Annotated in this window: 55 protein-coding genes and 2 tRNA genes (1 of these 57 cut by a window edge); 35 read left to right on the forward strand and 22 right to left on the reverse strand. The window is 40.4% G+C overall.

The genetic code is table 11. The annotated features are described in order from the left end of the window. The 5 genes from ACOQOA_RS18330 to ACOQOA_RS18350 all read left to right on the forward strand — a co-directional run. Positions 1-44, forward strand: partial view of a Panacea domain-containing protein gene (locus ACOQOA_RS18330; protein ID WP_420550039.1) — the end only. It extends 487 nt beyond the left edge of the window; only the last 44 of its 531 coding nucleotides appear in the window; the start codon falls outside the window, past its left edge; it ends in the stop codon at positions 42-44. Positions 45-171: 127 nt separating this feature from the next. Continuing rightward, the gene (locus ACOQOA_RS18335) at positions 172-1,614 is read left to right on the forward strand and encodes a sodium:proton antiporter (protein ID WP_420550040.1); all 1,443 of its coding nucleotides are present in this window, start codon (positions 172-174) and stop codon (positions 1,612-1,614) included. 123 nt (positions 1,615-1,737) lie between these two features. After that, complete coding sequence (locus ACOQOA_RS18340; protein WP_420550041.1) at positions 1,738-3,540, forward strand: ABCB family ABC transporter ATP-binding protein/permease; 1,803 nt, start codon at positions 1,738-1,740, stop codon at positions 3,538-3,540. A 1-nt stretch (position 3,541) separates the two neighbouring features. Next, entirely contained in the window at positions 3,542-4,003 is a 462-nt protein-coding gene (locus ACOQOA_RS18345) for a DUF192 domain-containing protein (protein WP_420550042.1), read from the forward strand. Positions 4,004-4,099: 96 nt separating this feature from the next. Next, complete coding sequence (locus tag ACOQOA_RS18350) at positions 4,100-4,768, forward strand: hypothetical protein (protein ID WP_420550043.1); 669 nt, start codon at positions 4,100-4,102, stop codon at positions 4,766-4,768. Positions 4,769-4,808: 40 nt separating this feature from the next. On the opposite strand, the gene ACOQOA_RS18355 is transcribed toward ACOQOA_RS18350, so the two are convergent. Beyond that, a complete protein-coding gene (locus tag ACOQOA_RS18355; RefSeq protein ID WP_420550044.1) occupies positions 4,809-5,693 on the reverse strand; it encodes a Dyp-type peroxidase in 885 nt (294 codons plus the stop codon). Between the two features lie 31 nt (positions 5,694-5,724). Then, the gene (locus ACOQOA_RS18360; protein ID WP_420550045.1) at positions 5,725-7,710 is read right to left on the reverse strand and encodes an ATP-binding protein; all 1,986 of its coding nucleotides are present in this window, start codon (positions 7,708-7,710) and stop codon (positions 5,725-5,727) included. Positions 7,711-7,939: 229 nt separating this feature from the next. On the opposite strand from ACOQOA_RS18360, the gene ACOQOA_RS18365 reads away from it, so the two are divergent. The 3 genes from ACOQOA_RS18365 to ACOQOA_RS18375 all read left to right on the forward strand — a co-directional run bounded on the left by ACOQOA_RS18365 (position 7,940) and on the right by ACOQOA_RS18375 (position 9,368). Further along, a tRNA-Pro gene (locus ACOQOA_RS18365) sits at positions 7,940-8,016 on the forward strand. Positions 8,017-8,250: 234 nt separating this feature from the next. Next, complete coding sequence (locus tag ACOQOA_RS18370; RefSeq protein ID WP_420550046.1) at positions 8,251-8,778, forward strand: TadE/TadG family type IV pilus assembly protein; 528 nt, start codon at positions 8,251-8,253, stop codon at positions 8,776-8,778. Then, entirely contained in the window at positions 8,775-9,368 is a 594-nt protein-coding gene (locus ACOQOA_RS18375; RefSeq protein WP_420550047.1) for a TadE/TadG family type IV pilus assembly protein, read from the forward strand. Before ACOQOA_RS18370 ends, ACOQOA_RS18375 begins: the two co-directional genes overlap by 4 nt. 50 nt (positions 9,369-9,418) lie before the next feature. On the opposite strand, the gene ACOQOA_RS18380 is transcribed toward ACOQOA_RS18375, so the two are convergent. After that, positions 9,419-10,870: a pilus assembly protein TadG-related protein gene (locus ACOQOA_RS18380; RefSeq protein WP_420550048.1), complete on the reverse strand. Its 1,452-nt coding sequence runs from the start codon at positions 10,868-10,870 to the stop codon at positions 9,419-9,421. 289 nt (positions 10,871-11,159) lie between these two features. On the opposite strand from ACOQOA_RS18380, the gene ACOQOA_RS18385 reads away from it, so the two are divergent. The 9 genes from ACOQOA_RS18385 to ACOQOA_RS18425 all read left to right on the forward strand — a co-directional run bounded on the left by ACOQOA_RS18385 (position 11,160) and on the right by ACOQOA_RS18425 (position 20,111). Further along, the gene (locus tag ACOQOA_RS18385; RefSeq protein WP_420550049.1) at positions 11,160-11,372 is read left to right on the forward strand and encodes a Flp family type IVb pilin; all 213 of its coding nucleotides are present in this window, start codon (positions 11,160-11,162) and stop codon (positions 11,370-11,372) included. Positions 11,373-11,516: 144 nt separating this feature from the next. Next, complete coding sequence (locus ACOQOA_RS18390; RefSeq protein ID WP_420550050.1) at positions 11,517-12,053, forward strand: A24 family peptidase; 537 nt, start codon at positions 11,517-11,519, stop codon at positions 12,051-12,053. 4 nt (positions 12,054-12,057) lie between these two features. Next, complete coding sequence (cpaB, locus tag ACOQOA_RS18395; RefSeq protein WP_420550051.1) at positions 12,058-13,044, forward strand: Flp pilus assembly protein CpaB; 987 nt, start codon at positions 12,058-12,060, stop codon at positions 13,042-13,044. Between the two features lie 12 nt (positions 13,045-13,056). Further along, a complete protein-coding gene (locus ACOQOA_RS18400; RefSeq protein ID WP_420550052.1) occupies positions 13,057-14,430 on the forward strand; it encodes a type II and III secretion system protein family protein in 1,374 nt (457 codons plus the stop codon). Positions 14,431-14,448: 18 nt separating this feature from the next. Next, the gene (locus ACOQOA_RS18405) at positions 14,449-15,153 is read left to right on the forward strand and encodes a CpaD family pilus assembly lipoprotein (RefSeq protein ID WP_420550053.1); all 705 of its coding nucleotides are present in this window, start codon (positions 14,449-14,451) and stop codon (positions 15,151-15,153) included. Beyond that, positions 15,153-16,439: a hypothetical protein gene (locus ACOQOA_RS18410; RefSeq protein WP_420550054.1), complete on the forward strand. Its 1,287-nt coding sequence runs from the start codon at positions 15,153-15,155 to the stop codon at positions 16,437-16,439. The genes ACOQOA_RS18405 and ACOQOA_RS18410 overlap by 1 nt, the downstream gene beginning before the upstream one ends. Continuing rightward, positions 16,436-18,148, forward strand: coding sequence for a CpaF family protein (locus ACOQOA_RS18415; RefSeq protein ID WP_420550055.1), 1,713 nt, complete (start codon positions 16,436-16,438; stop codon positions 18,146-18,148). Before ACOQOA_RS18410 ends, ACOQOA_RS18415 begins: the two co-directional genes overlap by 4 nt. 10 nt (positions 18,149-18,158) lie before the next feature. Next, the gene (locus ACOQOA_RS18420; RefSeq protein ID WP_420550056.1) at positions 18,159-19,136 is read left to right on the forward strand and encodes a type II secretion system F family protein; all 978 of its coding nucleotides are present in this window, start codon (positions 18,159-18,161) and stop codon (positions 19,134-19,136) included. A 12-nt stretch (positions 19,137-19,148) separates the two neighbouring features. After that, positions 19,149-20,111: a type II secretion system F family protein gene (locus ACOQOA_RS18425; protein ID WP_420550057.1), complete on the forward strand. Its 963-nt coding sequence runs from the start codon at positions 19,149-19,151 to the stop codon at positions 20,109-20,111. 82 nt (positions 20,112-20,193) lie between these two features. On the opposite strand, the gene ACOQOA_RS18430 is transcribed toward ACOQOA_RS18425, so the two are convergent. Next, positions 20,194-20,976 (reverse strand): tetratricopeptide repeat protein, encoded by a 783-nt coding sequence (locus tag ACOQOA_RS18430; RefSeq protein ID WP_420550058.1) that lies wholly within the window; start codon positions 20,974-20,976, stop codon positions 20,194-20,196. 129 nt (positions 20,977-21,105) lie between these two features. Here ACOQOA_RS18430 and ACOQOA_RS18435 point away from each other — a divergent pair, with 129 nt between their 5' ends. The 3 genes from ACOQOA_RS18435 (at position 21,106) to ACOQOA_RS18445 (ending at position 22,211) form a co-directional block, all read left to right on the forward strand. Further along, positions 21,106-21,564 (forward strand): MarR family winged helix-turn-helix transcriptional regulator, encoded by a 459-nt coding sequence (locus ACOQOA_RS18435; protein WP_420550059.1) that lies wholly within the window; start codon positions 21,106-21,108, stop codon positions 21,562-21,564. Between the two features lie 122 nt (positions 21,565-21,686). Then, positions 21,687-21,992: an ETC complex I subunit gene (locus ACOQOA_RS18440; protein WP_420550060.1), complete on the forward strand. Its 306-nt coding sequence runs from the start codon at positions 21,687-21,689 to the stop codon at positions 21,990-21,992. A 142-nt stretch (positions 21,993-22,134) separates the two neighbouring features. Beyond that, positions 22,135-22,211: transfer RNA gene (locus ACOQOA_RS18445), tRNA-Arg, on the forward strand. Between the two features lie 184 nt (positions 22,212-22,395). On the opposite strand, the gene ACOQOA_RS18450 is transcribed toward ACOQOA_RS18445, so the two are convergent. The 9 genes from ACOQOA_RS18450 to ACOQOA_RS18490 form a co-directional block, all read right to left on the reverse strand. Next, positions 22,396-24,195, reverse strand: a complete 1,800-nt coding sequence (locus ACOQOA_RS18450; protein ID WP_420550061.1) for a TRAP transporter large permease — start codon at positions 24,193-24,195, stop codon at positions 22,396-22,398. A gap of 2 nt (positions 24,196-24,197) precedes the next feature. Further along, positions 24,198-24,740: a TRAP transporter small permease subunit gene (locus ACOQOA_RS18455; RefSeq protein ID WP_420550062.1), complete on the reverse strand. Its 543-nt coding sequence runs from the start codon at positions 24,738-24,740 to the stop codon at positions 24,198-24,200. A gap of 332 nt (positions 24,741-25,072) precedes the next feature. After that, positions 25,073-26,173, reverse strand: coding sequence for a TRAP transporter substrate-binding protein (locus ACOQOA_RS18460; protein WP_420550063.1), 1,101 nt, complete (start codon positions 26,171-26,173; stop codon positions 25,073-25,075). Between the two features lie 228 nt (positions 26,174-26,401). Continuing rightward, positions 26,402-27,118 (reverse strand): arginyltransferase, encoded by a 717-nt coding sequence (locus ACOQOA_RS18465; RefSeq protein WP_420550064.1) that lies wholly within the window; start codon positions 27,116-27,118, stop codon positions 26,402-26,404. 68 nt (positions 27,119-27,186) lie between these two features. Next, on the reverse strand, positions 27,187-27,678 hold the full coding sequence (locus ACOQOA_RS18470) for an RDD family protein (RefSeq protein ID WP_420550065.1): 492 nt from the start codon (positions 27,676-27,678) through the stop codon (positions 27,187-27,189). Positions 27,679-27,771: 93 nt separating this feature from the next. Further along, a complete protein-coding gene (locus ACOQOA_RS18475) occupies positions 27,772-28,707 on the reverse strand; it encodes a flagellar motor protein MotB (protein ID WP_420550066.1) in 936 nt (311 codons plus the stop codon). 18 nt (positions 28,708-28,725) lie between these two features. Continuing rightward, positions 28,726-29,661: a flagellar motor protein MotB gene (locus tag ACOQOA_RS18480; protein WP_420550067.1), complete on the reverse strand. Its 936-nt coding sequence runs from the start codon at positions 29,659-29,661 to the stop codon at positions 28,726-28,728. Between the two features lie 56 nt (positions 29,662-29,717). Then, positions 29,718-30,581, reverse strand: a complete 864-nt coding sequence (gene motA, locus ACOQOA_RS18485) for a flagellar motor stator protein MotA (RefSeq protein WP_420550068.1) — start codon at positions 30,579-30,581, stop codon at positions 29,718-29,720. Positions 30,582-30,760: 179 nt separating this feature from the next. Next, a complete protein-coding gene (locus ACOQOA_RS18490; RefSeq protein ID WP_420550069.1) occupies positions 30,761-31,558 on the reverse strand; it encodes a hypothetical protein in 798 nt (265 codons plus the stop codon). Positions 31,559-31,669: 111 nt separating this feature from the next. On the opposite strand from ACOQOA_RS18490, the gene ACOQOA_RS18495 reads away from it, so the two are divergent. Beyond that, the gene (locus ACOQOA_RS18495; RefSeq protein ID WP_420550070.1) at positions 31,670-32,176 is read left to right on the forward strand and encodes a flavin reductase family protein; all 507 of its coding nucleotides are present in this window, start codon (positions 31,670-31,672) and stop codon (positions 32,174-32,176) included. Between the two features lie 25 nt (positions 32,177-32,201). On the opposite strand, the gene ACOQOA_RS18500 is transcribed toward ACOQOA_RS18495, so the two are convergent. Further along, positions 32,202-33,578 carry an L-serine ammonia-lyase gene (locus ACOQOA_RS18500; RefSeq protein WP_420550071.1) on the reverse strand — a complete coding sequence of 459 codons (1,377 nt, stop codon included), beginning with the start codon at positions 33,576-33,578 and terminating at the stop codon, positions 32,202-32,204. Positions 33,579-34,039: 461 nt separating this feature from the next. Here ACOQOA_RS18500 and ACOQOA_RS18505 point away from each other — a divergent pair, with 461 nt between their 5' ends. Next, positions 34,040-35,242 carry a type III PLP-dependent enzyme gene (locus tag ACOQOA_RS18505; protein ID WP_420550072.1) on the forward strand — a complete coding sequence of 401 codons (1,203 nt, stop codon included), beginning with the start codon at positions 34,040-34,042 and terminating at the stop codon, positions 35,240-35,242. An 81-nt stretch (positions 35,243-35,323) separates the two neighbouring features. After that, complete coding sequence (locus ACOQOA_RS18510; RefSeq protein WP_420550073.1) at positions 35,324-35,815, forward strand: hypothetical protein; 492 nt, start codon at positions 35,324-35,326, stop codon at positions 35,813-35,815. 6 nt (positions 35,816-35,821) lie between these two features. Here the strand turns inward: ACOQOA_RS18510 and hemB are convergent, their stop codons facing one another. From hemB to ACOQOA_RS18525, 3 genes are all read right to left on the reverse strand, one after another. Beyond that, positions 35,822-36,817, reverse strand: a complete 996-nt coding sequence (gene hemB / locus ACOQOA_RS18515; RefSeq protein ID WP_420550074.1) for a porphobilinogen synthase — start codon at positions 36,815-36,817, stop codon at positions 35,822-35,824. Between the two features lie 166 nt (positions 36,818-36,983). After that, positions 36,984-38,282, reverse strand: coding sequence for an O-acetylhomoserine aminocarboxypropyltransferase/cysteine synthase family protein (locus ACOQOA_RS18520; RefSeq protein WP_420550075.1), 1,299 nt, complete (start codon positions 38,280-38,282; stop codon positions 36,984-36,986). 127 nt (positions 38,283-38,409) lie between these two features. Next, a complete protein-coding gene (locus ACOQOA_RS18525; protein ID WP_420550076.1) occupies positions 38,410-39,066 on the reverse strand; it encodes a glutathione S-transferase family protein in 657 nt (218 codons plus the stop codon). Between the two features lie 213 nt (positions 39,067-39,279). Here ACOQOA_RS18525 and ACOQOA_RS18530 point away from each other — a divergent pair, with 213 nt between their 5' ends. The 4 genes from ACOQOA_RS18530 to ACOQOA_RS18545 all read left to right on the forward strand — a co-directional run bounded on the left by ACOQOA_RS18530 (position 39,280) and on the right by ACOQOA_RS18545 (position 43,102). After that, positions 39,280-40,419, forward strand: a complete 1,140-nt coding sequence (locus tag ACOQOA_RS18530; protein WP_420550077.1) for an isobutyryl-CoA dehydrogenase — start codon at positions 39,280-39,282, stop codon at positions 40,417-40,419. A gap of 109 nt (positions 40,420-40,528) precedes the next feature. Continuing rightward, positions 40,529-41,590, forward strand: a complete 1,062-nt coding sequence (locus tag ACOQOA_RS18535) for an enoyl-CoA hydratase/isomerase family protein (protein ID WP_420550078.1) — start codon at positions 40,529-40,531, stop codon at positions 41,588-41,590. Between the two features lie 28 nt (positions 41,591-41,618). Then, the gene (mmsB, locus tag ACOQOA_RS18540; protein ID WP_420550079.1) at positions 41,619-42,500 is read left to right on the forward strand and encodes a 3-hydroxyisobutyrate dehydrogenase; all 882 of its coding nucleotides are present in this window, start codon (positions 41,619-41,621) and stop codon (positions 42,498-42,500) included. 131 nt (positions 42,501-42,631) lie between these two features. Then, a complete protein-coding gene (locus ACOQOA_RS18545) occupies positions 42,632-43,102 on the forward strand; it encodes a MarR family winged helix-turn-helix transcriptional regulator (RefSeq protein ID WP_235914078.1) in 471 nt (156 codons plus the stop codon). An 86-nt stretch (positions 43,103-43,188) separates the two neighbouring features. Here the strand turns inward: ACOQOA_RS18545 and ACOQOA_RS18550 are convergent, their stop codons facing one another. Then, positions 43,189-43,812, reverse strand: a complete 624-nt coding sequence (locus ACOQOA_RS18550; RefSeq protein WP_420550080.1) for an MlaC/ttg2D family ABC transporter substrate-binding protein — start codon at positions 43,810-43,812, stop codon at positions 43,189-43,191. A gap of 184 nt (positions 43,813-43,996) precedes the next feature. Between ACOQOA_RS18550 and ACOQOA_RS18555 the strand changes: the two genes are divergently transcribed. Continuing rightward, positions 43,997-44,251: a DUF6898 family protein gene (locus ACOQOA_RS18555; protein WP_420550081.1), complete on the forward strand. Its 255-nt coding sequence runs from the start codon at positions 43,997-43,999 to the stop codon at positions 44,249-44,251. Between the two features lie 8 nt (positions 44,252-44,259). Here the strand turns inward: ACOQOA_RS18555 and ACOQOA_RS18560 are convergent, their stop codons facing one another. After that, entirely contained in the window at positions 44,260-44,664 is a 405-nt protein-coding gene (locus tag ACOQOA_RS18560) for a MucR family transcriptional regulator (protein WP_420550082.1), read from the reverse strand. Between the two features lie 360 nt (positions 44,665-45,024). On the opposite strand from ACOQOA_RS18560, the gene rpiB reads away from it, so the two are divergent. The 4 genes from rpiB to ribD all read left to right on the forward strand — a co-directional run bounded on the left by rpiB (position 45,025) and on the right by ribD (position 48,704). Continuing rightward, entirely contained in the window at positions 45,025-45,459 is a 435-nt protein-coding gene (rpiB, locus tag ACOQOA_RS18565) for a ribose 5-phosphate isomerase B (RefSeq protein ID WP_420550083.1), read from the forward strand. A 158-nt stretch (positions 45,460-45,617) separates the two neighbouring features. Then, on the forward strand, positions 45,618-46,919 hold the full coding sequence (glyA, locus tag ACOQOA_RS18570) for a serine hydroxymethyltransferase (protein ID WP_420550084.1): 1,302 nt from the start codon (positions 45,618-45,620) through the stop codon (positions 46,917-46,919). A gap of 186 nt (positions 46,920-47,105) precedes the next feature. Continuing rightward, positions 47,106-47,570, forward strand: coding sequence for a transcriptional regulator NrdR (nrdR, locus tag ACOQOA_RS18575; protein WP_420550085.1), 465 nt, complete (start codon positions 47,106-47,108; stop codon positions 47,568-47,570). A 30-nt stretch (positions 47,571-47,600) separates the two neighbouring features. Then, positions 47,601-48,704 carry a bifunctional diaminohydroxyphosphoribosylaminopyrimidine deaminase/5-amino-6-(5-phosphoribosylamino)uracil reductase RibD gene (ribD, locus tag ACOQOA_RS18580; protein WP_420550086.1) on the forward strand — a complete coding sequence of 368 codons (1,104 nt, stop codon included), beginning with the start codon at positions 47,601-47,603 and terminating at the stop codon, positions 48,702-48,704. A gap of 42 nt (positions 48,705-48,746) precedes the next feature. On the opposite strand, the gene ACOQOA_RS18585 is transcribed toward ribD, so the two are convergent. The 3 genes from ACOQOA_RS18585 to ACOQOA_RS18595 all read right to left on the reverse strand — a co-directional run bounded on the left by ACOQOA_RS18585 (position 48,747) and on the right by ACOQOA_RS18595 (position 50,329). Beyond that, complete coding sequence (locus ACOQOA_RS18585) at positions 48,747-49,181, reverse strand: SRPBCC family protein (protein WP_420550087.1); 435 nt, start codon at positions 49,179-49,181, stop codon at positions 48,747-48,749. Next, positions 49,174-49,509, reverse strand: a complete 336-nt coding sequence (locus ACOQOA_RS18590) for an ArsR/SmtB family transcription factor (RefSeq protein ID WP_420550088.1) — start codon at positions 49,507-49,509, stop codon at positions 49,174-49,176. Before ACOQOA_RS18590 ends, ACOQOA_RS18585 begins: the two co-directional genes overlap by 8 nt. 151 nt (positions 49,510-49,660) lie before the next feature. Next, entirely contained in the window at positions 49,661-50,329 is a 669-nt protein-coding gene (locus tag ACOQOA_RS18595) for a hypothetical protein (protein ID WP_420550089.1), read from the reverse strand. A gap of 171 nt (positions 50,330-50,500) precedes the next feature. On the opposite strand from ACOQOA_RS18595, the gene ACOQOA_RS18600 reads away from it, so the two are divergent. The 3 genes from ACOQOA_RS18600 (at position 50,501) to ribH (ending at position 52,870) form a co-directional block, all read left to right on the forward strand. Next, a complete protein-coding gene (locus ACOQOA_RS18600) occupies positions 50,501-51,103 on the forward strand; it encodes a riboflavin synthase (RefSeq protein WP_420550090.1) in 603 nt (200 codons plus the stop codon). A gap of 54 nt (positions 51,104-51,157) precedes the next feature. Then, positions 51,158-52,315, forward strand: coding sequence for a 3,4-dihydroxy-2-butanone-4-phosphate synthase (gene ribB / locus ACOQOA_RS18605; protein WP_420550091.1), 1,158 nt, complete (start codon positions 51,158-51,160; stop codon positions 52,313-52,315). A gap of 90 nt (positions 52,316-52,405) precedes the next feature. Beyond that, positions 52,406-52,870: a 6,7-dimethyl-8-ribityllumazine synthase gene (ribH, locus tag ACOQOA_RS18610; RefSeq protein ID WP_420550092.1), complete on the forward strand. Its 465-nt coding sequence runs from the start codon at positions 52,406-52,408 to the stop codon at positions 52,868-52,870. Positions 52,871-52,933 lie beyond the last annotated feature (63 nt).

Raw genomic sequence — 52,933 nt, forward strand, 5'->3', positions numbered from 1 at the left:
TGCCCGGTGCAAAAGCGGCTGCTAAACCGACCAACCGTAAATAATATCCTGATATTTATGTGCTCTTTAACTTTCATTTGATAATTTTAAGAAAATAGTTTTTGTGAAGTTCAATTCTTATCCCTATGATCATTTCAAAATAAAACTTGAAATTTGATTGAGGGAGTTTTCATGTTGCGCGGAATGTTACGCCTTGGACTTCTAACAGCGATATTAGTTGTCGGAATCAATGACCTTGCCTTTGCTGCAGGCGGTCCGGCTAGTTACAAACTGGATGGTTCTCAATTAAACCTATATTGGGTTATTCCATTTGCAGGCATGTTGCTATCGATTGCTGTTTTTCCTTTGGTAGCAGGGGATTTTTGGCATCATAATTTTGGTAAAATAGCATTAGGTTGGGCAGCTACTCTGATCATACCGTTTCTAATATTCTTTGGTTACCAAGTTACCTTATATGAAATATTACATGTTGTTCTTTTAGAATATATTCCATTTATAATCCTGTTGTTTTCATTGTTTACCGTTGCTGGCGGTGTGCGATTACGTGGCAAGCTGCGTGGAACACCGCTTGTGAATACAGCCATTCTGGCTTTTGGCACGTTGATTGCCAGCTGGATGGGAACAACCGGGGCGGCTATGCTTTTGATCCGCCCATTGTTGCGCGCAAATGAATGGCGCACACATAGGGTTCATGTAGTTGTTTTCTTTATTTTCTTAGTTGCAAATATTGGCGGTTCATTGACGCCACTTGGCGATCCTCCATTATTTCTTGGTTTCTTAAAAGGGGTTAGCTTCTTTTGGGCGACGCAGGAAATGTTTTTACCGATGTTATTTGTGTCCACAATATTGTTAGCCGTCTTTTTCCTATTGGATAGTTATTACTATAAAAAGGAAGGTGATCTGCCTTCTGTAGATGAATTACATTCGGATGAACCTGATGGCATTAAAATTGAAGGTGGGCAAAATATCATCTTCCTAGCTGGTGTGGTTGGGGCTGTCTTGTTAAGCGGGTTCTGGAAACCGGGCATATCATTTGAGATTTATCATACCCATGTCGAGTTACAGAATGTTGTAAGAGATGTTATTCTGCTGTCGCTGGCTGCAATTTCGTGGAAATTTACAGACATTCATAGCCGCATTGCGAATGGTTTTTCTTGGTTCCCAATTCAAGAGGTTGCTAAACTATTTATTGGTATCTTTATCACTATTGTGCCTGCAATTGCTATTTTGAAAGCGGGCAGTGACGGGGCGCTTGGATTTGTCATCAATGCAGTAACAAGTGACAGTGGTGAGCCGGTAAATGTGATGTATTTCTGGTTGACTGGTATTCTTTCCAGCTTCCTGGATAATGCACCAACTTATCTGGTTTTCTTTAATACAGCTGGCGGTGATCCTGTCGAATTGATGGGGCCTTTAACCAATACATTATTGGCGATTTCGGTTGGCGCTGTGTTTATGGGGGCTAATACCTATATCGGTAATGCACCAAACTTTATGGTTCGTTCTATTGCTGAAGAGCGCGGTGTGGCAATGCCAAGCTTCTTTGGGTATATGGGATGGTCCTTTATTATTCTCATTCCATGCTTCGTCCTAGTGACTTTTGTGTTTTTCTAAGACATATAAGTATAAAATGTTTTGAATATAGCGAGGCGGTAGAAAGTTTTTCTTCCGCCTCATTGCTTTTTGAGGATTAATTCTTAACTATAACAAACTTCAGAATAAAAATGAGATGGGATCATGGATCAGATTGCAGCAGAAGGCATGGGCAAAGGGCGACGCCAATGGAATACATTAAAGGCCTTATTACCGTATTTATGGCCAAAAAATGCAGGGGATATTCGACTTCGTGTCGTAATGGCGTTGATTTGTTTGATGGGTGCAAAAGCAGCCAATGTAATCGTACCAATATTTTATGGCAAAGCTGTTGATGCTTTGACGGTTACCGAACACGCTTTGGTGACAGTACCAATTTATTTGCTGTTGGGATATGGCCTTGCGCGTTTGATGACTGTTGTATTTCAAGAGTTACGAGAAGCATTTTTTGCAAAAGTGTCTCAACGAGCAATTCGTCAAGTTGCTTTGACGATTTTTAAGCATCTTCATGGGCTTTCTTTAAGGTTTCATTTGGAAAGACAGACAGGTGGTTTAAGTCGTATCATTGAACGTGGTGTAAAGGGAATTGAGTTTCTTTTGAACTTCACCTTATTCAATATCTTACCGACCCTTGTCGAAATATTTCTGGTTTGTGGTATTTTGTGGGGGCTATTTGATTTTTACTTTGCGCTCGTAACTTTCGTGACAATTGTTTCCTATATTGCTTTTACGATGTGGGTGACTGAATGGCGTTTAAAATATCGCCGTCAGATGAATGACAAGGATACAGAAGCCAACACCAAAGCGATTGATAGCTTGATCAACTATGAAACCGTAAAATACTTTGGAAACGAGGCGCATGAAGCAGCACGTTATGATTTGGCAATGCAAGGTTATGAAAAAGCTGCTGTTCGATCAGTAACCAGTCTATCTGCTGTGAATATCGGGCAGGGGGCTATCATTGCTATTGGTCTTGTGGCCTTGATGGCCATGGCTGGTTATGGCGTCGAAAATGGTGATATGACTGTCGGGGATTTTGTTCTCGTGAATACCTATCTGATCCAATTGTATTTACCACTTAATTTCCTTGGTTTTGTATATCGTCAAATTCGCCAATCTCTAACAGATATGGAAGATATGTTTACATTGATGGATGTGTCTCAGGAAATTGCAGATGCACCAAATGCAAAGCCTTTGGCGATATCTTCAGGATGTTTAAGCTTCAAGGATGTTTCTTTTGGGTATGATGCAAGGCGCCCGATTTTAAAGAATGTGTCTTTTGATATTGGGGCAGGTAAAACTCTAGCAATTGTTGGTCCTAGTGGAGCTGGAAAATCTACTATTAGTCGATTGATGTACAGATTTTATGATTCTCAAAGTGGCCATATCCAGATTGATGGGCAAGATATTAAAGATGTTCAACAATCTACCTTACGTGGTGCGATTGGTATCGTTCCACAGGATACCGTTTTGTTTAATGATACGGTTTTATATAACATCCGCTATGGCCGTCCTGATGCAACAATTGAGGAAGTAAAAGAAGCTGCGAAACTCGCCCGTATTCACGACTTTATAGAAGCGTTACCTGACGGATATGACAGTATGGTTGGCGAACGTGGACTAAAGCTTTCAGGTGGTGAAAAACAACGTGTGGCAATTGCACGTACAATTTTGAAAGCGCCTGATATTTTACTATTTGATGAAGCGACATCAGCGTTGGATACAGCGACAGAACGTGAAATTCAGAAAAGTTTACGTCAGGTGAGTGAAGGGCGCACGACACTAGTTATTGCACATAGGCTTTCGACAGTAGTTGATGCAGATGAAATTATTGTTTTAAAAGCTGGTGAAATTGCTGAAAAAGGTAAGCATGAAGATTTATTGGCGCTTGATGGAATCTATGCTGAAATGTGGGCAAGACAACAAGAAGCAGCATCTGGTGGGTAACGTGTTCCAAAAAAGTGCATTTGTTTTATTAGTAAGTATATTCATGATTAGTTCATCATTTGCTGATGAAGTAATCTTTGAAAAAGATACTGTTATTATTAATACAAAAAACGGTGCAGTTTCTTTTGAAATGGAAATTGCATCTGATTATGAACAACGTAAACAGGGGTTGATGTATCGTACTGAGCTGGCTGATGGTAAGGGAATGTTATTCGATTATGGTTTCCCATACGAAGCAGCCATGTGGATGAAAAACACGCTCATCCCACTTGATATGTTATTTGTAAGAAGTGATGGAAAAATTGCTTATATTCATCATCGTGCGATACCTGGTGATTTAACAGCAATTTCGGCAGGGGAGCCTGTTAGAGCAGTGATAGAACTTGCGGGTGGACAAGCAAAAGCAAAAAAAATAAAAGTTGGTGATTACGTGGACTATGAAATTTTTACGAATCGCCCTTGATTAATAGGGAACAAATCATATAGATACAATTTTATATATCTTAGGCAGACCTAATATAGATATAGGATTGGCATCTTTAATTGAATGGAAAACCGGATGAAATCATATTTTGAGTATGCAGGAAAAATTGCGCTTTACACGATCGCGGCAACATCAATGACCGCCTGCGCTTTTTTTCATCCGGAGTTGGACCGACCTGTAGAAACTGGCAATACGATTGACCAATTTAATTCTATTGAGAAATATTCGCCTGTTTATGTGAATGTAAACATATCTTATGAATTTGAATTTGTAGATCACGAGGACTTTGAAGAAAAAGGTGAGGAAATCTGGATTTATAGAGGCAGAATGGAAGATATGAAAAATCGGTATATGCAATTATCTTATGCCGAAATTGATGCAGAACAATCACCGCCAGCAGGCGCTGTTATTACGCAAGGTCGTAAACGCGTAACCGGATATGATACATGCATTACAAAAAGCCGCGATCTATCTGATGATGAACAGGCGTTGTTTGGTGACGCAATTCAAAACTTAGATACATATGCCTTAACTGATGATGTACCAAAAACGGATTTGTTTGTTCGTCGGTTTATTGAAAATAATACCCCCGAGGGGGCGAGACGTTTAGAAGCGGTCTATTTTATATCACTTGATGAATTGGGATATAATTGTGCAGACTTTAACACAAATGATGAAACCATGCTTGAGATGCTTGCTGATTGGCGTGCTGAATCGTTAAGATCCTTTGAGATTATCGGATAAAGTGTTTGAAAACCTCGCTAGATGACTAGCGAGGTTTTATTTACTTTAGGAAATTCAAATTTAGTTGGTTGTCCTTTATAGGTGGACACCAATAATGTGCGCCAGTTGATGGCGTTGAAAACTTAAAAAGCCCATCAACTATATTATCCTCAAGGCCAATCATTCGTTTTAACTGTGCTTCGAAAGCATAGAGGTTGGCGCTGAAACACATAAAAACCAAGCCTTCACCTTTATCATCTGACCAAGGCATGCTACGGCGTAAAATAAAGGCTTCAGGTTCAAAACTTTCTTGTGCTGTCCTTTTCACATGTGCAAATCGTGGTGCATCATCAAGTTCTTCATTATCACTGAGGCGGCGCCCAATAATGTGGTCTTGTTGCTCTTGCGGATGTTTTTGAAATGCGGAAATATCGTGATCCCATCGTTGAACCGTAAAAATACTTGAAGCATTTAAGCCTATATCCGTACTTGAAATTAACGCGGCTTTCTCTGCGTCATCGCCTTTTGGATTCTCGGTCCCGTCTTCGTATCCTGTAAGGTCATGCCCATCCAAATACATAAAGGTATTTTGGGTTCGCGCTATTGAAAAAAAACTTGATAGGGTTGCTGTCAATTCACGCGCATCTTTTGCAATTTTACCACAATCATCATTTTCTATACGAACTGCTAGAGAGGCTTGAGTTTCTGGGATAGTGCAGCCTATTCCCTGATAGCTTTGAAAAGCGTGAAAACCTTCGATTTTTTTTTCGAATAATTCAATAATATCCGGCCCGAAGCCAATTAATATCTTTTCGGAATAAGCTATGCTTTCCAGCACTTCCAGTAGCTGAGATGTTGAGATATTTGGATTGAGTATAAATTCGATAATACGTGCATGTTGGGGAACTGGAGCAAGGACTGAGGTTTGAGCGGATCCTGAAGTCATTATTTTTCTCGTTTATAGGTTGTTATTAGATTTATTGTTTTAAGGGAAGTTTAACAGTGATAACTGTGCCTTTATCTATTTCGCTTTCAATAGATATATAACCTTGATGAAGGTCTACAAGCGATTTTACGATAGTTAATCCTAAACCTGTACCTTCTTGCGTTGTGAGTGCAGTTTGATGGCCTCGCTCAAAAGGGTTCATGATATTAGGTAAGTCGGATTGCTGTATCCCTTTTCCGGTATCTCTAATGGTGAAAAATAGAGATGCAGAGGGAATATCCTGTTTCATATGAATAAAAATTTGCCCATACTCATTATTGAATTTTATCGCATTATTTAGAAGATTGAGAATAATTTGAGTTAATGCACGTTTATCGGCAGACAGAGATGCCACATGTGCTTCATGCTGAAAATCAATAGAAACCTTCTTTTTATTCGCCAGGGGAGCAAGTGTTTTTATGCAATTTTCTGTTAATTCAATAATATTAAACTCTTCGGGATTAAAGCTAAACTTGCCTTCTTCAATCGCCGAAATATCTAGAATATCATTAATAAGAGATAATAGATGTTCGCCGCTTTGGTGAATACTTGCAGCATACTCACCGTATTTCGGTGGGGTGATTTTTCCTAATAACTGCTCTTTAATCATTTCGCTGAAACCAAGAATAGCATTGAGAGGGGTGCGTAACTCATGGCTCATGGTTGCTAGAAATCGTGACTTGGAGAGGCTAGCTTGTTCTACATCTCGTAATGCTTTCTGTCTTTCCAGCTCCGATTTCTTAATATTTGTAATGTCTGTTCCACTTCCACGATATCCAATAAAGTTTCCGTTGAGATCAAACAGAGGAAGTCCAGATAATCTGTAATGTTTGGTTTCGCCATTTTTCAAAGTCATCGCATATTCAAAATTTTTGAAGATGCGCCTATTATTCATGTCATCTAAATGCTGTGTCCATTCAGTATCTTCGGAATTTCTATTTCCGACTTCCCATCGATACATTCCTATCTTGTCCTCAATTGTATCGCCTGTTACTTCAGTATATTTGGGCGAAACATAAGAAAATTTTAAATCTGAATCTAGTTCCCAAAACCAATCTGAACTAATGACTGCTAGATCTTTAAACCTTTTTTCTTGTTCTTGTAATGAGAGTTGCCTCTGCATCAAAATGCGAATGAGTAAGGATACGATACATATGAAAAATAAACCGAAAATAAGATAGAAATAAGCAAGATATTCTCTTAATGCATTGCTCGATACGCCCGTTGGGCTTACTTCTAATCTCCATTCACGTGACCCAACATTAATTTTTTGGGTTAGGGTGAATTTAGAGTTTGATATTCCCTGAGTATGAGGAATAACGTGTTTTTCTCCATCGTATATATTTAATATAAAGTGATCTTCAAAGCTTTCAGAAACTGCAGCTTCTACAGCAGGTTCAGCTTTAAATACAATGTTTAGAAAACCGTGATTTTCGCCATTTATTGTAATAGGTAGATACCCAACAAATCCTTTTCCACCTTGTGCGAGATTAAGGGGAGGGGTGGTAATAAGCTTATCTTCTGACAATGCTTTACGCACAGCAATGCTTGGGAATTCCAGTTCTCCTATATTCAAGTTTAAAGCACCTTCGTTGCCTTTCAATGGTACCACCCATTTAATGATCAGGTCATTATCCAACCAATTAATAGCTTGGAAGTCCGGATATAGGTTGTGGAGACGTAATGCCTCTACCTCAAAAGAGGATTGCGAAGAAAATTCATTATTCTCCCATTTTTGCTGTAGAAAATAAGCGAGAGAAAATCTAGATTCAAAATGGGATTTAATTTGCGTTGAAAAATGCTGTAAATGGCCATTGATTTCTGTAAGAAGCCGCTTGTCATCTTCATCTTTGATGATTTGCCAAGAATATAACAAAAGACTGCTTAACACGAGTGCGATCGTAAACGGCAATAAGTTAATATGACCGATGAAGGTCGAAAGGAAACTTTGTTTTTTTTGTGCTTTCGATTCATTCATCAAAAAATAATTCCGAGATTCTAGAGCCTGCTGATTCACAATTATCATATATGAATATTTGAGGATATAAGAAAACTTATTCAAAAATTATAAAAAAAGAGAGAAATAAGATACTTTTATGAATGAATTTATTTTTTTGAAAAAAAGTGAAGAAAGGGGTTTGACTTCATCTGAATCTTGGTGTTTATAGCGCCTCAAGAGAGTTCAACACTCCCTTAAACGACTTAACCGGAGTATGGCGCAGTCTGGTAGCGCACCTGGTTTGGGACCAGGGGGTCCAAGGTTCGAATCCTTGTGCTCCGACCAATTAAACGGGATATCTATTAGATATCCCGTTTTTCGTTTGGGTGTATTTTTAGTATTAGAATCATTCATTAGATACAATTTTATATAATTCTATCGACATTTTTTATTAGAAACTAAGATTCGTCGAGGAATCTTACGCATGATAATCTTCCTCTATTAAGGAATTTATTTATGCATTTTTATATTCTTAAAACATTTAAAAAATTCAAGACTGAGGAAAAGGGAGTTTTCTCAGTGGAATTTGCGTTGGTTCTTCCATTCTTGTTGGTTTTGATGTTTGGAACTATTGAGGTAGGACTTGTGATGTTTACCCAAAGCTTGATGGAAGGAGCTCTTCGTGATGCTTCGCGTTATGGCATTACAGGTCAGGAAGCAGATGCTGATGCACGATTAGAATCTATTGTTCAGATCATCGAAGATAAGACTATCGGCCTTGTTGATATGGATACAGCTAGGATTGATGTCTTAACTTATGACAGCTTTGGGCAAATTGGGGAAGGAGAAGCCTATATCGATGGTGATGGAAATGGCCAATATGATCTTGGAGAGACATTCACAGATGAAAACGATAATGGTGCGTGGGATGCAGATCTCGGAACTACAGGACCAGGCGGAGCAGGTGACGTTGTCTTATATCGAATAAGTTATGACTGGCCTATTATTGCAGGTTACATGAAGAGTATTTTGGGATCAGAGGAAGGAAAACTCCCTCTCTCTGCATCTGTTGCTGTTCGAAATGAGCCATGGGATTTAATCGAATGATTTGGTCACGTTTTAAAATCTCTTCAAGAGTAGGGACATGTAAGAAATTTTTAAGAAATGATTCTGGGTTAGCAGCCGTAGAAATGGCGGTGGCACTCCCAATCATGGTTTCATTGTTATTGTCAGGCGTGGAAATTACCCGTTATATCCTTTTGAATCAAAAGTTAGAACGCGCTAGTACAACAATTGCTGATCTTGCTGCAAGGGAAGAAACAATATCAGAAACTGTGATTGCCGATATCTTCGAAATCACTGATGAAGTGATGCGTCCTTTTGAAATCGATCTGAATACGACTGTAATTCTATCTTCGATTATTAAAACTGGTAATGATGCACCAGAAATTGTCTGGCAGCGAAGTTACGGTTCGTCCTCAACAGCTCCATCTGGGAGTAGATATGGTACGACAGGGGAGACAGCAGATTTACCTGCAGACTTTGTGATGCGTAGTGGCGAAGGAATTATCACTGCGGAAGTAGCACATGACTTTGAAGCGACCTTTTTAAGCGATCTTGTTCCCAATTCAGTATTATATAAGAATGCGATTTATCGTCCGCGATATGGTGCGCAATATACAGTTACTGATGATTAATTCAAAACTTCAAATTTTCGTATAAACTATAAAATCGAAAGAGCCTTTCCTTACTTGGAAAGGCGTAATTCTGATACATGATTAGCAACTTCAAGAAATATGGTTTCTAAACTATCGCGATCAGGTGCATAGTGATAATAAGGGCTGTCTGGGCCACTTGCGACATCTTTCATTAGGGATTGTAAGCTGCTGTTATTGTATGCAAATTGAATCGTATAGATGACTACGCCTGAAGATTTGATTTCAGTTGCTAAATCACGCAGGCGCGCATCCATGTTTGCTCTGGCGCTACTCCCAATGCCCAATACACCTTTATATGCATCACCATTACCGCCGACTTGTGCCCCATCAGTAAGTAACACGATTGCACGAGTACGCTCTACCGCAGGATCTTCTAATGCTTCTGTAAAGGGTGTCGGAGGTGTTAATGTGCGCCATGCCCATCCTAATCCGCCGGCAATATTTGTGGCGCCGGTAGGATATATGAGATCATCAACGGCATCTTCAATGACAGATTTGGTATTCTGAAGAGGAGTGATACCATGGGATAAGCATGGAATGCATTCACTACCATTCACGGATCCCGTGCATGTACCTCCTGATACTGGTTCACCTTCAGGTCCGATAGGCTCCCATGCACGCCATTCACCATCAGTTAATGTTGTTAGACCATCATATATATCGGCGTCATTATTATCGTTAGCATCATCAAGATAGCGGGCATAAACACATCCCTGCCAATCAGGATCAGGTTCATGCAGAAAGGGAACGGGGGAATTATCAGCGAAAAAGACTTCGGACTGTGTAACGCCCGTAAGCGGGTTGTCAAAACTTGGAACGGGTGTTGAATAATTTAAATCTGAATCATACGTGGTTCCGTCAATTTGCACATTTACCTTACTATTCCATGGAACAAGACCAATTGTTAGATATTCCTTTGTAGCATCACTGCCAAATAACGTATCTAATAGGACATGTGATGCCGCACGTGCCGCTTCAATACGGGTACCGCCACCTGGTGCGCCATAGGTCATAGAGCCGGACATATCAATTGCAAGAACAAGATCCAAAGCTGTTTTACGTCGATGTATTTCAGCTTCTGCAGAAACTGTTAATTCATCAATGTCGATTAGCTGCAGAAACGTGGTTTTGATAGTTGCAGTGCGAAAAAGGTAAATTGTTTCTTCGTCCAAATCTACATCAATTGTTAAATTACTTAGAGTGGCGTCCAGATATCCAGAGGGAAAATTTGCATCAAATAACATATGTATATCATCATCACGATGATCTAAGTAAAAGGCACGTCCGCCAGCCAAAGAAGCAGCATCTAAGGCCGACGATAGACGAGATTTAACCATATATGCCCTTGAAATATCGACACCTAATGCCACGATTGTAATCATTGGAACGATGGCGATTGCAATCAGGGAAATAATCGATCCTGATTGATTTCGTTTGAAGCGTCTTATTAAAGAAAACATGTATTTCGAAATGCTTTTCATAAAATATGGTCCTTAATTTCCCTGAGACTATCTAAAGGGCGAGTTAGTTGTCTCATGGATTTACATTTAATTCTAATCTTTGTTTCTGGCGAAAAGTGGCATTAATTAAAGATAAAATTTTATGAAAATATGTATGCATATTAACAGATTAATTAATGTAAAAATATTAAATTTTACTTTTAAAAAACAAATAGATAATTTGGTTATTTAACTTTTGACCTTAGAGTCGTTTTGACTCATCTTATCCTCATCAAGACCCACGAGGTCCAACCAATCGAGGAGATTTAAAATGTTGAAAAGCACAATCATCAAATTCGTTAAAGACGAAGATGGTGCGACAGCTATTGAATATGGTTTGATCGCTGCTTTGGTATCAGTTGCGGCGATTGTCGCTCTAGGTGATATGGGGGAAGCATTAAGCACCATGTTCTCATCCGTAGAAACAGAACTATCTGATGCTGTTGGTGGCGGTGATGGTGGCGACGGTGGTGATGGCGGTTAAGTTCTAGTTATTTAGGCTCGTCACTTGGAGGGGGCTTTCTCCAGCTATTGGAAAAGCAAAAAGTTAAAACGGGTCGAGGCGCCAAACTCGATCCGTTTTTATTTGAACGAGCCACGTTTTATATAATCAGTAAGGACCCGGAAAATGACTTTTCCCTCGTTATTCTTCTATTTATGTATTGCACAATTCGTTGGGCTTTGCCTTTTTGCTGCAGCTAATGATGCAAGATTCTTTAAACTACCCAATAAAATAATCGCATTAATCTTTGCGTTGTTTGTCCCTATGGCTCTTGTATGCCTTAGTTGGGATCAGGCTATGTATCATATCGTAGCGTCAGTCGCCGTGCTTGTGGTTGGATTTATCTTGTTTGCATTTAATATTTTCGGTGCAGGCGACGCAAAGTTTTTAGCTGGTGTTTCTTTATGGGCCGGCATTGAAATGCTTCCAGTCTTACTTCTTACAATGGGGATGGTTGGCGGCTTTATGGGACTGATCCAAATGATGCGTCGTCGCTATGACGTTTCTTTCGTTCTGGGATACTTACATCTTAAAAAAATTGAAGAAGTTACATTGAATGTAAAGGTACCATACGGCGTGGCGATATCAGCCGGTGCACTCGTCGTTTCAATTATTCAGATTGTCAATGTAGCTCAAAAACCTCTTAGCGGTATAGGAGGATAATAAAATGAATATTCGTACTATTTTAATGCTTGCTCTTGCGGTAGGTAGTGCCAGTGCAACAGGTTATAGCGCTTTTAATTTTATAGAAAAACAACGTCAGAAGGCCGCGATCCAAAGAGAACAAATTGAAACGGTGGTTGTCGAAGAAAAAGCATCACTGGTGGCTTTAGTTCCTAAGATGGATATGCAGTCTGGACAATTTGTTCGCCCGGAAGATCTGGAATGGCAACCTTGGCCCGAAGCAGCCAATAATGAGCGTTATGTGACGCTAGATGAAGTTGATGCAGAAAATGATCTGGTTACTGAAGAGGCAATCAATAGTTTCAGTGGTGGCGTTGTAAGATCGCCTATTTTAAAAGGTCAACCAATTCAACAAGGACAAGTTGTTTTTCCTGGGGATAGGGGTTTTCTAGCAGCTGTTCTGGATCCCGGTATGAAAGCCGTTTCTGTTTCTATCAAGAAAGGCGCAGGCGTTTCAGGGTTAGTTTTCCCAGGTGATCGTGTAGATGTGTTACTTGCCCTTCGTTTAAAAGGAACTGATATTCGTGGCGATAAAATTACGCGTTTTGTTAGTACGACTATGCTTGAAGATGTACGCGTTTTGTCAATTGATCAAAGTTTATCAGTTTCAGAAGACGATAATGGAATGGATGGTGATACTGCGACGATTGAAGTCACTGAAGAACAAGCGCGTGAAATGTCTATAGCACGTGAGATGGGACAAGTGTCGCTGGCATTACGTAGCCTTGCGATAAATGATGGTGATATTGCTCAAACCTTACCTGAGGAAAAGGCAGATCAAACCGCAATGAAAACGTCATATGTGCAAACAGTCACGGAAAGCAATGTGACACCAGAAAGAAATTACACCCTTGATACGGAAATTTTTACAATTAATGGACGGGATATGTCCATGATCATTGGTTCACGCAATTCGCCCAAAAAAACAGAAGGTGTTGTTGTATTACGTGGAAATAAAACGGACGATTAGGGAGGAAAGAAAATGATAATGCTAAGAATAATTTTCCCGCGTATCTTTGTGGTATTGAGTTTAATGATGTCTTTTACATCCATTTCTGTTGCACAAGATGTACAAGTTATCTCTCCTTCCCAGAAAACTATCGTTCTTGATCAAAATTCTGGTAGTTTAATCAAACTGCCACAAGTGGCTGATACTGTATTCATTGCTAATGCGGATATTGCAGAAGTAATGGTTCGTTCACCACAGCTTGTATATTTGTCTGCGCGTAAACCCGGTAATACGACATTATTTGCCGTGGGTAAAAATAACGATATTCTTGCCAGCCTTAATGTAAAAGTTAAACCGGACTTAGAGGGTTTAAGGCATCAAGTTAATGTTATTTTTCCTGAATTGGATTTAGATATTTCTGCTGTAGGTGGTTCTGTCTTATTGCGTGGTTTAGTGAAGTCGCCAAAGGATGCAGCTATGATTAAAAAGATGGCTGAGATTGCAATTGGTGATGAAAAGCTTGTTTTAAATCAATTGTCCGTGCGTTCTCCTAGCCAAATTAACTTGCGCGTCCAAGTTGCAGAAGTGTCTAGAGATATACAAAAACATCTGGGAATAGACTGGACTGCAGATGGATTAATACGTTCAGCAACCATTGCAGGTCGATCTCTTAATCCTCTTGTTGGTAATTTGTCTCCTTCTTTCTTAGGTATAGGCGGCGAAATCGGTGATGTTACAGTTAACGGATTGATTAGTGCTCTTGACGAAGAAGGATTAATTACGCTTCTTGCTGAACCGAATTTAACCGCGGTTTCAGGTGAAACAGCAAGCTTCTTGGCTGGTGGCGAATTTCCAATTTTAATACCTGATGGTGACAATCGCGTCGTGATTATGTTTAAGAAGTTCGGTGTTTCCTTGGCTTTTACACCAGTTTTAGTAAATGAAAACAGGATTAGCCTACATGTCCGGCCTGAAGTAAGTGAATTATCCAACGAAAATGCTGTAACGCTAGTAAACTTCGAAGTGCCATCATTGATCACACGCCGCGCGGAAACAACCGTAGAGCTAGGAAGTGGTCAAAGCTTTGCAATTGCAGGATTAATCCAGAATGATTCTTCGTATGATTTAGCCCGTACTCCGGGTTTGGCAGATGTACCTATTTTGGGACAGCTTTTTAAGTCAGATACGTTTCAACGTAGTGAAAGTGAACTGGTGATTGTGATTACACCTTATTTGGTGGAACCCGTTGATGGCAATCCATTCGTGAAACCGACAGATCGTTTTTATGTTCCAAAAGTGGCTGAAACCATTGAGGAAATTGAAAACGCGGAATCCCCAAATATCTTCCGTTTTGAGGAAGAAGAAAAAGCACCACGTCCACGTATAGCTGGTTTTCAGTTTGACTAAATAGAGAGGAGAACGAAAATGATTTTTGAAATGCAAAGATTTATATTTGGCTTCCTGTTTATTTGCTCATTAGCATTATTTGTAACTGGTTGTACAAATCGTCCTGCAGGTGAGAGATGGAAGTTTGGTTCAAACAACGCCGAACTCATGGTAAAGCCTGTTGATTACATCTATGCCCCTTCGACACAACCTGACGGTAGCTTGTCAGACACAGAAGCGAGGAAACTATCATTATTCCTGAAAAAGTCAGGTTTGCGCTCTTCCGACCAGTTAATCGTGCAATCAAGTAATAGTTATCGAGGTGAAAATGCTGCTCAATGGGTATCTTATTGGCTTAAAAATCAGGAATTAACCGTGACAATGCAATCTGGCACGCTTGGGTTGTCAGACGAGATGAATGATGATTTAGGGAAAGAACAAGTTGTTAATCCTGTTCAAGTCGTCGTTCGTCGCTACCAATTATCGGTTCCCAACTGCGAACGAAATATGTCAGCTCATATCACCACTGTAACCAGTACAACTCGTGCAACACTTGGCTGTTCCAATGTTGCTAATCTAGCTCATATGGTCGCGGATCCAAGTCATGTCGCAAATGGTAGTGATCCAGGATATATGGATGGTGAACAGGCTGCGTCAGGTGTTTACGAATATTGGGCTGGCGAGACGGAGCCACTGATTGTTGAGCAGTTCGATGTTTTGGATAACAGTTCGGGAGATGAGTAATGGTTTTAACTGTGTTTAAGGAAGACTCAGATTCCAAAATAAATAATATGGCTGATACGCTTAATAAACTTCCTGCACTTGCCTTGTCTTCTGATTTGCAAGCCAGAACAATTTTGTCGGAATTTTTCAAATCAAGAGATTGGTCTATTGATGGCGTGATAGATGCAGATCAAATTCAAGCTGTTGAGATTTTATCGCAATCTTCTACGCCGCCGTTTGTATTGATTGATGTAAATGATATTGCGGATCCCGTTGCTTATCTTGAACAATTATCCAATGTATGTGATGCAAGTTCAAAAGTAATTGTAATTGGTAAAGATAATCGCATTCAGACCTATCACGCGATCAAAGCATTAGGCGTTGTGGATTATATACCAAAACCTTTTGCTATATCCGATATCGAAGATTGTTTTTCTCATAATGAAAAGAACATTGTATCTATATCGGGAGATGGAGAAAATAAGGCTACTTCAATAGCTGTTATTGGTGCACGTGGTGGAGCAGGGGCCACGACACTGGCGTTGGAGGTTGCGCGCAGCGCTCTACCAAAAGATTTAAGGAAAAAGAAGAAACCAGTAAAATCTAGTAAAGTTGAACGTCATACTGTTTTACTTGATTTGGATATTCATTTCGGATGTTCCGCACTTTTTACGGATATACAGCCAACGCATGCTTTAGTTGATGCTTTATCCAGTCCGGAGCGGATAGATGATCTGTTTTTAGAGAGATCAACAATTACTCTGGAAAACGGGATGCAATTACTTGCAGCTGAAGATGATCCATCTCATTTTGTAGAATTAAGCGAAGACTCTTTAAATATCTTGTTTGATAGGGTGATAGCTGCATTTAAGACAGTCGTTATAGATTGCCCTAGATATATCTTACCTCAATTCAAATCCGTCGCAGAGAAACTGGATCATTTAGTCGTCGTTCTTGAGCCGAATATAGCAAATCTAAGAGATGCAATTCGTATTTTGAATTGGGTTGAGAACTTGGACAAGAAGCCTGAAATACATGTGGTGCTTAATAAAACTGGGCAATCAAAAAATGCTGAGTTGAGCATGAAAGATATTGCGCAAACTTTAGGCCGAGAACCTATTTCATCGTTATCTTTTAGTATTGATACCTTTGCTTTGGCGACAGAGAAGGGGATCGCAGTTAGTGAGGCAAAAGCTCCTAAGCAGATAAAACTTGAACTAGAGATGCTTAACAAGGCGATCTTCGGAGAAGAAGAGGTCAAAAAACAAAATTCCCTATTGAAGAGATTAGTGGGGAGAAAATCATGAGTTTTGGTAAGCGTCAAAAAGAAAATCCTAAAGTTAGTAAAACTATTCTGAGCCGCGTTGAGGAGAGTTTTAAGGATAAGCGAATTGTACATTTGAAAGATCGTTCTCAACAAAGAAAAGTGAATGATCAACAAGAAGTTAATATGAGCATTCGCGAAGCGGTTGAGGTACAAGTTGATAGCGATATTTTAACCGATGAAGACCGTCTTGTTGAAGAAGTTTTTATCTTAATGAAGAAACGAAATACCGCAGAAAGTATTCTATCTCATCCTCGACAAGAATTAAGTCATATGGTTGGAAGTAATCTCGGCGAAGTTCTTTTACAGCATAATAAAAATATTGATCAGCACCTTGAGCGCGATCTGATTACCGCAGCTTTGAATATGCTATTATCATGGGCGGAAGATGAAACTAAGTCTAGGAATGTAAAAAACAAAACAGGTGAGTCTGCTATTGTTTCAGAAACGCGAGAAATTGTTCAACCGCTTCTTTTAGAACAAATGGATTTATCTAAAGCGTTAACTATTCCCAGGGAAGAATTGGCGGTGCAAGTTAATGATATTCTTGCAGATATTCTTCAAGATAAAGAAATAAACATTAATCTTCTCGAACAACGTCAATTAGTCACCTTACTTATTAATGATATGCTTGGCTTGGGCCCGTTGGAACCTTTGCTAGCAGATGATGCTGTAACCGATATTATGGTGAATGGTGCCAAGCAGATTTACATTGAAAAGGAGGGGAAGTTAGTACTTTCTGACGTTACTTTTAGAGATGACAATCATGTAATGAATGTCGCTCAGCGTATCGTATCTCATGTTGGACGACGTGTTGATGAGACGACACCATTATGTGATGCTCGTCTAGCCGATGGATCTCGCGTTAATATTATTATTCCGCCACTTGCGATTGATGGTCCTAGTATTTCAATTCGTAAATTTTCTGAAAAAAAGATTACTTTAGATACCATGCGTCAAAGCAGTAGTATCTCAGATGCGATGGCAACAGTATTGAAAATTGCTTCACGCAGTCGGTTAAATATTTTGATTTCGGGGGGGACGGGGTCAGGAAAAACAACAATGTTAAATGCGCTTTCTCGTATGATTGATGCGGGAGAGAGAATTTGTACGATTGAGGATGCTGCTGAGCTTCAATTGCAGCAGCCACATGTTATACGCCTTGAAACCAGACCGCCAAATTTAGAAGGGCAAGGTGAGATCACGATGCGTGATTTGATGAAGAATACCCTACGTATGCGCCCTGATCGTATCATCCTAGGAGAGATACGTAGCGGAGAGGCGCTAGATCTTTTGCAGGCTATGAATACTGGGCATGATGGTTCAATGGCAACTATTCATGCAAATAACCCGAGAGAAGCTGTCGTGCGATTGGAAAATATGGTGGCAATGGCTGGAGTGAAATTACCTCATGAGGCGGTGAGAGCGCAAATTGCGGGGGCTGTTCATCTTGTTGTGCAAGTATCTCGTATGCGGGATGGTGTAAGACGTGTTTCACAAGTGACAGAGATTATTGGGATGGAAGGGGACGTTGTCACAACGCAAGATCTGTTTAAGTTTGAATTCACTGGTGAAGGTGCAGATGGTAAGTTAACTGGTGAACATAAATCCACGGGATTGCGTCCAGCCTTTATGGCACAAGCTGAATATTTCGGATTAGACAAAGCTCTTATTCAGGCTATGGGAACCTAGGGGGGCGATTATGGATCTGAATACAATTATCATTGTTGGTGGTATGTCTCTCACAATTTTGCTGATTGTGTTAATGGTATTTGGCACCTCTGATCGTCAAAAAATTCGTCAAGATCGTCTAGAGTCCTTAGTGAAATTACGTTATTCGAAAACACGTGTATCTGAGAAACATGACACCGTTCGAAAACAAGATAAAGATACATCAGGTATTTTTGCTACCTTGAATAAATATGCACCAAAACGCGAAGTTTTAGAAAAATTGCTTTTGAAAACAGGCAAGAACATTTCTATCGGGCAGTTTACTGCAATTATGGCTGTTGTTAGTTGTATTATCACCCTATTTGTTGCTTTATTCTTTAAGCTGGGCATCTTGATATCTCTATTATTTGGTAGTGCTGTTGGGATAATGGGACCATTAATGGTGATCAGAAGTATCGCGGAAAGGCGCCTTTCGTTATTTTTGCGTGATTTTCCTGACGCAATTGACTTAATGGTGCGTGGCTTAAGAAGTGGTCTGCCAGTTTCAGAAAGTATGCTTTCTGTTGCCCGCGAATTTGATGGTCCTATCGGTGCAGAATTTAAAGCAGTTATGGAGAGCGTTCAATTTGGTACTGACATGGAAAAAGCTCTCTGGAATATGGTAGATAGATTACCATCTGCAGATGTGAAGTTTTTCGTAATTACTCTTTCTATTCAAAAGGATACAGGGGGGAATTTAGCTGATACACTAAACAATCTATCAAATATTTTACGCAGTCGAAAGCAGATGGTTTTGAAGGTTAAAGCATTGTCATCCGAAGCTAAAGCAAGCGCAATGATTTTGGGCAGTTTACCATTCGTGTTATTTGCAATTCTAAGCGTATTATCCCCTGATTATATCTTCCAGTTATTTGAAGATCCACGTGGCCATGTCATGCTAGCTGTGGGTGGTGGATTGATTTTCATTGGAGTGATGATTATGCGCAAAATGATTAAATTTAGAATGTAGATGGAGGAAAATATGTTCGGCTTAGATATATCTGATGTCATCCCAGTTATGGCTGCTTCGTCTGCATTTATTGCCGTAATATCTATTTGGCGCGTTTCCGTTGAATTTAAATCGCCACTTGCAAGAAAAGCGAAAGAATTGCGTCTACGTGAAAACGCTATGCGTAGAGGGTATATAAAGCCGGAAAAAAGAGAGCGTTTATTACAAAATAAACGCGAAAATATTGTTAAAAAAGTTGTAACGAAACTAAATTTGATGAAATCGGCGCAAGCGGAACGAATGGAAGCTAGATTGGCCCAAGCGGGCTGGCGTGGCAAAGAAATGCTGATGAACTTTCTTTTCGTGAAGTTATGTATGCCCTTTGTGGGAGGAGGCGTTGCGTTAGTTATACTCTGGTTAAAGGACGGAGAAAACCAAACCACAAGTATGCAGCTATTGATTGTTTTAGCAGGTGTTTTTGTTGGATATTATCTTCCTGAACTGATGGTGAAAAACAAAGTGACTAAGCGCCGTTTAGCATTGGAGTTGTCATTACCTGACAGTTTGGACCTGATGGTAATTTGTGCGGAGGCTGGTTTGAGTCTTGAGGCAACTTTAAAACGTGTTGCTGCCGAAATGGCACTTGCATCTCCAGAACTATCAGATGAGCTGGCATTAACTGCTACGGAACTGGGAATCTTACCAGAGAGGCGTAAGGCTTTAGAGAATCTCGCAGCCAGAACTGACATGCCGCAAATAAAATCAGTTGTAAATACCTTATTGCAAGCGGAGCGCTACGGTACGCCTTTGGCTCAAAGCCTTGTTATTCTTGGGGAGGAATATCGTTCGGAAAGGATGATGAAAGCGGAAGAAAAGGCAGCTAAGCTTCCAGCTATATTGACTGTACCTATGATTGTTTTTATTATGCCTTCACTATTTATTGTCCTGTTAGGTCCTGCAATTATGCAGGGGTTAGATTCGATCAGTAATTTATAGAGTAATTAGTTTCCACAGGTGGTCTCGCTGGGTCCGATCACTGGGAAAAGAAGGGGGGAATTTGGCGGTTCCTCCCTTCACTTTATTTTACACCAAAAAGATGTCTTGCACGTGATTTTGGAGGCATATCTTTTAGGTCTTGTGCATATCTGATTGTTTTATTCGCTCCATTTTCGCCTTGTAATGCTGTCGCTATCTTTAAAGCCTCTTCGTCTTGTCCATTTAAAACCAATGCAATAGATTTATTGAGCTTTGCAACCTGATTATTTGGCATTTCACTAAATAGAGTGATGGCGATATCTGGTTTATTAAATACTAAATACGTTAAAGCTAAGTTAATTTTTATTGAATGATCGCTCGGCGTTTGCATCAAGATTTTTTGAAATATATTAATTGCCTTTGTTTCTTGCCCTTCCAAAACTGACGTTAATCCATCTACTAATCTTCCCTCACGTGTTTCTAACAGTGAATTTGTTTTGATTTTATTGAGGTAATTCCGCGCATCTAATGAATTTCCAAGACGCGCATAGTTTTTAGCTGCTTTCAGTTTAAAATGATCAGATTGCTCAATAGTAAGGCCATCTACTTTAGAAATAGCTGCCCAGATTTCAATTGCTTTATTCCAACTGTTTTGTGCTTCATAGGTTTGTGCCAATCCTTCATATGCTGAAATAGTAGGATCGCTTTGTAATGCTTGCTTAAAATAGGTTTCGGCGGTTTCATAATCTTGCCGCTCATATGCTTTATCGCCGAGACTTTCTAGACTGACATCTTTGTCAAATGCGGGGGATTGTGCGCAAGATGAAAGGATTAATACTGAAAATACCAAATTAATAGGCAGGTTTTTATATAAAATGCGATACATGTGATAACCATCACTCTCTTATGGAGTTAGCTCTGTTAAGAATAAAACCTGACTTAGTGATTTTCTTAATTTCATTTTTAAATAGTAGCTAAAGGAATAGAAAATACAAATAAGAAAGGGACCCAGCCCGTGACAAATGAATTAATTACACTCGTAGAACGCCTCCACCGCCGCTTTTTGGATCTCGTTCGACTTGAGTTACAAAATAATGGCATACGCGATATAAATGCTGTCCAAGCCTTGGTATTAACAAATATTGGTGAAGGCGAAGTTCTTGTTCGTGATTTAATCGAACGTGGATATTACTTGGGGCAGAACGTGAATTACAGTATTCGTAAACTTGTAGATTACGGATATTTAGAACAGCAACGTGATGAACATGATAAAAGGTCTGTGCGTGTCAAGGTTACAGATCAAGGGAAAGATATTTTGCCCTTGGTTGAGCAAGCAGTGACTGTTGGACAGAATGATGATGAAGCGAATGACAACTTCATGACCGAAGGTGAAATGGCTGATCTATGTTCCAAATTGAAGATAATCGAACGTGGATGGTCTGAACAAGTTCAGTATGGCTATCGCCGTTTCTAATTGATTAAATATGCTTAACTCTTGACGAAATAGAAGATAAAGTTTAACTCCTATTGTCATCAGGATTAAGTTAGCCAAGCAATATGATTTGTATAGGCATTCAATAGAAATAAGGCTTTGTTATGGAAGTACGTATCTTTAAACCTGCTAAAACAGCTATGCAGTCTGGTCGCAATAATCTAAAAAAATGGGTGTTGGAATTTGAACCAACGGATCGCGCCGCTGCTGATCAATTGATGGGTTGGGTTGGGTCTGCCGATACAAATAAACAAGTACAATTGAAATTTGAAACCAAAGATGAGGCGATTGCATATGCTACTAAGCGTGGTTTTGCTTATACTATCTCAGAGGAGAAGGTAAGAAAAATTAAGCCAAAAGCTTATGCCGATAATTTTGCAGCAGATCGATTGTTTCCTTGGACACATTAATGTGTTGTAACTTGAGTTGATAAGAGCCCTGATACCTGAGATCAGGGCTTTTTCTTTGAAGTGGAATATTTTTACTTTTTGTGGTCTGTAATGACTTGAGATATCTGAAAGTGGATGATAAGTTCCGGTCCGATTAGAAGATGGTCCCGTAGCTCAACTGGATAGAGCAATTGACTTCTAATCAATAGGTTGGGCGTTCGAGTCGTCCCGGGATCGCCATAAAGGCCTCTGATTCTGTCAGAGGCCTTTTTGATTTGATAAGCTTAGTTTTCTTTATTTCTACTATTTATGTTCTGATCAAGAGTTTTGTTTCAAGAAACCCTATATCAGGTTCATAAATGACAAAAGAAAAGCTGCATTCTTACGAATACAGCTTTTCAAATCTTCTCAGTCTAAGAAATGTTTACACAAACTTAGAGCCAAAAATAACTTCTGGTAGCCAGTTAGCTAATCCTGGATTTAATGCCAAGATCACCAGAGCTATGATTTGGATAACTACGAAAGGTAATACACCTTTATAGATATCCGTAGTTTTTACTTCTTTTGGCGCCACACCGCGTAAATAGAATAAGGCGAAGCCGAAAGGAGGGGTAAGGAAAGATGTTTGCAAATTCATCGCCATCATGATTCCTAACCATACCGGGCTTACCCAGTCGTTTTGTAACAAGATAGGAGCAACGATTGGCACAACCACGAATGTGATTTCGATAAAGTCCAAGAAGAAACCAAGTACAAACATAACCAACATGACCATAATGATCATACCCCATTCACCACCAGGAATAGCGGTTAGAAATTCCTGCACAGCCTCATCACCGCCAAAACCGCGGAATACAAGACTGAACATAGCCGCACCGATCAGGATGATGAATACCATCGCAGATATTTCCATGGTGCCGCGATTTACCAAGCGAAGAATACCAGCTCCCCACACACGCCATAAAGAAACCAACAATCCCCAAACAAGGAAAAGGCCACAGATAAAGGCTGCAACAATTGCTGCCATGTCACCGGTCGGAATTTCATTACGCAAAATACGCATATCAAAAAACGCAGATAGGAAAAGCATAACAACCAAAGAAGCGGCTGACAGATAGATTGCGGTGTTTGAACCTTTATCTAATGCTTTAAGAATTGCGCGTAAGATATGTAAATGTGTTGCGACAGTTGTTACAATCATACCAACGATACCAAAAACCCAGGGCATATCGAACAATATGGAGCCAATTAACATAAATGTTAGGAAGCCCCCGATTGCCGCACCTAATAAACGGGACAAGCGCGCTTGGCCATCAGGTGTATTCAACTCAAGAACTCTTGGCATCTGTAATTCTTCAACACGGATACCAGCCAATAGCGTAGCACCCATAGCGCCAACAGCTGCGGCTTCGGTTGGTGTGGCAATACCAGCTAAAATTGAGCCCAACACTGCGACGATCAGAACAACCGGCGGGATAAGTGCATGCATTACCTTTGGAAGAAGTGCTGCATCTTCACCAAATTCCTCCGCTGGAATAGGAGGGGAGGATTCTGGTTTTACAACAGCGTAAATCAGTTGATACAGGATATACATACCAACCAACATCAAGCCTGGTAGTAATGCACCAGCGAATAAATCACCAACTGATAAAGGTTCCGGAGACCAGTTACCAACAGCACGTTGAGCATCAACATATGCGTTTGAAATTTGATCACCTAATAACACTAATACGATGGACGGTGGAATAATTTGTCCTAATGTACCCGCTGCACAGATTGAGCCACAAGCCAGTGATTTATCATAACCACGACGTAACATGGTTGGTAAGGACATAAGTCCCATTGTTACCACAGTTGCCCCTACAATCCCTGTAGAAGCGGCGAGTAACATGCCAACGATTGAAACGGAGATACCTAGTCCACCACGAAGAGAACCAAAGAGTCGTCCCATGGTTTCAAGTAACTCTTCTGCGACCTTAGATCGTTCAAGCATTACGCCCATAAAGACGAATAATGGAACCGCAATGAGTACTTCGTTCCAGACGGCACCACCAAAAATACGACTTGGAATATTGGCAATAAAGGCAAGGTCAAACACACCTAACGCAAATCCAAGCAGCGCAAACATAAGTGCGACGCCGGATAATGTGAATGCAACAGGGAAACCAAGCATCAAAAAGATGCAGGCTGCTGCAAACATCCCGAGATCAAGATATTCTACCATTATTAAATGCCTTCGTGTTCTTCGTCTTGAGTTGGTTCTTCATCGCCAGTCAGCACACGAAGAGAATGAATAGCCATTGAAATGCCTTGTAAGATCAACAAAACCAGCATCACAACCATAGCGGATTTCAAAATAAAGACAGCTGGAATACCACTTGTTTCTTTTGATTTTTCAAATATCTGCCAAGAAGAGGCAACATACGGCCAAACGTAATAAAGCATGCCTACACATACAGGTAGTAACAATGTAAAGAAGCCGAAAATATCGACCATCGCTTTTTTACGAGGTGAAGCGCCGCGATAGAAGATATCTACACGAACATGTCCACCATGAAGCAGGGTATAACCTGCACCTAACATAAATAAAAAACCATGCATATAAATGATGGATTCTTGCATAAAAATGGAACCGTAGCCAAATACGTAACGCAATACTACGACCAAAAACTGTACCACAACCATGAACAACGCCAGCCAGCATACAGACATACCAAATTGCTGATTGATGCGATCAATGAAGCGGGCCAGACAAGTTAAAACTTGCACAGACACCTCCCACTTGATGTTCTAAACTTTTAAATTAGGGCAGACCCCTAAATTTTTTACAATATTGAGCCGCATTATAGTCGTCAAACCCGCAGATACCAGCCAAAAATGATCGAAAATCCTGAAAATTCACAAATTTAGTGATGTTTTGGAATAAGTATTAGAAATAAGAATGATGGAATAACAGAAACTTTCTTTCTGTAAGCCTGCGAAAGCTATTCTTTTATGAGTAACTGAAATTTTAGTATTGTTGTGTCGTATTTTGACAAAAAAATAGCCTCGAAATCAAAGTTTCGAGGCTATTCTTATTACTTTTCAGTAACTGATTCTGATTACTTGCTATATTTGAATGGCAAGTTACGTGCATCAGCATAAGCACGCTCAGAAATTTTAGCGTAAGGAATTACATTCTTACGGAAGCTAATGAAGCTATTGTAAATTTTTGCTCCTAGTGGATCAACATCACCAACTTCACCAACTACATCACCAGATGCGCCACCGATTGCATTCAATACATCGTCAGAGAATTGACGTAATTGAACACCATGCTTGTTCAACAATGTATCTAACGCAGCAGCGTTACGTGCGTTATATTCTGCATACATTTCGTTGTTTTCAGAACGTGCACATTCTTGGATCAATGTTTGCTGTGAAGGTGTCAGGCTATCCCAAACGCCTTTGTTGATGCCAGCAGCCAAGGTTGAACCTGGCTCATGGAAACCTGGCCAGTAGTAGTATTTAGTTACCTTGTAGAAGCCAAATGCCAAGTCATTCCATGGACCTACCCACTCAGTCGCATCAATTGCACCAGATTGTAGGGATGGGAAAATCTCACCACCAGGTAATGTGATTGCAGACGCACCGATACGACGAAGCACTTCACCACCTAGACCCGGCATACGGATCTTCAAGCCTTTGTAATCTTCCAGAGAGTTGATTTCTTTGTTGAACCAACCGCCCATTTGAACACCTGTGTTACCACACATTAGGCCTTTAACGTTGAATTCCGCACCCAACTCATCCCATAACTCTTGACCACCGCCATGTTGGATCCATGCGTCCATTTCATTGGCTGTCAAACCCATTGGGACAGCTGTGAAGAAGTTATAAGCTTTATGCTTACCTTGCCAATAATATTCAGCACCATGATACATATCTGCAGAACCTTGGGACACAGCATCGAATGATTCGAATGGTGGTACCAACTCACCAGCAGCATATAGTTTAACAGTCAATTGACCGTCAGAAGCTTTGGTTACTTTATCTGCAAAGCGTTGAGCGCCTGTGCCTAGGCCAGGAAAGCCCTTTGGCCATGTTGTAACCATTTTTAATTCGCGTTTACCAGAAGCAATCGCTGGTGCAGAAAGTGTACTTGCAGCTGCTGCAGCACCCGCAGCAATAGAAGCACCTTTCAGGAAATCACGACGTTTCATTATTACCGTCTCCCAATTTAGGTTAATTAAAATTATCCGATGAACTGTAAATCCCTGTTTACCCAATCCATCCTTATTATTTTTGAATAACATAATTTTATCTTGTTATTCAAAGCTCTTGGTAAAGTTATAGCGTAATTACTTTTTACGCAATAATTGGATGACGGAATTGAATGAAATTTTTAAGAAATTGTATGAAGATGTTTTCTAAATTGGATAACTGAAATGTTACAATTTATTCCAAAGCCCTTTATCATAGTATTCTAATGGGGTGAAACGTTCTTTATACGCCATTTTAGGACTATTTTTGATCCAGTATCCTAAATATACATATGGAAGACATTCATTTTCCATTTTTTGAATCATATCTAAAATTATAAAACTACCAAAACTTCTCTCACGTAAATCAGAATCAAAAAAGCTATAAACAGCCGACCAACCATCTGGTAAAATATCGGTGAGACAAGCCGCTTTTAGGTTATTGTTATTATCACGATATTCAATGATTCTGGTATCTACAGGGCTGAGCTTGATCATATTCTCAAAGTCATAGCGTGACATATCCGCCATTTCACCATCATGGTGTCGAGAAGTAACATATTTCTTGAACAAAGCATATTGTTCATCCGTAATAGTAATACCCTTGATTTCAGATGTCAGATCAGAATTTTTACGTAAGATACGTTTCCATCCTTTTTTCCAATCAAAATTACTTACATTGATACGTACCGATTTACAGGCATTGCAATTAGGACATGTCGGGCGATAAATAATATTATGAGAACGACGAAATCCAGCTTGGCTCATTCGATTAAATTGGTACTGTGCCCATTCACCGCTTACTTCGGTAAAAAGTTGTTGTTCAACTTCACCATCAATATACGGGCATTTCATTTTGTTTGACCGATGGAATATTTGTATCGGTGCAGGGCGTTGAATTGACATTCTTAAGTACCAGTTATGATTACAAATTCTGGTTGTGTGAGCCAGATATATCTATTTCACCTTAAAATTTATGATTTGTCCAGAAAATCGCTCGGAATAACCCGGCTGTTACTTAATATATCGTGTAAACATCTGCCTTTGTTATCGAATAAGCACCACGCTAATAGAATACCACCTGTCATAGATAATGTCATATAGAACAGGATTACCTGAATAACTGCTTGTAACCAGTTTAATCTTTGACCAGTTGTTGCTTCAATTTGAATTAGGCCCATAGCACGCTGTCCAAAAGTAGCTTGGTTCGGCGATGAAATGAGGAAAGAATGATAGAGGAGGGGAAGTAACAAAACTATAACAGCGATTAATGGCGATAATAATCCGAATGATGCTAAGTTAATGAAAAACAAAGCAATACCAATAATCCCCAAAATTACCGCGTCAATAATGTAAGCAACTATTCGCTTACCAATTATTGATTGTCCATCACCAAAATCCATTACTGTTTCATGCCCTGAATTCATGCGCAGTTGAATCGGTGGTTTTATATTTGGATTACTCATCTATTTTTTCCTAAATTGAAAAATACAATAAGGTATAGGTAAGGACTTATCTATATTCTACAAGGGATTTGTGCATTATAGATGGAAACGGGATTAAAGTTGAGGGGCCTCATCTGGGTTGAAAAGCGAAGGGGAACCGGTTTCCGGTTTACCGGTAACTTTATCAGTAGCCTGACGAATATATACAATAACAACACGTCTGTTTGCCGGGGCTCCTGGATTATCTGCGTCCAATGGCTCGTAGGATGCTTTACCTACAACTGCTTGAAAACGCCGAGGCGTAATACCTGATTTTTGAAGTTGACGGCGTGCCGAACCGGCACGATCTACGGATAGCTTCCATTGATCTGCTTTTTCTTCTGCACCATCTGTATGACCAGTAACTGATACTGGGTTTGGTAATCGCTCTCCGTATTGTGCAATGAAACGCAACAACATAATCCCATGCTCTGTGAGTTTTGCTGATTTATGCTCAAAGAGTGGTAATTTTTCCTGATCAAGCATTTGTACGCGCAAACCTTCATCCGTAACATCGATCTTTATGGATTGCTTTAGATCTTTTAATTCTGGCGGTAAGTTATCTAAGGCTGCTTCCATAAGTTCTTTGGTACCATAAAAGTTTTGGTCTTCCATAATTGGATCCAAGCGGCCCTGAGAACCTGTAGATTCTTCATCTGCGGTACCTGATCCTTCAGTCTCTGAATCTTGAAGTCCTTGGTCTCGCGGAGCAGAAATATCAGCTGCTGTATGGAGTTTTTCTTCCTCAGGACCTGGTTCTGCTGATGTTATGCCGCCAAACATACCACCAGCACCACTTGGATCGGCAGTTTTCTTTGTTGTAGGAGTGAAGTAGGAGGAAACTCCCTTCAATACCTCTTCCTCTGTTGCATTTAAAAGCCAGAGTAACAGGAAAAACGCCATCATTGCTGTTACAAAATCGGCATAAGCAATTTTCCAAGCACCACCATGGGCACCGTCTTCAGCGATCTTCTTGACTTTAAATATGACGGGTTGATCTTCGTCTGACATTTCCTAACTCTTTCTCATTTATTCCAGAGTTGGAACTTGCGCGCTAATAGCCGAATCATAATCCGGGAAAGTGAGCAAAATTGCCAAACGTCTATTACGGATCGATCCAGGGTAGCGAGGATCCAACAAGTCTGAGGCGCCTTTACCGCGTACTGTAACAATTTTTGAATCAGGAAGGCCTGCATTAACAAGCCATTCACGAATAACAAAGGCACGATCTGTGGATAATTCCCAATTAGTATAATCATCGTCACGGATGAAACCGTTACGTTCAGTATGCACTGTGATCTCTACTTCATTAGGTAACGAAGACATAATACTACCAACGACAGCAAGTAGTTGACGTGAATAGCGTGTTAATTCGTCTGTATTTTCTTCAAATAAGGGACGATCTTCTTGATCTAGAATTTGAATGCGTAAACCTTCATTGGTTATTTCAAACATCATACTGGTTTGAATTTCCCTCAGAAGTTCTTGTTCCATTACAGATTGTCGTAACTGTTCCATCGCCTCGTTGAGGCGTTCGTTACGCTGTTCTTCTTGGATAGCAGCGGCTTGTTCGGTTTCGGATAAATCTTCATCTTCACGTTCATCCCCCTCAAAATCACCTTCCGCTTCCTTACCATAAGAAGGTAAGGCTACATTGATTTTGGGGCGCGAGCTTGCTGAACGCATTGCGCCTTCGACAGCCACGGCCATTCCAGCCATTGCTTCACCAACCGCGGCCGCATTTTCTGCTATATTTGCTGGTGCGAAATATTCTGATAAACCATTCATTTGATTTTCTGTAGTGGCATTTAAGAGCCAAAGTAACAGAAAGAATGCCATCATCGCTGTTACAAAGTCAGCATAGGCAATTTTCCAAGCACCACCATGTCCCTCAGCGGGGATTTTCTTTTTTTTGGTAAGTATAAGCGGGGCGAGACCGTCATCGCCTTCAAAAGCATCCGCCATCTATTTACTCCAACTTACCATTCAGATAATCAAACTTAACCTATTAAGGGGCAATTTTATGCCACAGGTGGCAACGTGCCTGTAGCTTCTTCAACTTCTGCGAAACTGGGACGCATATGTGATGCCAGAGCTTTACGTGCGAACTCAACAGAAACCTGCGGTGCATAGCCTTGCAAGTGAGCCAGCATACCCATTTTTAAACAATTCATATATGTAGATTCTTCTTCCATCATTTGCTTGGCGTTACTGGCTAAAGGCGCAAACCATCCATAACAAAGTAGAATCCCCAAGAAAGTTCCCACAAGCGCACCCGCGATCAATCCACCAAGTACTTCAGGTGGTTCTGAAATCGAACCCATTGTTTTAATCACCCCTAATACCGCCGCAACGATACCTAGAGCAGGGAAGCTCTCTGCTAGGTTTGTTAGGGCATGACCAATGGAATGGTCTTCATGGTGATGAACTTCTAATTCCAGATCCATTAAGGTTTCCAATTCATGAGGATTATCTGTACCAAGTGTCATCAACCTTAGGTAGTCGCAGAAAAATTCTAACGCGTGATGATCGTGGGATAAAGTTGGAAATTCCTTAAATAGGGCACTGTCATGAGGATTTTCTACATGAGGTTCAAGCGCAAGTGCACCTTTTTGCTTCATAAGTTTAAAAACTTGATATTGGCATAAAAGCAGTTCCAAATAATCGGCAGCTTTATATTTAGGGCCTTTAAATGTTTTCCCGAGACGACCAAAACCAGCTTTTACAATCTTCATCGGATTGGAAATAATAAAGGCAGAAATACCTGAGCCAAAGATAATCACAACCTCAAACGGTTGGTTCAATACAGCTAGCTTACCGCCCATAGCAACATATGAACCGATCACACAAGCTACTACGGCAATCATTCCGATAAGAACAAACATATGGTGGACCCCATCACTTATGTTTAAAACTGCATTAACATATCAATTTCATGCAGATAGAAAAAGTCATTAATGTCGCATTTAGCCATGAATCGAGGGGCACGTCTACGCTTGTTTTGAAAATATTCTAATATTTTGAGTGAATTATGCGTTTTAATCAAATTTTAGAGAGTTCAATGTTAGAACTCCCAAATTAGTAATTTTGTTTGACGTCGATCCTCTACTGGGATCATTTCCTCTGCAGGAATTTTCTCGCTGTCAAAACTATTGCTAATCAATATTGCCCCTTTAGGCAGCTCCTTTTTACATTTTAGGAGTAATTTATCCATTGGGTGTGGGGAAAGAAAAGCATAGATAAAGTCCGCATCTTTTAGGGAGATATTCCATATAGATTCTCTATGAATTTGCACATTTTTACAACCAGATAACTTACATCTAATCCATAAGATAACCCAAGTAAGAGGTGCTGTTTCAATACCTATGAAAATCTTGCTTGGATGGTGTTTGGCCAGAGGAATTAAAGCGCTACCCACGCCACATCCCAAATCATAGAATTTTTGAGTTTCTATTTTGTCGTCAATAAATTGAGAAAGTGTTTCTACTGTTTTTCGATTGCTAAGATATAATGGTACGCGATCGCCAAAACTATTCCAGTTTAAAAGTAATAATCCGCCAGCAAGAGTTGGATACACCCATATCGGAAAGGATTGACCTTCCATAATTAGATAGGCTGTAGGTAGTATCGCAAAAATCGCTATCCACCAGCGTGGAAGTTGAAAGGGGATACAGAGAAGCATTGCAGATACAGCGAATATCGCAGTTTTTATCCATACGTCTAAATCAATGGAAATAATTAAGATAGATAACCACACGATACCGAATGCGCATATAGCTACAACAATACCTGTTAGTGCTGTTGGGCCAGGGATAATCCCTTTTTTTTCCAGAGAGGATAGCGCTTTTGATTCAGTCTTCATAAAGTTTAGAAATCCCAACTTTTTATCTCGCTAAACAACAGAAATTAAGCTAATTAATGCTTAATTATATTTGCTGATTTTAATATCTGTAATAAGAAAGAAAAGAAATAAATGTCTGATAATTCAATTGATCCGATGGAATTTCGTAATTGTTGTGGTCGTTTTGCAACTGGTGTTACTGTTGTGACAGGTAAATTGGCGGATGGCAGTCCTGTTGGTGTGACTGCGAATTCTTTCTCATCTGTCTCATTAGATCCTGCGCTCGTTTTATTTTGCCTTGATAAGAAAGCGTTAAGCTTTGACGCATTCTCACTGGATAGTCATTTTGCTTTCAATATTTTATCGGAAGATCAAATGGATGCTTCTAATAACTTTGCAAGTCAAGGGATCGATAAATTTGAAAAGGCAGAATATCGTTGCAATGAATATGGTGTGCCAATTTTAAAAGATACTTTGGCAACGATTGAATGTAAGATGCATGCGATCCATGACGGTGGCGATCACCAAATTATCGTTGGCGAAGTAACTAGCATGGCGATGAAAGAATTAACGGACGACACATCTGGCCGTCCGTTGTTATATTTCTCCGGATCCTATGGGAAAATGTCCGGCAAATAATTTCAACGGAATATGGGTGGCTTGATTAACAAGCCACCACATTCACAGCCAAGCCACCTTGGCTTGTTTCTTTATATTTAGTGTGCATATCAAGGCCAGTTTGGCGCATTGTTTCAATAGCTGTATCCAAGAATACGAAATGCTCACCATCCCCTTTGAGAGCAAGGGAGGCTGCATTAATTGCTTTAACCGCACCCATTGCGTTACGTTCAATACAAGGAACCTGAACAAGGCCCGCAACTGGATCGCAAGTCATTCCAAGATGGTGCTCCATAGCAATTTCTGCTGCATTTTCAATCTGTTCATTGGTGCCACCTAAAGCAGCACATAAGCCTGCTGCAGCCATAGCGCTAGCACTACCAACTTCGCCTTGGCATCCAACCTCAGCACCGGAAATTGAAGCGTTTAGTTTAATTAACGAACCAATAGCTGTTGCTGTCAGGATGAACTTATGTACACCTTCCATGTCCGACGAAGGAACGATATCTTCATAATAGCGTAAAACAGCAGGTAAAATCCCAGCGGCACCATTCGTTGGCGCTGTCACTACATTGCCTCCGGCTGCGTTTTCTTCGTTAACCGCAATTGCCCAAAGGCTTACCCAGTCCATTGCCTCATGTGGGGAGTACATATTTGTACCACGACTGTTTTTAAGTTGCTGATGAATGTTTTTTGCACGGCGTTTTACATCTAATCCACCTGGCAAAATGCCTTCTTGGCGTAAACCGCGATCAATACATTTGCGCATTACTTCACGTAAACGATTCAAACCTGCTTCTACTTCGGCTTCATTGGATTTAGAAACTTCGTTGCGGTAAACCATTTCAGAAATAGTCAGGCCGTTTTCTTTACCCATATCAAGCATCTGACGTGCGTCTTGGAAAGGGTAGGGGAATTCGGTATGATCCATTGGATTGCCTTCGTTCAACTCATCTACAGTTGCAACGAAACCGCCACCGATAGAATAATAGATACCTTCTTGGATCTCATCGCCAGCTGTATTATAGGCAATGAAGCGCATGCCATTAGTATGGCATGGAAGCAGGTCATTATAACGGAAAATCATATCTTCACTTTCGGTGAAGTTGATCATTTTTTTACCGTCCAGATTTAAACCACGTGATTCGCGAATTGTTTCCAAAGTTTTAGGAGAACGATCCACATCAATTTTATCCGGTGTTTCGCCTGTTAAACCAAGGATCGTAGCTGTATCTGTACAGTGACCTTTACCTGTTAATGCAAGGGAGCCATATAATTCTACAACAACACGGTTTGTGTTATCGAATTCACCGGATTCATGTAGATCATCCAAGAAACGGCGAGATGCAACCATGGGCCCAACTGTATGTGAGCTGGAAGGTCCAATACCGATCTTAAACAATTCAAATACGCTGAATGGCATGTTTCCTCACTATTCTAACTTTTAATGTTTATTTTTTGTTCGTTAATCTGATCACTCGATTAATGAAACTATAGATTCCTATCCACAAGAACCCCTCGGGAAAGGACATAGTTTTTTGGTAATGCGTCATTAAGACAGATATTTGGAAGAGTTTTAAAATGATCTTAAGGCGTCGAGATTATTTATGAATTTTAGTGTATAATGCTAATCCTGATAAGAATATTGCCTTTCGATGATAGGCCTTGACGCCAATTTTTAAACTGGCATTGTATAGACATGACGGGACGCGGCTCCACCGGGCTTTTTGCAAGCTATGTGCCGGACTAAAACCAAGAAAATCATTTTCTGAACAGAGAATAACCATAATCCAGGTTTTTAGTCTTTTTTAGAGAGATAGTTTTTAATTTTATAAAGGGGAAAACAGATATTGGGCCTCTTTATGACAATAGGAGAGGGTCGTTATGAGCAATAACAGCCACTTTGAAGATGTTGAAACCATGGTAGCTGCAATGAAACCGGGATATCCGGTTTATTGTTGGCGTCCTGCAGAATTGAAAAAGAACGCTGAGTTATTTTTAAATAATTTTCCTGGGCGTGTTTTATATGCGGTGAAATGTAATCCACATTTGACAGTTTTAAATGCATTTTATGAGGCAGGTATTCGTCATTTTGATACAGCCTCTTTGGCCGAAATCGCAACAATTCGTGACAATTTCTCCGATGCAGATTGCTACTTCATGCATCCGGTAAAATCTCGTTCTGCAATCCTATCTGCACATGACGTTTATCGCGTCGATCATTATGTGATTGATCATGAAGCAGAATTGAAAAAGATCATTGAAGTTACTGGAGGTGGCGACGGTCAGGTTGTGATTGTGCGGCTTGCAACACCACAATTTGATGCAGCTTTTGCCTTAGCTGATAAGTTTGGAGCAACACCTGATGAGGCTGTTGAATTGCTTCGCAAGGCATCTGCGGAAGGATGTCAAACAGGGTTAGCTTTCCATGTGGGCTCTCAATGTCGTGATAAACAAGCTTTCGTAGAAGCTTTGAAGGTTGTTCGCGAAGTTATTGAAAAAGCAGATGTAAATATTCATTATCTTGATGTTGGTGGTGGTTTCCCGGCTCATTATGTTGATGACAATCCTGAGCCACTGGAACGTTACTTTGAAACCATTAAGGAAGAAGTTCAAAAACTGCCTTTACGTGGGGATACTGTTTTAATGTGTGAACCTGGTCGTTCTTTGGTGGCAAGTGGTGCCTCCATTGTTGTGCAAGTTCACCTTCGCAAAGGTAATCAACTTTATATTAATGATGGTGTTTATCATAATTTTTCTGAAGCATTAGTTGCGAAGATCAAGTTCCCAATGAAGCTGATTCGTCCTAATCAAAAAGTATCAAATAAAACGGATATGTTTAAAATTTATGGCCCAACATGCGATTGTACTGATGTCTTTCCTTATGAAGTTGAATTACCTGATGATGTTGATGAAGGCGATTGGATTGAAATCGGTATGATGGGAGCTTATTCCAATTCTATGACGACTAAATTCAACGGTTTCTTCGCAGAAACCTATGTGACAGTGGATGCGCCGATGTTACGTCCGGAAGAACCACTAAATAAAACAGTAGCAAAAAAAGTAGAAGTAGAAGCCGCTGAATAATAACTGTTTCTATTTTAACTTGATCTTGGAAGATGTGAGGCTCATATAGGGACTCACATCTTTTTTGTTTGAGGCTTCATTATGTATAAATCAATTTTCCTAGCTTTTATGTTGGTATTTGGCTTTGTTGGATCGTCCTATGCGGTCGATCGCGAGGACATATATCAAGAGGCGTTGTTAGAAACTGGAAATTTGATTTCTATATTGTCAGGTACGCAAAGTAACAGATCGCCACGTGATCAAGCCGTCATTGCAGCCGAAGCTATCAAGCAACTTTCTTTTTCTGAGGCTGAAGGCCGTAAAGACGATAAAATTGCGTTGCCATTGGGGTTTAATCAGCCTGATCTTGAAGCGACTTTAGATATATTGGATCAGAAAGCTGGTAGTATCGTTGATATTGAAGATGTGCCAAACGATTGGTTTACAGGTTATCTTGAAAAAGCCGAAGGTGAAATCCACACGATGTTAAAAGAAATGGACGCAGGGGATACTACGTCCATTGGAAAATATTTAACTAAAGCTCAACAAGCTTATGGATATTTGGAATTGATGGTTAAACCACCTAAATCATAAGATGTATTAACTATTTTCTTTTAAGAATTTTGCGGCTTCCAAGGCGAAATAGGTTAAGACACCATCACACCCAGCACGTTTGAAGGACATTAATGATTCCATCATTACCTTGTCTTTATCAAGCCAGCCATTTTGAGCAGCGGCCATCATCATGGAATACTCACCGGAAACTTGATAGGCGAAGGTCGGCATTTGGAAAGTATCTTTAAGCTCTTTTACAATATCCAGATAAGGCATACCCGGTTTAACCATGATCATATCTGCGCCTTCTTCGATATCTAATGCAACCTCGCGCACGGCTTCCTTACCATTTGCAAAGTCCATCTGATAGGTGCGTTTATCACCTTTTAAAGCTGATGTTGATCCAACCGCATCACGGAAGGGGCCATAAAAAGCCGAAGCATATTTCGCAGAATAGGCCATAATGCGCACATCTTCATGACCAGCAGAGTCTAATCCTTCGCGAATAGCACCAATGCGGCCATCCATCATGTCTGATGGCGCCACTGTATCGCAACCTGCTTCTGCTTGGGTGAGAGCTTGTTTTACCAATACATCAATTGTTTCATCATTTAGGATAACACCATCCCGAAGCAAACCATCATGACCATGATCTGTATATGGGTCCAAGGCCACGTCACACATAATTACGAGGTCAGGATAGGCTGCACGAATTAAACGGGTTGCTCTATTCATCAGATTTTCAGGATTAAGTGCTTCAAAGCCGTCTGATGTGCGTTTGTCTGGTGTTGTATAAGGGAAAAGAGCAATCGCAGGGACGCCCAATGCAACAGCTTCACCCACAACATCGACAATGCGATCTAGACTATAACGGTTCACGCCAGGCATGGAATCGATTGGTTGAACTATATTATTGCCTTCCAACACAAATAGCGGCCAAATAAAATCAGCCGACGTCAAAACATTTTCAGCTACCAATCTACGGATGTTATGATTGCTGCGGTTTCGACGCATGCGAATTGGCAAGTCCAGCTTATTCATTGCGATCCTCTTTCTCGATCCCATTTTTCAATTTTATTAAAGTTTTGCTACCATATTGTCCTTTAATTCGCTTGGCAATCTGGATTTAGATCAAAAATAAGAAAAGGTCGCTACCGTTATGATAGCGACCTCAACAATTAAAAGTTTAACTTTTAAAATGACTTACTTACGCTTGAGATGCAGCAATTGCCTGTTCAAGGTCAGTAAGAATATCATCGATATGTTCGATACCGATAGAAAGGCGAACATAACTATCTGTTACACCAGATTTTTCTTGCTCCTCTGCGGTAAGCTGAGAATGTGTTGTTGTTGCAGGATGAATAGCTAAGCTACGTGCATCACCGATATTCGCTACATGATAGAACATTTTCAATGTATCAATAAATTTCGCACCTGCTTCGCGGCCACCTTTAATATGGAAACCAAGCAATGCACCATTGCCACCAGTTAAATACTTATCGGCACGTGATTTTGCGTCACCTTCCGCAAGAGAAGGGTGAATGACTGATTCAACGGCAGCATGATCGCTCAAGAATTTCGCAACTGCATTTGCATTTTCACAATGTGCACGCATACGAAGCGGCAAAGTTTCAAGGCCTTGGATTGTCTGGAAAGCATTAAACGGGCTTGTGGCACCACCAAGATCGCGAAGCAATGTTACACGGGCTTTAAGAATATATGCGATCGGACCAAGTGGTTTTACAGCTTGCGACCAAACAGCACCATGATAACTTGGGTCAGGGGTGTTTAGTGCAGGTTGACGTTCCGCATGTGCTTCCCAATCGAAATTACCACCATCAATTAAAACGCCGCCCATACTTGTACCATGGCCGCCAATATATTTGGTGGTAGAATAAAGAACCACAGCTGCACCATGCTCTAGAGGGCGGCAAAGGAGAGGGGCTGCGGTATTATCCATAATCAATGGAATACCGTATTCACGACCGATAGCAGCGACTTCGGCAATTGGGAATACGTCTAGTTTTGGATTTGGTAAAGATTCCGCATAGAAGGCACGGGTTTTATCATCAATTGCATTGCGGAAATTTTCCGGATCAGAAGGATCAACGAAACGTACTTCAATGCCTTGATCTTTTAAAACATTCGCGAAAAGATTCCATGTCCCACCATAAAGATGTGCAGAAGAAACGATGTTATCACCTGCTTTTGCAAGGTTTTGAACAGCGTATGCAGAAGCTGTTTGTCCGGAAGAAAGTGCTAGTGCTGCCACGCCACCTTCAAGCGCAGCTAGGCGTTTTTCAAGAACATCTGTTGTTGGGTTCATGATGCGCGTATAGATGTTGCCTAATTCTTCTAGGCCGAAAAGTTTGCGTGCATGTTCAGCGCTATCAAATTCATATGCTGTAGTTTGATAAATTGGCACAGCGACAGAATTTGTCGCTGGATCAGAGCGATAGCCAGCATGAAGGGCGATTGTCTCTGGATTATTGCTTTCAACTGTCATTATTCTAGCTCCCTAAAAGCATGTGAAATTTTACTCTGTGACTAGATGTAGGTCAGAATATTTTGTTCGTCAAGTCGAATTTAAGTTCATTAAAAAGAACGTGATTGATATTCTAACATACATAATATTAAAAACTCGGTGCAAAACCTTCGGCTTTTAATGCTGCTTGAACTTCAGGAAGAAGTTTTACACGCTCTAGATAGGCTTTTAATACTTTGTGACTTAAAGGGCCGTTTTGAATTTCAAATTCATGTGTCCAATCCGATAGCATAAACAAGAAGTAGTCGATTAAATAAGGGGTATCACCAAGTAGGAACTTACGATTATCTTTGAGTTCTTCAGCAACAATACTAAATGCGTTAGAGATATGTTTCTCCATGGCTTTCTGATTATTAGGAATGGACTTGCTATCTTCTGTATAGCGATCTGCATAATAGTAAACGAGTAGATATGTTTGAATGGTATTTGTGAAATACATTAACCATTTATAGGCCTGTGATCTTGCATTGCTATGCATGGGTGGTAATAGGTTAGCGTCAGGGTTATGGTCCGCAATATGTAAGCATATAGCAGCGGTCTCATATAAAACGAGAGGTTCTGTTTCACCTTTGGTATCGATAAGAACAGGGATACGACCATTCGGGTTTAACGTCCGATATTCTTCCTTTAAATGTTCACTATTTTCCATGTCAACTTGAACAAAATCAAAATCAGCTTCTGCTTTTTGAAGGCAGATATGAGGTGTGAAACTGGCAACATTTTGTGCACCATATAATTTATACATTTTATGTTTCCTTATGAATGTGTGAAGACCATAAAATGGATATTTATAAAGTGCTAGAAGTATTTGAAGTTGTTGTGCCTAAAGACATAACATACGTATGCGTATGGTAAGGTTTATTTGCGTTAGTTGACATTTAACATACGCTACCGTATGGTCCTGACATGTGAATGAGCATTCCACCAAAAATTAACTGTGAAATTTTGGAGAAATACTGTGGATTTTCAGTTGTCTGAAGAACAAGTTGCGATTCAAGATATGGCGCGTTCTTTCGCCGAAAATGAGATGATGCCCTATGCGGAGGAATGGGATGAGAAGAAAATTTTCCCTGTCGATACTCTTCGTGCTGCTGCTGAATTGGGATTAGGTGGAATTTATAGTGATCCTGACTTTGGTGGATCAGGTTTAGGGCGTTTGGATTCCACTGTGATTTTTGAAGAATTAGCTGCTGCATGCCCTTCTACTGCGGCCTTTTTATCTATTCATAATATGGCAAGTTGGATGGTGAGCCAATTTGCGTCTGATGCATTAAAATCCAAGTATCTCCCTGATATGCTATCCATGAACAAGATAGCTTCATATTGCCTGACGGAACCTGGATCCGGATCTGACGCGGCTGCTTTACGTACGACTGCTGAGCGGGATGGGGATGAATATGTCTTGAATGGATCAAAAGCATTCATCTCTGGTGCTGGACGTAGTGATATATATGTTGTGATGGTTCGAACTGGTGATGAAGGCCCTAAAGGTATCTCTTGTGTTATCGTTGAAAATGGAACTGAAGGTTTAAGCTTTGGTGCACAAGAACGTAAAATGGGATGGAATAGTCAACCGACGGCTCAAGTGCAATTTGATAATTGTCGTATACCTGTTTCTAATCGAGTCGGAGAAGAGGGTGATGGTTTCAAAATTGCGATGGCAGGGCTTGATGGTGGACGTTTGAATATAGCGGCATGTTCTATTGGCGCTGCACGTGCTTCGATTGAAGCTACAATTCAATACATGAATGAACGAAAACAATTTGGAAAACCGTTGGCAGCATTTCAGGCGTTGCAATTCCGCCTTGCTGATATGGCAACAGAGCTGGATGCAGCGCGTTTGATGTTACATCGCGGTGCAACAAGCCTTGATAATAAAACCCCAGATGCAACGAAACATTGTGCAATGGCAAAGCGCTTTGCCACAGATATCGGGTTTAATGTGGTGAATGAAGCGCTTCAATTACATGGTGGATATGGATATTTGCGTGACTTCCCATTGGAGCGTTACTTAAGAGATTTAAGGGTGCATCAAATTTTAGAAGGTACGAATGAGATTATGCGGGTAATTATAGCCCGGGCTATGCTTCAAGAATAATTTTATTTAACGACAAAGTCTTAATTTAAATCAATTGATCGAATGTTATGGGGTCGTTATCGTGTCTCAAATTTGATCCGACTTAATAAAAGCAAGAAAGAGAAACCACATGGAAGATGAGATTCTATTTGAAGAAAAAGGTGGCGTAGGCATCATCACTCTTAATCGTCCAAAAGCTTTAAATGCATTAACTTTGGGGATGATCCGTGCAATGGATCCAAAGTTAAAAGAATGGGAGACAGATGAGTCTATTCATATGGTTTTAATTAAAGGCGCAGGTGAAAAAGCTTTTTGCGCCGGTGGTGACGTACGTGCTGTTTGGGAAGCTGGTCATAACGGCGATGATCTTACAGACGCTTTCTTCCGTGAAGAATATATATTGAACCGACGTATTCACCGTTTTCCAAAACCATATGTCGCTTTACTTGATGGTGTGACAATGGGAGGCGGGGTAGGCCTTTCTGTTCATGGTAGCCATCGTGTTGTGACAGATACGACGTTATTTGCTATGCCGGAAACTGCGATTGGCTTATTCCCGGACGTGGGGGGTAGTTGGTTTTTGAATAAATGTCCGGGTGAAAGTGGCATGTATTTAGCTCTAACGGGTGCGCGTTTAAAAGCGGCTGATTGTATTGCGGTCAATATGGCAACTGATTATGTGCTATCAGAAAAAATGGATGCGTTGTTGGATGCATTTATTTCAGCTGATTGGTCTCATCCATATCCTGAAACTTTAGTGAATGAAATTATTGCAAAATTCGCGACGGAAGCGGGAGACGCACCAATCAGGAATGATTTTGCAGTGATTGATGCATGTTTTGCAAAAGAATCAGTCGAAGATATCTGGGCAGCTTTGGAAGAAGAGGGGGGGGAATTTGCGCAAATGGCTTTGAAGTTTATGCGTAAGAAATCCCCTTTAAGTATGAAAATGAGTTTAAAACAATTGCGCGAAGGTAAAAAACTTACTTTTGAAGATTGTATGATTATGGAATTCCGATTGAGCCAAGCCTGTGTCACAGGCACCGAATTTTACGAAGGTGTGCGTTCCGTATTGGTTGATAAAGATCATGCCCCGAAATGGGTACCAGAAACTTTGGAAGAAGTGACGGATGAAATGGTTGATTCTGCGTTTGAATCACTTGGTAAGAGAGACTTGGAATTTTCTCATTGATAATAAAGCATTATACTAGGAGGCTGTGATGGCTAAAGTTACGTTTATTGGTGTGGGTAACATGGGTGGCCCAATGGCGATCAACTTGATCAAAGCAGGACATGAAGTGACTGCCGTAGATTTGGTTGAAGAAAATCTTGAGAAATTGAAAGCTGAAGGTGCTAAGGTTGCACATAGTGCGGCGGAAGCTATGGCAGAGACAGAAGTCGTAATTTCGATGTTACCAGCAGGACAGCATGTGAAAGCTGTATATGGAAAAGACGTTTTCCCGAACGCAAATTCCGGCACCTTATTAATTGATTGCTCTACCATTGATGTGGACTCAGCGCGTGAAGTTCAAACACTTGCGACTGAAGCTGGTTTCCCAATGGTTGATGCACCTGTTTCAGGTGGTGTTGGCGGCGCTGCTGCAGGTACATTAACATTTATGGTTGGCGGTGAGGATACTGCTTATGCTGCCGCAGAGCCGTTTTTACAGATTATGGGTAAGACATTGGTACATTGTGGTGGTGCAGGAAACGGGCAGGCTGCAAAAATCTGTAACAATATGATGTTAGGTATTCAGATGATCTCTGTTGCAGAAGCATTTGCGCTTGGTGAAAAACTAGGTTTGTCCCACCAGAAACTATTTGATGTTTCTTCCACAGCATCTGGTCAGTGTTGGAGTCTCACAACTTATTGCCCCGTACCTGAAATGGTTCCGACATCTCCAGCAAATAATGAATACAAACCAGGTTTTGCGTCCGCGTTAATGTTGAAGGATCTTCGATTAGCACAAGCTGCGGCTGAAAGTGCTGGCGCAGTAACACCTCTGGGTGAACATGCGGAGCGACTTTATGAAGAATTTTCTGAATCCGGTGGAGCTGGTGTCGATTTTTCCGGTATTATCAAAATGTTACGAGAAATATAAAGTTTTAGATAAAAACGAACTGATTTTTGCTGCTTTTTTTGTCCTTAAGTTTGAAAGAACTTGGAACATGCTGATACTATGATATAGTAAAGGCAAGGGAATAAGTAACTTAGGGACAAAAGAGCTGCGAAATGGCCGACAATTCTCCAGAACAAATTAAAGACGAATATATGAATGCGATCCGTTTGATTGAAAGATTGCATCGCCAATTCCTTGAGGTTATCAAGGGAGAAATCGATCGTATGGGTATTCGCGATATCAACAATATTCAGGCACTTATTTTATATAATATTGGTACTGATGAGTTGACCGTAGGTGAGTTAACTCATCGTGGATATTATCTTGGATCAAACGTATCATATAATGTGCGTAAAATGGTCGAGAATGGATATCTAATCCAAGAACGTTCGGCACATGACCGTCGTTCTATCCGTGTTAGTCTTTCTGATAAAGGCAAAGAAGTACGTGACCGTGTGAATGAAATTTTAGAAGCACAAGGGAACAAGCTTACAGACATTGGAATTAATTCAGAACAATTACAATATACAGGAGCGGTTCTAAATAGATTAGAACGTTTCTTATTACATACATATTCTTATTAAATTAAGAAATATCGGGCTATATAAAAAAGGCATCTGATTTTCAGATGCCTTTTTTATTTGTCGGTTTTTTATATATTTATAAAATCTTAACTTTGACGTTGGGCGCGCATCTTTTCTGTTAAGCTGCGTAAAGCTTTTAAAATTCCTTCGATTTGATGATTTTGATAAACATTTTGGAATTGATCACGTTCAGTTTGCACCATGCTTAGATCAGCAATCTTCACATCAAGTAATCGCATTTCCCCTTTTATTGTACGAATACGCCAACCAACTACGATCCCTTCCTGACCAGGAACACCTATTTTTGTGAAAACCATTGCATCTGCTTTACCAGCGCGTACGGATTTGGTGATTTCGACATCTTGACCGTTATAGCTCCCAACAAGGCTGGAATATTTTGTTAATAGATATTCTTTGAATAAACTATCATATTCATTTCTTTGGTTATCAGAAAGACCACGATAGGGTTTTCCCAATACAATGCGACCAATGACATCATAAGCCATTGTTTCTTCAAGGACGGCATACATCTTACTCATTTTTTCAGACGCTTCGATATTCTCGTCTTTGAGCAGAGTAATGGTTTGTTTAGATAATGTCGTTACATATACTTTTGCATTATCCAGATTGGTTTCTTCTGCTGCGTGAGCAAAACTAATCGATGTTAATCCGATTACAAAAACCATCGCAATTTTATTTAAAAGCTTCAATACAGCCTCCTGAAGTATTAAGTTCCCGTTCCCATATATAATGTATAAATCGGAAATGAAAAGATTAGGATGAAATATTGCTGTCTTTTGGAAAAAGTCATTTTATTTAACTAGATATTTCCACTTATTTAATATGCTATATTATAAGGGTAAATTTAGTATTAAAAACATTGGTTCTATTATTATGTCAACGCCTAAGCACAGATTACTACCTCAAGGTGCCCTAATTGAAATGGAACAACATGGTGCCTCTATAAAAGTGAGTGCAATTGATCCTGCAAGTTTCTTGGAGGTCTCTATTGTTGGTCCTGCAACCGCAAGCCAATCAGAGTTAGAACAATTAGCCGTGAAAAAATTAATATGGCGGTTGGAGAAAGTCCTGCAAGAAAAAGGCCCTGTGCAAAAGAAAAAGGGACCTCCATCCGGTTGGGATATGTAAATAAAACTTTAAGAGTTTTTACCTAATCCAATTTTCTTGGCAAATTCAGATCTTTTCGCGGCATAATTCGGCGCAACCATTGGATAATCAGGCGATAATCCCCATTTAGCACGATATTGCTCAGGGCTCATGCCATATGTTGTACGAAGATGACGCTTTAGCATCTTAAGCTTTTTACCGTCTTCCAAGCATACGAGATAGTCAGGGGTGATTGAGCTTTTAACAGGGATAGCAGCAACAGATTTACGTGCCCCTGTACGTTGTTCAACGCCGTTTAACTTCGCAAAGCAGCTATGAACTGTTTTAATCACTTTGGAAATATCAGACGATTTCGCCTTGTTATTGCCTAGATAGGCACTCACAACAGTTGTTGTGAAACGAAGTAAGTCCTGTTGGCTTGCTTTTTTTGTCATTGTGCTACCTTGAAATATCCCCTTAAAACTGAATCCCGTTGATAAGGAGCGATTCGTTTAAAAGCCGATTCGCACTGACTCAAAAAAATTCAATATACTAAGTAAAACTATCTTGGCTCAAAAAATCAATAGCAAAATGAAATATTCGACTAATTGATTCGAAGGAATACCAAATAATTCTGATTAATGGATTCTTATCAAGAATTAGGCCAGTTTGTGACTTAGAAGAAAAACTATGAGGAAAACTGCAGTTTTTACGAATAAAACGTAGAGTTCTACGCAACAATATGTTATCAGCGGCGGTAATTAATTCCTAATTATTATATTTCTTGTCAATTTAGGACAAAGGAAAAGGGTGGTATGTCAAAGAAGACAATTGCTTTGGCGTCTGATCATGCAGGCGTAGATTTAAAAGCGAGTTTAATTTCAAAACTGGAAGATTGGGGCTATGAAGCGCTTGATTTGGGACCTGTAACCAAAGATTCCGTAGATTATCCGGATTTCGCGGACAAATTAACTTCTGCATTGAACGAAGATTCTATTGAGACAGGTGTTTTGATCTGTGGAACTGGCATCGGGATATCAATCGCTGCCAACCGTCATAAACATATTCGTGCGGCTTTGTGTCAATCTGTCACTGAAGCAAAGCTTACACGTTTACACAATAATGCAAATGTTCTTGCTTTAGGAGCACGTATTATTGGTGAAGAAATAGCAATTGATTGCTTAAAAACATTCTTGGAAACGGAATATGAGGGCGGTCGTCATGAACGCCGTGTGGCTAAAATGTCATGATTTTCGTCGCTATGACGCAATCAGCATAGCAAACAATTCCTAGAATGACGCCTATTCTGACATGATGAATGATGAAAACATCGTGGGGTGTTGGAAGGGAAGTATTCACGTTCGGCTTTATCCTAAGTCGATTTATCACACTAAGAGAGGGTGACATTATGAGCGAGCGTCCAGATCTTTTCGGATTTGATGGTTTCTTTGAGAAAAAAGTACAAGAAACAGATCCTGACATCTACAATTCATTGGTAGAAGAAGGCCAGCGTCAACAAGATGGTATCGAGTTGATTGCTTCAGAAAACATTGTGAGCCGCGCTGTTATGGAAACAATGGGCACAGTTTTCACAAATAAATATGCAGAAGGCTATGCTGGTCGCCGTTATTATGGTGGTTGTGAAAAAGTTGATATTGCAGAAAATCTTGCAATCGAGCGTGCTAAAAAATTGTTCAATTGTGAGTATGTAAACGTACAGCCTCACTCTGGCGCGCAAGCTAACCAAGGTGTTTTCCAAGCATTGTTGCAACCTGGTGATACATTCTTGGGATTAAACCTTGCATGTGGTGGTCACTTAACTCACGGTGCAGCACCAAACCAATCTGGTAAATGGTTTAACGCAATCCAGTATGATGTGAACGAAGATGATGCACGTATCAACTTTGATCAGGTTGAAGCATTGGCAAAAGAACATCAACCAAAGTTGATCATTGCTGGTGGTTCCGCTTATCCACGTACATTGGATTTCAAGCGTTTCCGTGAAATCGCAGATAGTGTTGGTGCATTACTATTCGTTGATATGGCACATTTTGCAGGTCTAGTTGCAGGTGGCCAACATCCTAATCCATTGGATTATGCAGATGTTGCGACAACGACAACTCATAAAACTCTACGCGGCCCGCGCGGTGGTATGATCCTTACAAACCGTGAAGATATTGCGAAGAAAATTAACTCTGCAGTATTCCCTGGTTTGCAAGGCGGTCCATTGATGCATGTGATTGCTGCAAAAGCTGTTGCATTTGGTGAAGCACTTCGCCCGGAATTCAAAACATATGCTGAGCAAGTTGTTAAAAACGCACAAGTTTTGGCTGAAACAATCATTGCTGGTGGTTTTGATATTGTTTCCGGTGGTACAGATACGCACTTAATGCTTGTTGATCTGCGTCCAAAAGGCCTAACAGGTAACTTTGCAGAAGTTGCGTTGGAACATGCTGGTCTAACATGTAACAAAAACGGCGTTCCATTTGATCCAGAAAAACCTATGGTAACATCTGGTATTCGTTTAGGAACACCTGCAGGTACAACTCGTGGTTTCAAAGAAGCTGAGTTTAAGCAAATCGGTGAAATGATCGTTGAAGTATTGGATGGTTTGGCTGCAAATGGTCCAGAAAATAACGGTGAAGTTGAGAAAGCAGTTCGTGCAAAAGTTCAGGAATTGTGTGATCGTTTCCCACTTTACGATCTATAAGATATCTTAGTTGTAGTGATGAAATGATGTGGTTTTGACATATTATCGTCACAAGATATTGTAAAATGAGCCCATAGTCTGTTATTCTCAGGCTATGGGCTTTTTACTTGGGATTACAAAAGAAGCCTCAACATTGCGAAGTAACGCGCAAAGCAAATCAAGTTAAGTACAAACAGGGGTGCTTCCATGAAATGTCCGTTCTGTCATCATGACGATACGCAGGTAAAGGATTCTCGTCCAACCGAAGATCACAACGCGATTCGTCGTCGTCGCTTATGCGGAAATTGTGGTGCCCGTTTTACAACTTTTGAACGTGTACAGTTGCGCGAATTAACAGTGGTTAAGAAAAATGGTGCGAAAGAACCATTTGATCGAGATAAATTGCTGCGTTCCATGCGTACCTCTTTACGTAAACGAAATGTAGATCAAGAACGCGTTGAACGCGTTGTCAATTCTATTGTACGACGTCTTGAAAGTAGCGGCGAAAGTGAGATCCAGGTAAAAACTATCGGTGAGATGGTTATGGAAGCTTTGCTTCAGTTGGATGAGATCGCGTACATTCGCTTTGCATCTGTATATAAAAACTTCCGTGAAGTTAAAGATTTCGAGGAATTCATTGATACTACAGTGCGCCCGGAAGGCGACGATTAATCAATTTTTCTGAAGTAGATGGAATAGCTGATGACTTTTTCTCAGCAAGATAAACATCATATGAAAACGGCTTTAGATCTTTCCCGCCGTGGTTTGGGGAATGTTTGGCCGAATCCAGCTGTGGGCTGCGTGATTGTAAATACTGACGGGCAAGTTATTTCTCGTGGGTGGACTCAACCTTCAGGCAGACCACATGCGGAAGCTGTTGCTTTGGCACAAGCTGGTCGTGCGGCTGAGGGGGCGACAGCCTATGTGACGTTGGAACCCTGTAGTCATTATGGTAAGACGCCACCTTGTGCAAAATCCCTTATTGATGCAAAGGTATCTCGTGTTGTTATTGCGACGTCTGACCCTGATCCACGCGTGTCTGGTGCCGGTGTGAAAATGCTTCAAGAAGCGGGCATTCAAGTAGACGAAGGTCTCTTTAAAGAGGAAGCAGATGAAATTAATGCAGGTTTTTTTAATCGTATTACTAAGAAACGGCCATATATCACATTAAAAGTGGCGACAACACTGGATGGTTATATTGCATCTGTCACAGGACATAGTAAATGGATTACTGGTCCATCCGCACGTATGCGAGGTCATTTGTTACGCAGTCAGAATGATGCGATTTTGGTAGGGGCAGGAACAGCTATCGCTGATGATCCTAGTCTAAATACACGTTTTGTTGGGGCAGGGGATGTCGACCAACCTGTACGCATTGTTTTGGATAGCAAGTTAGGTCTAAAAGGGCAGAGGCCTAAATTACTTGAAATTGCAAACGCAGAATCACCCGTATGGTTGATAAATTCAGTGGAAGTTGAGGAACAGCTTTCAGATTTTGTGTCTATTGTACCTACCCATGCTATGAAGGATGGACGGATTGACGTAGTGTCCGCCGCAGAAACTATTGCCGATCAAGGTATTACCCGTTTATTGATCGAAGGTGGCGGGCAAGTCGCCGCAAGCTTTTTGAAAGCTGGACTTGTTGATCAAATATACTGGTTTAGGGCTCCATCGATTATTGGTGGTGACGGTTTACCGGCGATTGCATCTTTGAAGATTGAAGACTTGATTGATATGCCGCGATTTGAGTTATGGTCGACACAACAATGCGGCGAAGATCACCTTACAATTTTAAAAAATAAATAGTGAAACAGGAAGTTAATTAGGTAACTTCCTGTTTTAATTTTTTTATGCGGCTTTTTGGCGTAAGCAGGTCGTTAGATGGTTTAAGCAACCAATCCAACCACTTTTATGGTTGTCACGTATATCTTCTTCCGGGAATTCACGATGAACTAAAATGAGTTCTGAGCTATTTGCGCCTGTATGAGTAAAGGTTAGTTCTAGCTCTGTTTGATGTTCACTGCCTTCCCATTGCCATGACATTACAATTTTCTTGTCTTCTTCAATGGTTTTGTAGATACCGCCAGCGATATTGAAATCGCAATCGTCACTTTGCATGATTGTGATCCGAAAGGCTCCGCCTTCTTTGAAATCGATATCCATTGTCGGAACGTCTGTTTGGCCAGGAGCAAGCCATTGTTGTAGGATTTTTGGTGATTTCCACGCGTTAAATAGTTCTGCTACTGAAACGTCAAAATCTTTCGTTAAAGTTAAGCTATGCATTTTCTTCTCCTTTGGGTGATGAGGGTAGTATGTTTTCAAGCGCATCCAACTTGTCATTCCAAAAACGTCGATAGATGCTGATCCAATCGAGGGCAGAGCCCAGTGCTTCCGGGCGTAACGAACAATAATGTGTGCGCCCGTCAACACGGCGTCTTAAAAGGCCTGCTTTTTCCAGAATTTTCAGATGTTTCGAAACGGCGGCTAGTGACATGTCATATGGGGCAGCTAATTCGCTTATTGTCTGTTCTTTTTCCGCAAGGCTATGCACCAAATCTCGTCTTGTTTGGTCTGATAGTGCCATAAAAATTTCATCTAAGTTGTTGCTCATTTCAATCTCTATATTTAACCAATTGGTTGAATATAAGCATATCTAAAAATATTATTCAACCAATTAGTTGAATAATATTAAATGAGAGTGATAGGGTATTGAAATTTATAAACTTTATAATGAGGAGAGTGATAAGAGGAAGCGTAATATTTTAAGAATTGTTATGTAGTTCTTCTATTAAAGCTTGTATACCTAATTGAGGACTACAAAAAACAGTAGGCGTGAAACTTACCAAGTAATCCGGCACTTTATCCATGCTTGCTTGTGCCAAAACAATTGTATCTGCATCACCAGTGTTGTTGATTATATAACCTGCAATTGACTTTGAATATTGTTCAAATCTACCGGCCTTAAAGCTTTCCCACGCTCCTGATACGAAATGTAAATTGATTTCTACATTTTCTCTATCAAGCTCATGAGCTTTATTACTGAATAGCTCCATAGTAGATTCTATCGTAGATTCTACAGCGCAAATAATAGCCAAATGAGAGCCTGATAATAGAGATTTTTCAGCTAGTAGATTATCGATTCTCAGAACTTTGCAGGTATCGACTTGTGGATATTCATCTGCGATAACACCAAGAGTGGAGCAGGTAATTAAAATGATATCTGCACCTTCGCTTATTAATTCTCTTAAAACTGAGTAACATTCCTCTTTTAGCAGGTCAGACACACCACCTAATTCTTCTGCTTTATCTAATAGGTCTTTACGAACGACTTGCTTGATCGTGAATTCACGCTGATACGGCTCAATAAGAGGATTAAATCTTTGTATATGTACATCTGCGCTATGTAGAAGATAGGCCGTTTTTTTAGGCATTTGAGTGCATACCTTATGTCAGTCTGGAATTATGTAGATCATGGAAACATAAAAAAGACGATTTGGGAATGAATATAGGCGATTTTTTGTTAGCTATTTTCGATACTTTTCCTTAAAACGCCTATCATAGAATAAAAGCTCGTTTTCTTAGGCCAAAAGTCAGGATTTACTATGTTTACAGGCATTATCACAGATAAAGGTCGTATCCGTGCAGTTACCAAAGCAGGGGATACACGATTTGAAGTCGAAACAATCTATGATGTTGATAGCATAGATATGGGGGCTTCTATTGCACATTCAGGTGTATGTCTGACAGTGGTTGAAAAAGCATGTGAGAATGGCCAAAACTGGTTTGCTGTAGAGGCATCAGAAGAAACTTTGTCTTTGACCACAGCGCGTAACTGGGATGTTGGTACTGTATTAAACCTAGAACGTGCGTTGAAGATGGGTGATGAGTTAGGTGGTCATTTTGTTTTAGGGCATGTTGATGGTGTGGCAGAAATCACCATGAAGGAGCCGGAAGGCGATAGTCTTCGTTTTCAATTTCGTGCCCCTGAAGAATTAAGAAAGTATATCGCAGCAAAAGGGTCTGTGGTTTTGAATGGCGTATCCTTGACTGTTAATGAGGTTGAAGGGGATGTCTTTGGTGTAAATATCATACCGCATACGGCACAAGAAACGACCTTTGGTGCTTCAGAGGTTGGTGATCTAGTGAATATAGAAGTTGATGCGTTGGCCCGTTATGTTGGACAATTACTAGCCGCACGTGGTTAATTTCGTTATTCTTTGAATAATTTAAAGATAAATACTCCTGCAAAAGGTAGAAAAATGTCAGATCAACAAAAAGAAACAGTGATGAAAACATCCACAGATGCAGATCTAGCTGTTCTTTCCCCAATCGAAGATATCATTGAAGATGCCCGTAATGGACGTATGTTCGTCTTGGTTGATGATGAAGACCGCGAGAATGAAGGCGATCTTGTTATTCCTGCGCAAATGGCGACACCTGCAGCTATTAATTTTATGGCAAAATATGGACGTGGTTTAATTTGCCTGACATTGACGCCAAAACGTGCAGATGAATTAGGTCTTCGTTTGATGCCACAATCAAATGCAAGCCGTTTTGGCACGGCATTTACGGTCTCTATTGAAGCGCGTGAAGGTGTAACAACTGGTATTTCTGCGCCAGATCGTGCACGCACTGTGGCTGTTGCAATTGATCCAGAATCAACAGATGCAGATATCACGACACCGGGGCATGTTTTTCCGTTGGTGTGCAAAGAAGGCGGAGTTTTGGTGCGTGCTGGGCATACCGAAGCAACGGTCGATATTTCGCGTTTGGCAGGGTTAAACCCATCTTCTGTTATTTGTGAAATCATGAATGAGGAAGGGGAGATGGCCCGCCTTCCAGAACTTATTGAATTCGCAAAGCATCATGATTTGAAGATTGGCGCTATTGCAGATTTGATTGCCTATCGTCGTCGTCATGATCATATGGTACGTCGTAGTGAAGAAACAACAATTGAGTCTGCTTTTGGTGGGGAGTTCAAGTTGCATGTTTATGTTAATGAGCTGTCTTATGCGGAACATGTCGTGCTTGTTAAAGGCGATATCACTCATGGTGGTCCCGTGATGGTACGTATGCATGCCATGAATGTGCTTGAAGACGTATTAGGGGACAAGTCACGTGGCAAGGATACAGAACTTCAAAAATCGATGGAAATCATTGGTGATGAAGGTCGTGGTGTTATTGTTTTAATTCGTGAACCCCATGCGAAATCCTTGTCTTCCAAAGTGCGTGCAAAAGAAAATTTACCTCCAGTTGATGATGATGAAGTTCAAGATTTACGTGATTATGGTGTTGGTGCTCAAATCTTGTTGGATTTGGGTATTGATGAAATGATTTTGTTATCTAACACAGATAAAAATATTATTGGGCTGGACGGATACGGGTTAAAAGTAGTAGAACGCCGTTCAATTGACTAAACAGACAATTGATTTGGGTGTGGGAATACGCCAGAATGCAGCATATCTTTTAATGCTGCTTCGCTGTTATTTGATATAGGATATAGGAAAATGAGTGAGCAAAAGCCACATATTATGATTGTAGAAGCCCGTTTTTACGCGGATTTAGCTGATGAAATGGCAGCTGGCGCAATCGAAGCAATCGAAGCTGAAGGCGCAACTTTTGAACGTTTTGAAGTTGCTGGTGCCTTGGAAATTCCTGGTGCAATTAATTATGCAATCCTGAATCAAGAGTTAAATGATCAACACCGATTTGATGGTTATATCGGTCTTGGCTGCGTTATTCGTGGTGAGACAACACATTATGACTATGTTTGTGGCGAAAGTGCCCGTGGTATTATGGACTTACAGTTAAATTATGGTCTAGCAATCACCAATGGTATTTTAACCGTTGAAAATGGTGATCAAGCTTGGGCGCGTGCAAATCGTTCTGATAAGAATAAAGGTGGCGCTGTTGCAACCGCGTGTCTGGATATGATTAAATTAAAACAACAGTTCGGGCTATATCCACGATGAGTAAAGAGAAAGAACTTTCCGGCAAAACAAAGCGTTTACGTTCCGCACGTTTAGCTGCGGTAC

The organism is Curvivirga sp. (assembly GCF_965219885.1).
GTDB lineage: Bacteria > Pseudomonadota > Alphaproteobacteria > UBA8366 > Aestuariispiraceae > Curvivirga.

Excerpts from the sequence above, each read along its gene's own strand:
- ACOQOA_RS18335 (WP_420550040.1), top strand. The coding sequence starts at position 172 with ATGTTGCGCGGAATGTTACGCCTTGGACTTCTAACAGCGATATTAGTT.
- ACOQOA_RS18340 (WP_420550041.1), top strand. The coding sequence starts at position 1,738 with ATGGATCAGATTGCAGCAGAAGGCATGGGCAAAGGGCGACGCCAATGG.
- ACOQOA_RS18350 (WP_420550043.1), top strand. The coding sequence starts at position 4,100 with ATGAAATCATATTTTGAGTATGCAGGAAAAATTGCGCTTTACACGATC.
- ACOQOA_RS18355 (WP_420550044.1), bottom strand. The coding sequence starts at position 5,693 with ATGACTTCAGGATCCGCTCAAACCTCAGTCCTTGCTCCAGTTCCCCAA.
- ACOQOA_RS18360 (WP_420550045.1), bottom strand. The coding sequence starts at position 7,710 with ATGAATGAATCGAAAGCACAAAAAAAACAAAGTTTCCTTTCGACCTTC.
- ACOQOA_RS18375 (WP_420550047.1), top strand. The coding sequence starts at position 8,775 with ATGATTTGGTCACGTTTTAAAATCTCTTCAAGAGTAGGGACATGTAAG.
- ACOQOA_RS18380 (WP_420550048.1), bottom strand. The coding sequence starts at position 10,870 with ATGAAAAGCATTTCGAAATACATGTTTTCTTTAATAAGACGCTTCAAA.
- ACOQOA_RS18385 (WP_420550049.1), top strand. The coding sequence starts at position 11,160 with ATGTTGAAAAGCACAATCATCAAATTCGTTAAAGACGAAGATGGTGCG.
- ACOQOA_RS18390 (WP_420550050.1), top strand. The coding sequence starts at position 11,517 with ATGACTTTTCCCTCGTTATTCTTCTATTTATGTATTGCACAATTCGTT.
- cpaB (WP_420550051.1), top strand. The coding sequence starts at position 12,058 with ATGAATATTCGTACTATTTTAATGCTTGCTCTTGCGGTAGGTAGTGCC.
- ACOQOA_RS18400 (WP_420550052.1), top strand. The coding sequence starts at position 13,057 with ATGATAATGCTAAGAATAATTTTCCCGCGTATCTTTGTGGTATTGAGT.
- ACOQOA_RS18405 (WP_420550053.1), top strand. The coding sequence starts at position 14,449 with ATGATTTTTGAAATGCAAAGATTTATATTTGGCTTCCTGTTTATTTGC.
- ACOQOA_RS18410 (WP_420550054.1), top strand. The coding sequence starts at position 15,153 with ATGGTTTTAACTGTGTTTAAGGAAGACTCAGATTCCAAAATAAATAAT.
- ACOQOA_RS18415 (WP_420550055.1), top strand. The coding sequence starts at position 16,436 with ATGAGTTTTGGTAAGCGTCAAAAAGAAAATCCTAAAGTTAGTAAAACT.
- ACOQOA_RS18420 (WP_420550056.1), top strand. The coding sequence starts at position 18,159 with ATGGATCTGAATACAATTATCATTGTTGGTGGTATGTCTCTCACAATT.
- ACOQOA_RS18425 (WP_420550057.1), top strand. The coding sequence starts at position 19,149 with ATGTTCGGCTTAGATATATCTGATGTCATCCCAGTTATGGCTGCTTCG.
- ACOQOA_RS18430 (WP_420550058.1), bottom strand. The coding sequence starts at position 20,976 with ATGTATCGCATTTTATATAAAAACCTGCCTATTAATTTGGTATTTTCA.
- ACOQOA_RS18440 (WP_420550060.1), top strand. The coding sequence starts at position 21,687 with ATGGAAGTACGTATCTTTAAACCTGCTAAAACAGCTATGCAGTCTGGT.
- ACOQOA_RS18450 (WP_420550061.1), bottom strand. The coding sequence starts at position 24,195 with ATGGTAGAATATCTTGATCTCGGGATGTTTGCAGCAGCCTGCATCTTT.
- ACOQOA_RS18460 (WP_420550063.1), bottom strand. The coding sequence starts at position 26,173 with ATGAAACGTCGTGATTTCCTGAAAGGTGCTTCTATTGCTGCGGGTGCT.
- ACOQOA_RS18465 (WP_420550064.1), bottom strand. The coding sequence starts at position 27,118 with ATGTCAATTCAACGCCCTGCACCGATACAAATATTCCATCGGTCAAAC.
- ACOQOA_RS18470 (WP_420550065.1), bottom strand. The coding sequence starts at position 27,678 with ATGAGTAATCCAAATATAAAACCACCGATTCAACTGCGCATGAATTCA.
- ACOQOA_RS18475 (WP_420550066.1), bottom strand. The coding sequence starts at position 28,707 with ATGTCAGACGAAGATCAACCCGTCATATTTAAAGTCAAGAAGATCGCT.
- ACOQOA_RS18480 (WP_420550067.1), bottom strand. The coding sequence starts at position 29,661 with ATGGCGGATGCTTTTGAAGGCGATGACGGTCTCGCCCCGCTTATACTT.
- motA (WP_420550068.1), bottom strand. The coding sequence starts at position 30,581 with ATGTTTGTTCTTATCGGAATGATTGCCGTAGTAGCTTGTGTGATCGGT.
- ACOQOA_RS18490 (WP_420550069.1), bottom strand. The coding sequence starts at position 31,558 with ATGAAGACTGAATCAAAAGCGCTATCCTCTCTGGAAAAAAAAGGGATT.
- ACOQOA_RS18495 (WP_420550070.1), top strand. The coding sequence starts at position 31,670 with ATGTCTGATAATTCAATTGATCCGATGGAATTTCGTAATTGTTGTGGT.
- ACOQOA_RS18500 (WP_420550071.1), bottom strand. The coding sequence starts at position 33,578 with ATGCCATTCAGCGTATTTGAATTGTTTAAGATCGGTATTGGACCTTCC.
- ACOQOA_RS18505 (WP_420550072.1), top strand. The coding sequence starts at position 34,040 with ATGAGCAATAACAGCCACTTTGAAGATGTTGAAACCATGGTAGCTGCA.
- ACOQOA_RS18510 (WP_420550073.1), top strand. The coding sequence starts at position 35,324 with ATGTATAAATCAATTTTCCTAGCTTTTATGTTGGTATTTGGCTTTGTT.
- hemB (WP_420550074.1), bottom strand. The coding sequence starts at position 36,817 with ATGAATAAGCTGGACTTGCCAATTCGCATGCGTCGAAACCGCAGCAAT.
- ACOQOA_RS18520 (WP_420550075.1), bottom strand. The coding sequence starts at position 38,282 with ATGACAGTTGAAAGCAATAATCCAGAGACAATCGCCCTTCATGCTGGC.
- ACOQOA_RS18525 (WP_420550076.1), bottom strand. The coding sequence starts at position 39,066 with ATGTATAAATTATATGGTGCACAAAATGTTGCCAGTTTCACACCTCAT.
- ACOQOA_RS18535 (WP_420550078.1), top strand. The coding sequence starts at position 40,529 with ATGGAAGATGAGATTCTATTTGAAGAAAAAGGTGGCGTAGGCATCATC.
- mmsB (WP_420550079.1), top strand. The coding sequence starts at position 41,619 with ATGGCTAAAGTTACGTTTATTGGTGTGGGTAACATGGGTGGCCCAATG.
- ACOQOA_RS18545 (WP_235914078.1), top strand. The coding sequence starts at position 42,632 with ATGGCCGACAATTCTCCAGAACAAATTAAAGACGAATATATGAATGCG.
- ACOQOA_RS18555 (WP_420550081.1), top strand. The coding sequence starts at position 43,997 with ATGTCAACGCCTAAGCACAGATTACTACCTCAAGGTGCCCTAATTGAA.
- ACOQOA_RS18560 (WP_420550082.1), bottom strand. The coding sequence starts at position 44,664 with ATGACAAAAAAAGCAAGCCAACAGGACTTACTTCGTTTCACAACAACT.
- rpiB (WP_420550083.1), top strand. The coding sequence starts at position 45,025 with ATGTCAAAGAAGACAATTGCTTTGGCGTCTGATCATGCAGGCGTAGAT.
- glyA (WP_420550084.1), top strand. The coding sequence starts at position 45,618 with ATGAGCGAGCGTCCAGATCTTTTCGGATTTGATGGTTTCTTTGAGAAA.
- nrdR (WP_420550085.1), top strand. The coding sequence starts at position 47,106 with ATGAAATGTCCGTTCTGTCATCATGACGATACGCAGGTAAAGGATTCT.
- ribD (WP_420550086.1), top strand. The coding sequence starts at position 47,601 with ATGACTTTTTCTCAGCAAGATAAACATCATATGAAAACGGCTTTAGAT.
- ACOQOA_RS18585 (WP_420550087.1), bottom strand. The coding sequence starts at position 49,181 with ATGCATAGCTTAACTTTAACGAAAGATTTTGACGTTTCAGTAGCAGAA.
- ACOQOA_RS18590 (WP_420550088.1), bottom strand. The coding sequence starts at position 49,509 with ATGAGCAACAACTTAGATGAAATTTTTATGGCACTATCAGACCAAACA.
- ACOQOA_RS18595 (WP_420550089.1), bottom strand. The coding sequence starts at position 50,329 with ATGCCTAAAAAAACGGCCTATCTTCTACATAGCGCAGATGTACATATA.
- ACOQOA_RS18600 (WP_420550090.1), top strand. The coding sequence starts at position 50,501 with ATGTTTACAGGCATTATCACAGATAAAGGTCGTATCCGTGCAGTTACC.
- ribB (WP_420550091.1), top strand. The coding sequence starts at position 51,158 with ATGTCAGATCAACAAAAAGAAACAGTGATGAAAACATCCACAGATGCA.
- ribH (WP_420550092.1), top strand. The coding sequence starts at position 52,406 with ATGAGTGAGCAAAAGCCACATATTATGATTGTAGAAGCCCGTTTTTAC.